Annotated in this window: 51 protein-coding genes and 2 pseudogenes (1 of these 53 cut by a window edge); 21 read left to right on the plus strand and 32 right to left on the minus strand. The window is 67.5% G+C overall.

Annotated features, from left to right (window positions below; all coding sequences use genetic code 11):
* The 9 genes from POF73_RS39145 to POF73_RS39185 all read left to right on the plus strand — a co-directional run.
* A partial coding sequence (locus POF73_RS39145) for an ABC transporter permease (RefSeq protein WP_272124116.1) occupies positions 1–1,029 on the plus strand: 1,029 nt, incomplete at its 5' end.
* Positions 1,026–1,958 carry an ABC transporter permease gene (locus tag POF73_RS39150; protein WP_272124117.1) on the plus strand — a complete coding sequence of 311 codons (933 nt, stop codon included), beginning with the start codon at positions 1,026–1,028 and terminating at the stop codon, positions 1,956–1,958. The genes POF73_RS39145 and POF73_RS39150, both read left to right, overlap by 4 nt.
* 211 nt (positions 1,959–2,169) lie before the next feature.
* Positions 2,170–3,156, plus strand: coding sequence for an ABC transporter ATP-binding protein (locus POF73_RS39155; protein WP_272124118.1), 987 nt, complete (start codon positions 2,170–2,172; stop codon positions 3,154–3,156).
* Positions 3,153–4,151, plus strand: coding sequence for an oligopeptide/dipeptide ABC transporter ATP-binding protein (locus POF73_RS39160; RefSeq protein ID WP_272124119.1), 999 nt, complete (start codon positions 3,153–3,155; stop codon positions 4,149–4,151). Before POF73_RS39155 ends, POF73_RS39160 begins: the two co-directional genes overlap by 4 nt.
* Positions 4,152–4,244: 93 nt before the next feature.
* Positions 4,245–4,415 (plus strand): hypothetical protein, encoded by a 171-nt coding sequence (locus POF73_RS39165; RefSeq protein WP_272124120.1) that lies wholly within the window; start codon positions 4,245–4,247, stop codon positions 4,413–4,415.
* A gap of 129 nt (positions 4,416–4,544) precedes the next feature.
* A complete protein-coding gene (locus POF73_RS39170; RefSeq protein WP_272124122.1) occupies positions 4,545–5,654 on the plus strand; it encodes a hypothetical protein in 1,110 nt (369 codons plus the stop codon).
* On the plus strand, positions 5,651–6,931 hold the full coding sequence (locus POF73_RS39175; RefSeq protein WP_272124124.1) for an MFS transporter: 1,281 nt from the start codon (positions 5,651–5,653) through the stop codon (positions 6,929–6,931). The genes POF73_RS39170 and POF73_RS39175 overlap by 4 nt, the downstream gene beginning before the upstream one ends.
* A 28-nt stretch (positions 6,932–6,959) precedes the next feature.
* Positions 6,960–7,943, plus strand: coding sequence for a JmjC domain-containing protein (locus tag POF73_RS39180; RefSeq protein WP_272124125.1), 984 nt, complete (start codon positions 6,960–6,962; stop codon positions 7,941–7,943).
* Positions 7,944–7,952: 9 nt separating this feature from the next.
* Positions 7,953–8,921 carry an aKG-HExxH-type peptide beta-hydroxylase gene (locus POF73_RS39185; RefSeq protein WP_272124127.1) on the plus strand — a complete coding sequence of 323 codons (969 nt, stop codon included), beginning with the start codon at positions 7,953–7,955 and terminating at the stop codon, positions 8,919–8,921.
* Between the two features lie 6 nt (positions 8,922–8,927).
* Here the strand turns inward: POF73_RS39185 and POF73_RS39190 are convergent, their stop codons facing one another.
* Genes POF73_RS39190 through POF73_RS39200 form a run of 3 tightly spaced genes read right to left on the minus strand, consistent with a single transcriptional unit; the run spans position 8,928 to position 10,411 of the window.
* Positions 8,928–9,314: a VOC family protein gene (locus tag POF73_RS39190; RefSeq protein WP_272124187.1), complete on the minus strand. Its 387-nt coding sequence runs from the start codon at positions 9,312–9,314 to the stop codon at positions 8,928–8,930.
* A 1-nt stretch (position 9,315) separates the two neighbouring features.
* Positions 9,316–9,516: a DUF397 domain-containing protein gene (locus tag POF73_RS39195; RefSeq protein ID WP_272124129.1), complete on the minus strand. Its 201-nt coding sequence runs from the start codon at positions 9,514–9,516 to the stop codon at positions 9,316–9,318.
* A 10-nt stretch (positions 9,517–9,526) separates the two neighbouring features.
* Positions 9,527–10,411, minus strand: coding sequence for a helix-turn-helix domain-containing protein (locus tag POF73_RS39200; RefSeq protein WP_272124131.1), 885 nt, complete (start codon positions 10,409–10,411; stop codon positions 9,527–9,529).
* Positions 10,412–10,546: 135 nt separating this feature from the next.
* On the opposite strand from POF73_RS39200, the gene POF73_RS39205 reads away from it, so the two are divergent.
* From POF73_RS39205 to POF73_RS39215, 3 genes are all read left to right on the plus strand, one after another.
* A complete protein-coding gene (locus POF73_RS39205; protein WP_272124133.1) occupies positions 10,547–10,963 on the plus strand; it encodes an ATP-binding protein in 417 nt (138 codons plus the stop codon).
* 89 nt (positions 10,964–11,052) lie between these two features.
* Positions 11,053–11,427, plus strand: coding sequence for a DUF6247 family protein (locus POF73_RS39210; RefSeq protein WP_272124135.1), 375 nt, complete (start codon positions 11,053–11,055; stop codon positions 11,425–11,427).
* 4 nt (positions 11,428–11,431) lie between these two features.
* A complete protein-coding gene (locus tag POF73_RS39215; RefSeq protein ID WP_272124137.1) occupies positions 11,432–11,722 on the plus strand; it encodes a hypothetical protein in 291 nt (96 codons plus the stop codon).
* A 425-nt stretch (positions 11,723–12,147) separates the two neighbouring features.
* Here the strand turns inward: POF73_RS39215 and POF73_RS39220 are convergent, their stop codons facing one another.
* From POF73_RS39220 to POF73_RS39290, 13 genes and pseudogenes are all read right to left on the minus strand, one after another.
* Positions 12,148–14,079, minus strand: coding sequence for an ABC transporter ATP-binding protein (locus tag POF73_RS39220; protein WP_272124138.1), 1,932 nt, complete (start codon positions 14,077–14,079; stop codon positions 12,148–12,150).
* Positions 14,080–14,168: 89 nt separating this feature from the next.
* Positions 14,169–15,215, minus strand: a complete 1,047-nt coding sequence (locus POF73_RS39225) for a thiopeptide-type bacteriocin biosynthesis protein (RefSeq protein WP_272124140.1) — start codon at positions 15,213–15,215, stop codon at positions 14,169–14,171.
* Complete coding sequence (locus POF73_RS39230) at positions 15,188–16,477, minus strand: lanthionine synthetase C family protein (protein WP_272124142.1); 1,290 nt, start codon at positions 16,475–16,477, stop codon at positions 15,188–15,190. The genes POF73_RS39225 and POF73_RS39230 overlap by 28 nt, the downstream gene beginning before the upstream one ends.
* On the minus strand, positions 16,474–19,638 hold the full coding sequence (locus tag POF73_RS39235) for a lantibiotic dehydratase (protein ID WP_272124143.1): 3,165 nt from the start codon (positions 19,636–19,638) through the stop codon (positions 16,474–16,476). The genes POF73_RS39230 and POF73_RS39235 overlap by 4 nt, the downstream gene beginning before the upstream one ends.
* A gap of 664 nt (positions 19,639–20,302) precedes the next feature.
* Complete coding sequence (locus POF73_RS39240) at positions 20,303–21,451, minus strand: ABC transporter ATP-binding protein (protein ID WP_272124145.1); 1,149 nt, start codon at positions 21,449–21,451, stop codon at positions 20,303–20,305.
* Positions 21,444–22,487 (minus strand): ABC transporter ATP-binding protein, encoded by a 1,044-nt coding sequence (locus tag POF73_RS39245; RefSeq protein ID WP_272124188.1) that lies wholly within the window; start codon positions 22,485–22,487, stop codon positions 21,444–21,446. Before POF73_RS39245 ends, POF73_RS39240 begins: the two co-directional genes overlap by 8 nt.
* A gap of 26 nt (positions 22,488–22,513) precedes the next feature.
* Positions 22,514–23,482 (minus strand): ABC transporter permease, encoded by a 969-nt coding sequence (locus POF73_RS39250; protein ID WP_272124146.1) that lies wholly within the window; start codon positions 23,480–23,482, stop codon positions 22,514–22,516.
* Positions 23,475–24,401, minus strand: a complete 927-nt coding sequence (locus POF73_RS39255) for an ABC transporter permease (protein WP_272124148.1) — start codon at positions 24,399–24,401, stop codon at positions 23,475–23,477. The genes POF73_RS39250 and POF73_RS39255 overlap by 8 nt, the downstream gene beginning before the upstream one ends.
* Before the next feature lie 146 nt (positions 24,402–24,547).
* Positions 24,548–26,188, minus strand: coding sequence for a peptide ABC transporter substrate-binding protein (locus POF73_RS39260; protein WP_272124150.1), 1,641 nt, complete (start codon positions 26,186–26,188; stop codon positions 24,548–24,550).
* 657 nt (positions 26,189–26,845) lie between these two features.
* A pseudogene (locus POF73_RS46395) lies at positions 26,846–27,229 on the minus strand (transposase); the annotation flags it as partial.
* A 122-nt stretch (positions 27,230–27,351) separates the two neighbouring features.
* Positions 27,352–28,032 carry a 2-phosphosulfolactate phosphatase gene (locus tag POF73_RS39280; protein ID WP_272124155.1) on the minus strand — a complete coding sequence of 227 codons (681 nt, stop codon included), beginning with the start codon at positions 28,030–28,032 and terminating at the stop codon, positions 27,352–27,354.
* Positions 28,033–28,362: 330 nt separating this feature from the next.
* Entirely contained in the window at positions 28,363–29,118 is a 756-nt protein-coding gene (locus tag POF73_RS39285) for a hypothetical protein (protein WP_272124157.1), read from the minus strand.
* 68 nt (positions 29,119–29,186) lie between these two features.
* On the minus strand, positions 29,187–29,780 hold the full coding sequence (locus POF73_RS39290; RefSeq protein ID WP_272124159.1) for a hypothetical protein: 594 nt from the start codon (positions 29,778–29,780) through the stop codon (positions 29,187–29,189).
* A 295-nt stretch (positions 29,781–30,075) separates the two neighbouring features.
* Here POF73_RS39290 and typA point away from each other — a divergent pair, with 295 nt between their 5' ends.
* On the plus strand, positions 30,076–31,983 hold the full coding sequence (typA, locus tag POF73_RS39295) for a translational GTPase TypA (RefSeq protein WP_272124161.1): 1,908 nt from the start codon (positions 30,076–30,078) through the stop codon (positions 31,981–31,983).
* 125 nt (positions 31,984–32,108) lie between these two features.
* On the opposite strand, the gene POF73_RS39300 is transcribed toward typA, so the two are convergent.
* Both POF73_RS39300 and POF73_RS39305 read right to left on the minus strand, forming a co-directional pair.
* Positions 32,109–32,723, minus strand: coding sequence for a hypothetical protein (locus tag POF73_RS39300; protein WP_272124162.1), 615 nt, complete (start codon positions 32,721–32,723; stop codon positions 32,109–32,111).
* 144 nt (positions 32,724–32,867) lie between these two features.
* A complete protein-coding gene (locus tag POF73_RS39305; protein ID WP_272124189.1) occupies positions 32,868–35,045 on the minus strand; it encodes an ABC transporter family substrate-binding protein in 2,178 nt (725 codons plus the stop codon).
* Between the two features lie 394 nt (positions 35,046–35,439).
* Between POF73_RS39305 and POF73_RS39310 the strand changes: the two genes are divergently transcribed.
* From POF73_RS39310 to POF73_RS39325, 4 genes are read left to right on the plus strand one after another with little or no spacing between them, the layout of a single operon-like run.
* Complete coding sequence (locus tag POF73_RS39310) at positions 35,440–35,730, plus strand: hypothetical protein (RefSeq protein ID WP_272124163.1); 291 nt, start codon at positions 35,440–35,442, stop codon at positions 35,728–35,730.
* Positions 35,731–35,765: 35 nt separating this feature from the next.
* A complete protein-coding gene (locus POF73_RS39315; protein WP_272124164.1) occupies positions 35,766–36,587 on the plus strand; it encodes a hypothetical protein in 822 nt (273 codons plus the stop codon).
* Between the two features lie 22 nt (positions 36,588–36,609).
* Positions 36,610–38,556 carry a fumarate reductase/succinate dehydrogenase flavoprotein subunit gene (locus POF73_RS39320; RefSeq protein ID WP_272124165.1) on the plus strand — a complete coding sequence of 649 codons (1,947 nt, stop codon included), beginning with the start codon at positions 36,610–36,612 and terminating at the stop codon, positions 38,554–38,556.
* Positions 38,553–39,332 (plus strand): succinate dehydrogenase/fumarate reductase iron-sulfur subunit, encoded by a 780-nt coding sequence (locus tag POF73_RS39325; RefSeq protein ID WP_272124166.1) that lies wholly within the window; start codon positions 38,553–38,555, stop codon positions 39,330–39,332. Before POF73_RS39320 ends, POF73_RS39325 begins: the two co-directional genes overlap by 4 nt.
* Here POF73_RS39325 and POF73_RS39330 read toward each other — a convergent pair.
* Positions 39,307–39,669 carry a hypothetical protein gene (locus tag POF73_RS39330; RefSeq protein WP_334313654.1) on the minus strand — a complete coding sequence of 121 codons (363 nt, stop codon included), beginning with the start codon at positions 39,667–39,669 and terminating at the stop codon, positions 39,307–39,309. The genes POF73_RS39325 and POF73_RS39330 overlap by 26 nt on opposite strands.
* The gene (locus POF73_RS46090) at positions 39,594–40,298 is read right to left on the minus strand and encodes a phosphotransferase (RefSeq protein WP_334313655.1); all 705 of its coding nucleotides are present in this window, start codon (positions 40,296–40,298) and stop codon (positions 39,594–39,596) included. The genes POF73_RS39330 and POF73_RS46090 overlap by 76 nt, the downstream gene beginning before the upstream one ends.
* Positions 40,299–40,701: 403 nt before the next feature.
* On the opposite strand from POF73_RS46090, the gene POF73_RS39340 reads away from it, so the two are divergent.
* Entirely contained in the window at positions 40,702–42,396 is a 1,695-nt protein-coding gene (locus tag POF73_RS39340) for a hypothetical protein (RefSeq protein ID WP_272124167.1), read from the plus strand.
* Positions 42,397–42,787: 391 nt separating this feature from the next.
* On the opposite strand, the gene POF73_RS39345 is transcribed toward POF73_RS39340, so the two are convergent.
* From POF73_RS39345 to POF73_RS39370, 6 genes are all read right to left on the minus strand, one after another.
* Positions 42,788–45,547 (minus strand): SpoIIE family protein phosphatase, encoded by a 2,760-nt coding sequence (locus POF73_RS39345; protein ID WP_272124168.1) that lies wholly within the window; start codon positions 45,545–45,547, stop codon positions 42,788–42,790.
* A gap of 295 nt (positions 45,548–45,842) precedes the next feature.
* Positions 45,843–46,307 (minus strand): ATP-binding protein, encoded by a 465-nt coding sequence (locus tag POF73_RS39350; RefSeq protein ID WP_443049718.1) that lies wholly within the window; start codon positions 46,305–46,307, stop codon positions 45,843–45,845.
* A 73-nt stretch (positions 46,308–46,380) separates the two neighbouring features.
* Positions 46,381–46,773, minus strand: coding sequence for a (deoxy)nucleoside triphosphate pyrophosphohydrolase (locus POF73_RS39355; RefSeq protein ID WP_272124170.1), 393 nt, complete (start codon positions 46,771–46,773; stop codon positions 46,381–46,383).
* An 85-nt stretch (positions 46,774–46,858) separates the two neighbouring features.
* Positions 46,859–47,050 carry an SPOR domain-containing protein gene (locus tag POF73_RS39360; protein WP_272124171.1) on the minus strand — a complete coding sequence of 64 codons (192 nt, stop codon included), beginning with the start codon at positions 47,048–47,050 and terminating at the stop codon, positions 46,859–46,861.
* Between the two features lie 390 nt (positions 47,051–47,440).
* Positions 47,441–48,193: a GntR family transcriptional regulator gene (locus POF73_RS39365; protein WP_272124172.1), complete on the minus strand. Its 753-nt coding sequence runs from the start codon at positions 48,191–48,193 to the stop codon at positions 47,441–47,443.
* Between the two features lie 167 nt (positions 48,194–48,360).
* A complete protein-coding gene (locus POF73_RS39370) occupies positions 48,361–49,527 on the minus strand; it encodes a DUF4190 domain-containing protein (protein WP_272124173.1) in 1,167 nt (388 codons plus the stop codon).
* 90 nt (positions 49,528–49,617) lie between these two features.
* On the opposite strand from POF73_RS39370, the gene POF73_RS39375 reads away from it, so the two are divergent.
* On the plus strand, positions 49,618–50,820 hold the full coding sequence (locus tag POF73_RS39375; RefSeq protein WP_272124174.1) for a serpin family protein: 1,203 nt from the start codon (positions 49,618–49,620) through the stop codon (positions 50,818–50,820).
* 21 nt (positions 50,821–50,841) lie between these two features.
* Here the strand turns inward: POF73_RS39375 and POF73_RS39380 are convergent, their stop codons facing one another.
* The 3 genes and pseudogenes from POF73_RS39380 to POF73_RS39390 all read right to left on the minus strand — a co-directional run bounded on the left by POF73_RS39380 (position 50,842) and on the right by POF73_RS39390 (position 53,619).
* Entirely contained in the window at positions 50,842–52,419 is a 1,578-nt protein-coding gene (locus POF73_RS39380) for a S8 family peptidase (RefSeq protein WP_272124175.1), read from the minus strand.
* A gap of 158 nt (positions 52,420–52,577) precedes the next feature.
* A pseudogene (locus POF73_RS39385) lies at positions 52,578–52,918 on the minus strand (helix-turn-helix domain-containing protein); the annotation flags it as partial.
* A gap of 392 nt (positions 52,919–53,310) precedes the next feature.
* Positions 53,311–53,619: a hypothetical protein gene (locus POF73_RS39390; RefSeq protein WP_272124176.1), complete on the minus strand. Its 309-nt coding sequence runs from the start codon at positions 53,617–53,619 to the stop codon at positions 53,311–53,313.
* 219 nt (positions 53,620–53,838) lie between these two features.
* On the opposite strand from POF73_RS39390, the gene POF73_RS39395 reads away from it, so the two are divergent.
* Positions 53,839–54,642 carry an ABC transporter permease gene (locus POF73_RS39395; RefSeq protein ID WP_272124177.1) on the plus strand — a complete coding sequence of 268 codons (804 nt, stop codon included), beginning with the start codon at positions 53,839–53,841 and terminating at the stop codon, positions 54,640–54,642.
* Positions 54,643–54,644: 2 nt separating this feature from the next.
* Complete coding sequence (locus tag POF73_RS39400; protein ID WP_272124178.1) at positions 54,645–55,379, plus strand: ABC transporter ATP-binding protein; 735 nt, start codon at positions 54,645–54,647, stop codon at positions 55,377–55,379.
* A gap of 82 nt (positions 55,380–55,461) precedes the next feature.
* Here the strand turns inward: POF73_RS39400 and POF73_RS39405 are convergent, their stop codons facing one another.
* From POF73_RS39405 to POF73_RS39415, 3 genes are all read right to left on the minus strand, one after another.
* The gene (locus tag POF73_RS39405) at positions 55,462–56,151 is read right to left on the minus strand and encodes a helix-turn-helix transcriptional regulator (RefSeq protein WP_272124179.1); all 690 of its coding nucleotides are present in this window, start codon (positions 56,149–56,151) and stop codon (positions 55,462–55,464) included.
* A 197-nt stretch (positions 56,152–56,348) separates the two neighbouring features.
* Entirely contained in the window at positions 56,349–56,747 is a 399-nt protein-coding gene (locus POF73_RS39410) for a DUF2511 domain-containing protein (protein WP_272124180.1), read from the minus strand.
* Positions 56,744–57,241, minus strand: the 3' portion of a protein-coding gene (locus tag POF73_RS39415; RefSeq protein WP_272124181.1) for an ATP-binding cassette domain-containing protein. Its footprint extends 420 nt past the window's final position; 498 of the gene's 918 nt are visible here — the last part of the coding sequence; its start codon lies beyond the right edge, outside the window; the stop codon is at positions 56,744–56,746. The genes POF73_RS39410 and POF73_RS39415 overlap by 4 nt, the downstream gene beginning before the upstream one ends.

Genomic DNA, 57,241 nt, shown 5'->3' on the forward strand with positions numbered 1-57,241 from the left:
GGGGGGGGGGGGCCCCCCGCGCCCGCGGTCCGTGAACCGCGGGCGCTCACCACCACGCGCTATCTGCGCTACGGCGCCGGGAAGGTGGGCGGCGCCGCCGTCTCCCTGCTCGCCGTCCTGGTCACCGGGTTCTTCCTGTTCCGGCTGATTCCCGGCGACCCCGTCAAGACCATGACGGGCGGCCGCCCGATCTCCGCCGCGCAACTCGCCGCCTACCGCAAGGAGTTCGGGCTCGATCTGCCGCTGTGGCAGCAGTTCACCGACTACTGCGGCAAGGCGCTCACCGGGGACCTCGGGACGTCGTACCAGTTCCGGGCGCCCGTCGTCGACAAGATCTCCGAGGCGCTGCCCAACACGCTGCTGCTCACCGGCACCGCGTTCGTGCTGTACACCCTGCTCGGCATCGTCCTCGGCACCCGCTCGGCCTGGCGGCACGGCGGGCTGGGCGACCGCCTGAACACCGGTCTGGCGCTCACCCTCTACTCCATCCCGTCGTTCTGGCTGGGCCTGCTGCTGATCATCGTGTTCTCGGTGGGGATGGGCCCGATTCCCGGGCTGTTCCCCACCGGTGGCATGGAGTCGGGCGGTGAGGAGGGCTTCGCGTACGTCCTCGACGTCGCCCACCATCTGATCCTGCCCGTCGTCACCCTGGTCGCGGTCGAGTACGGCCAGACCCTGCTGGTGGCCCGCTCGGCGCTGCTGGACGAGATGGGCAGCGACTATCTGACGACCGCCCGTGCCAAGGGGCTCAGGGACGACCTGGTCCGCCGCCGGCATGCCGTGCCGAACGCGCTGCTGCCGACGGTGACGCTGGTCTTCGTCAATCTGGGCCGGACGGTGGCCGGCGTGATCCTGGTCGAGACGGTGTTCTCCTGGCCGGGCCTGGGCGGGCTGTTCTACCAGGCGCTGAGCGTGCCCGATCTGCCGCTGGTGCAGGGCCTGTTCCTCTTCTTCGCAGCGGCGGTGATCGTCATGAACACCCTGGCCGACCTGGTCTATCCGCTGCTCGACCCCCGGGTGGGCCGATGACGACCGAGACCAAGAGCACCGCGGGCGAGGCGAGGGCGGCCGGTCCGCGCGCGCTCGCCCGACAGCGGCGGCGCCAGTCCGTCGTACGTTTCTGGAAGCAGTACCGCACCCACCGCGCGGGGCTGGTGGGCCTGATCGCACTCGCCCTCTTCGCGCTGCTGGCGCTCACCGCCCCCCTCACGGTCGGCTCCGACGTGTCCAGCGTGACCGGGGCACCGGGGCAGCCGATGGAGAGCCCGAGCGCCGAATTCCCGCTGGGGACCGACCGGTTCGGGCGGGATCTGCTGGGCCTGCTGGTGTGGGGTGCGCGGGTGTCGCTGCTGGTCGGGCTGCTCGCGGCCGCGCTGTCGGTGGCGATCGGCACACTGGTCGGGATCACCGCGGGGCACTTCAAGGGGGCGTACGCCACCGTGCTGATGCGGGTCACCGACTGGTTCCTGGTGATGCCGACCCTGGTTCTCGCCATCGCGCTGGCCACCGTGATGTCCCGCTCGCTGGGCACGGTCGTGCTGGCGATCGGCGTGACCTCCTGGCCGACCACGGCCCGGCTGGTGCGGGCGCAGACGCTGGCGGTGGAGTCGCGGCCGTACATCGAACGGGCGACGGCGCTCGGCGGCGGCCACTGGCACATCATGAGCCGTCACGTCCTGCCCAACGTCATGCCCCTGGTCCTCGCCCAGACGACACTGATGATCTCGTCCTCCATCCTCGCCGAGGCGACCCTCGCCTTCCTGGGGCTTGGCGATCCGACCGTGGTGTCGTGGGGCGGGCTGCTCCAGGACGCGCGGGAGGCGGGGGCGGTCAGCTCCGGGATGTGGTGGTACCTGGTGCCGCCGGGCATCGCGATCGCGGTGGTGGCGCTGGCCTTCACGCTGTGCGGGCGCGCGGTGGAGTCGGTCCTCAACCCTCGGCTGGGGGTGGCCCGTTGACGCTGCCGGCGGTACGGAAGCTGGAGGTGACGTACCCGGGCGGGACGGCCGCCGTGCGGGATATCGGCCCTTCGGCCATGCCGGGCGTCGGCCCTCCAGCCGTGCGGCGCGTCAGTCCTTCACCGGCCGCACCGAGCTTGACCGGCGCAATCGCGGCGCCCAGCCGCCCTGCCATGAAAACCGCCCTCCACCCCACCCCGGAGGTGACACCTTGAGCCTGCTCGACGTCAGAGACCTGGAGGTGACCTACCCGGGCGGGGCGGCCGCCGTGCGGGGCGTCGACCTGACGCTGCTGGCCGGGCAGAAGCTGGGCATCGCGGGCGAGTCGGGCTGCGGCAAGTCGACGCTCGCCCTCGCCCTGCTACGGCTGCTGCCGGCCGGGACCCGGATCGGCGGGGAGGTGCTGCTGGACGGCGAAAACGTCCTCACCATGAAGTGGGGCCGGGTGCGGGCGGTGCGCTGGGCCGGGGCGTCCATCGTCTTCCAGGGCGCGATGCACTCGCTCAACGCCGTCCACCGGGTCGGGGACCAGATCGCCGAGCCGATCCTGCTGCACGGGAAGGCGACGCAGGCGGGCGCGAAGCGGAAGGTGGGCGAGCTCCTGGAGCAGGTGGGCCTCCCGGCGGCGCGGGCGTCGGCGTATCCGCACGAGCTCTCCGGCGGCCAGCGCCAGCGCGTCATGATCGCCATGGCGCTCGCCTGCGACCCCCGCCTGGTCATCGCCGACGAGCCGACCACCGCGCTGGACGTGATGATCCAGGCGCAGATCCTGCGGCTGATCGAGGGCCTGGTCACCGAACAGGACCTGGCCCTGATCATGATCAGTCATGACCTGGCCGTCCTGGCCGACACCTGCGACCGACTGGCGGTCATGTACGCGGGGCGGGTGGTCGAGGAGGGGCCCGCCCGGCAGGTGTACGACGCCGCGTGCCACCCCTATGGCAAGGCCCTGTCGGAGGCGTTCCCGCGGATCGGCGACCCGGCGTCCCGCTTCGCGCCGAGGGGCCTGCCGGGCGACCCGCCGGATCCGGCCGCCCTGCCCTCCGGGTGCGCCTTCCACCCGCGCTGCCCGGTGGCCCTGGACAGCTGCGCCGAGGACGACCAGGAACTGCGGGAAGCCGGTGCGGGCCGGCGGGCGGCATGTGTGCACGTGCCGACTCCCGTTGCCGCCGTCGAGGACGCTGGGAGCGCCCCATGACGACCCGACCGCCCACGCCCCTGCTCAGGGCCGAGGGGCTGCACGTGACCTACCCGGGACGGCACGGCGGCCCGCCCGCCCGGGCCGTGGACGGCGTGGACCTGGACATCCGCCCGGGCGAGATCGTCGCCCTGGTGGGCGAGTCGGGCTGCGGCAAGACGACGCTCGCGCGCGCCCTGCTCGGCCTGGTCCGGCCCACCTCGGGCCGTGTCGTCTTCGACGGACGCCCGCTGGAACACACCTCCCGCGCCCTCAAGTCGTACCGCAAGCGCGCCCAGTTGGTCCTCCAGGACCCGTCCGGCTCCCTCAACCCCCGGCACACGGTGTACGACGCGGTCGCCGAGGGCCTGCGCATCCACGGGTACGGCGGTGACGAGCGCGCGGCGGTGGCCGAGGCGCTGACCCGGTCCGGCCTCAGACCTCCGGAGCGCTTCTTCCTGCGCTACCCCCATGAGCTCTCCGGCGGTCAGCGCCAGCGGATCGTCATCGCGGGCGCGTTGGCCCTGGAGCCCGAACTCCTGGTCGCCGACGAGCCGGTGGCCTCCCTGGACGCCTCCGTGCGTGGCGAGATCCTTGCCCTGCTGCTGCGCCTGCGGACCGAACTCGGTCTGTCGGCACTCGTGGTGACGCACGACCTGGGACTGGCGTGGAACATCGCGGACCGGGTGGCGGTGATGTATCTGGGCCGGATCGTGGAGACGGGGGACGTGGAGCTGGTCCTCACGGCGCCTCGGCACCCGTACACCCAGGCGTTGCTGTCGGTCCTGCCGGAGGCACCGGGCGATCCGGTGGTCCTGACCGGCGAGCCGCCCGACCCCTCCCGCGTCCCCGCGGGCTGCCGCTTCCATGTGCGCTGCCCCGTCCTGGCCGACGGCGAGGCGGCACGGGCGGGGGTCGCGGAGTCCTGCCGTACCCGGGATCCGGAGATCCTGGCGGGGAGCGGCGACGCCCAGGCGGCGTGTCACTGGGCACAGGTCACCACAAGCGCCACATAGACATGTTCAGGACAATCCCAGAAGTCTCGTTGTCCACTGCATCAATGGCTGCTTATGATCACTTGGTCTTACTCCAACTGGACGGAGCGTCATATGCCTGTGAGCGAAGCGATATCCGCCAGCACCATCAGCAAGGACGAGGAGTACGAGGCCCTCATCGAGGCGACTCTTCAGGAACTCAGCGCCGCGGAGACCGAAGACGTCCTCGCCCCGCTGGAGAGTGGCGACAAGGGCCCGGCGATGGCGTGGTTCATCGCGACCTGATGCTCCGTGAGAGGGTTCCGGCCGCGTTCTCGAAAGCGGCCGGAACCCTCTTCTCTTGCCGAAATCCGTGGGTTCTTCCGTGACGAGAGGCCGAGACGGGTGACCACTTCGCTAGCGAGCCAGAGGATCATGACCGGCGTGGAGGCCCTCCTCCGCCAGTACGCGGACATCAGGGACGGGGACCGCTGCGTCATCGCGTACACCCCGGACAGCAGGGAGTCGGCGGCCCTGATCGCGGTCGGCCTACGACAGCGGGGCCTGCGACCCGACCTGGTCGCCATGCGACCGCTGGTCGACTACCAGTTCGCGAAACGACTGGACGCGGTGCTCCCGGATCCCGCGGAACTGACCGGCCGGCTGGTGCTGTTCACGCTGGAGAAGGACACGATGTCGCACTTCGGGCCCCTCGTCGACGTACTGCGGCGCTACGGCGACGACCGATGCATGGTGGTGCGTGTCATCAGCGCCTCGCCGCAGTTCTTCGAGAAGGCCCTGAACCTGTCCCCCGCGGAACTGAGCGCACGGAACGCCACCCTGCTCCACCGCCTCCTCGGGGTGCACGACATCCGGGTACGCAGCCGGGGCGGTACCGACCTGCGCATGCGGCTCGACTCGACGCGGTTCGACTGGATCAGCAACCGCGGGGTATGGCGGCCGGGCGGTTTCACGATTCTTCCGGCGGGCGAGATAGCCACGTTCCCGGCCGAGATAGACGGCGTGCTCGTGGCGGACGGCGCACTGAACTGCAATGTGATCACGAGCATCGACACCAGGCTTTCCGACAACCCCTTGCGAGTCGAGATATCGAACGGCCGGGCCGTCGGATTCGAGTGCGCGGACAGTGACATCCGGGAACTGGTCGGCCTGTGCTTCCGGCAGCCGTACGGAGAACGCGTGGGTGAACTCGGATTCGGCACGAACTCGGGAATCGACGAGTTCATCGCCGCGAATTCCCATATCAACGAGCGCCGGGTCGGCGCGCACATAGGGTTCGGTCAGCACAATCAGGACCAGCACAAAATCGGCTACCAGGAGAAGGTCCACCTCGACCTGATCACGGACGGTGCGGAGATCTTCGTGGACGACGACGAGGAGCCGATCGACCTCGCGGCCTTCGTACCGTCCACGCTGCCCCACCCCGAGATCGCCCGGGACGAGGACATCACCGGGGACTGCTGCGGATTCGGATACGGCGAGCTGACCGACGTACCCGGCGTGACCGGCGAAGGAGCCGCGTGAACCATCGGGCACTGAGTGGTCTCGGCGCCCGGCTCTCCGGCAGCGTCCTCGGCCTGCGCGCATTCCGCCGGCTGTGGGCCGGGCAGGCGATCAGCTCCCTCGGGGACCAGTTCTTCGTCGTCGCCGTCTCGCTGCGGGTCGTCGAGTCCGGGGGCGACGCCGGTGACGTGGGGCTGGTGCTGAGCGGCCGGATGCTCGCGGCCGTCGTGTTCGCCCTGGTCGGCGGCGTGTGGGCGGACCGGCTGCCCCGGCGCCGGGTGATGGTCGCCGCCGACGCCGTACGCCTGGTCTCCGTCCTTGCCGTCGTGGCCGTTCCCTCCGGGGTCGGCACGGCGGGGCTGGCGCTGCTGACGTTCGTCCTCGGCAGCGGCGAGGCGTTCTTCCGGCCCGCCTACGGCGGCCTCGTCCCCAGCGTCGTCCCCGCCGAGCGTCTGGTCGCCGCGAACGCGTTGCGCGGCGCGACCGAGAGCACGGCCGCCGTCCTCGGTCCCGCACTCGGCGGTGTCCTGGTGGCGCTGGCCGGTACCAGGACCGCCTTCGCGGTCAACGCGGCGAGCTTCGCGGTCAGCCTGCTGTGCGTCCTCGCGGTACGGGAGCCCGCTCGCACCGCCGCGCCCCGCACCTCCATGGCCGCCGAGGTGCGGGCCGGGGTGGCCGCGGTCCGCCGGACCCGCTGGACCACGGCGGTCCTCGCGCTGACGGCCGTACAGACCATGCTGGTCGTGGCACCGCACATGGTGCTGCTGCCGATCGTCTCCAGCGAGGAGTTCACGGGCGGCACGGCGTACGGCACGGTCCTCGCCGTCTTCAGCCTCAGCGGGCTGGTCGGCACGATCGTCATCGGACGGCTGCGGCCACGCCACCCGGGGCTGGTGGCCATCGGCTGCAACGCCCTGTTCGCCGCGGTGCCCCTGGTACTGCTCAGCCCCTTCTCCCTGGTGTGGGTCGCGGCCGGCTACGCCGTCGCCGGAGTGGCCATGATGCCGTTCAACGTGCTCTGGGAGACCGCACTGCAACGCCAGTTCCCCGCGGACCTCATGGGACGCGTCACCTCCGTGGACTGGCTGGTCAGCCTGGGGCTGCTGCCACTCGGCCTGATGATCGTGGGCCCCCTCACCGACCTGGTGGGCCGCACTCCGGTGCTGGTGACGGCGATCGTCGTCCAACTCGCCTCGGCCGCCCTGGTGCTGCTGGTGCCGGGGGTACGCGACTTCCACGAGGACAAGGACACCGGCGGGGAACGACGGGAACAGGACGACGTACGGCTGACCGGCTGACCCTCCTAGTCTGCGAACGGGAATCACCATGGCTCTGGAACGACTTCTCGACGACCCCGCGAGCCTCGGGGAGATCCAGGACCGGACACCCCGGCTGAGCCGTGGGCTCGGGCCGCTGGACGACGTCTTCTCCGCCGACCTCGCACAGGACCTCCTCTTCGGCCGGGGCCTGCGGGCCCCGTACGTACGCCTGCTGCGCGACGGCCGGGAACTGGACGTACGGCCGGTACGAGCGGGACAGGGCGCCACCGGCGGTCGGGGCGGGGCGGTGGCCGAGCACCGCCAGCTGTCGGGCCTGGCCGACCCGCACCACGTCCTCGCCCAGGTGGCGGAGGGCGCCACCATGGTCCTCCAGTCCCTGTCCCTCTACTGCCCCGAGGTCGCCGCCTTCTGCGAGGAGCTCGCGGCCGAGACCGGCTACCCGGTCTCCCCCACCGCGTTCCTCACCCCGCCGGGCTCCCAGGGCGCCGCCCCGCACTACGACCTGTCCGGCGTCTTCGTCCGGCAACTGGCCGGGGCCAAGACCTGGCGTGTCCGGGCCCCGCGCCAGACCCTGCCGGTCATGCGGGGACGCGCGGGGGACGTACCCGACACCCCGGTCGTCATGGAGGTGCGCATCGAGGCCGGCGACTGCCTCTACATACCGCGCGGCTTCTACCACGAGGGCCGGACCGGCGAGGAGGGCTCGGTCCACCTGTCGTTCTCGGAGGGCACCGAGGACGCCTGGGTCGGTCTCCTGCACGACCTCGTCGACCTGGCGACCCACGAGCGGGAGGCCCTGCGCACCCGGCTCCCCGCCCTGCCCGACGTGATGGCCGGCCGGTCCCGCCAGGAATGGCACACCGTCCGCGACACCCTGATCGACCATCTGCGAGCTCTCGGCGACGAGAAGGTGGCCGCCCTGATCGTCCGTCGCACCCGCGCCCGGCAGGCCCCGTCGGCGCCCGCACCGGGGGTCCTCGCGGACCGGCTGGCGCTGGCGCCGCGAGCGGCGACTCCGACCGACAGTTGAGGGGGCACCATGGCACAACTGACCGCCGAGACCTACGCCGAGCTGACGAGCGTCGGCCCCACCCCGACGGGCACCGCCCGCCTCGCCCGCTCCTACCACCGTGACGTCGTACGCCGACTGGCCCCGTACATACCGGCGTGCACACCGACGGCCGGCCTGCACCCGAGGGCGGTCTGGACCGCCACCGAACTCGCGGCGGGCCGCACCCCCGACGCCACCTGCGTCGAACAGATCCGCGCCGGCCTCTCCCAGGAGCGCATCCGGCCACTGGAACACGTCACCGGCGTACCCGACTATCCCCTGTGGTGCCGGACGCCCCTCGCCGAACTACGGGCCGACATGCTGCGTACGGCGGGTGTGGGGAGGCCGGACATGTCCGCGACGGCGGCGCCCGAAGCGGTCGAACGGGTCGGCGCGGCGGTGACCGTGCTGCGGCGGGTATGGCCGGAGGCGGCCGTGGAACTCAGCCTCCTGGTCCGGGCCGTGGTCTACGTGGACGGCGGTGCCTTCCGCTCCGCCACGCTGCTGCGGAACTACGGAGCCGTCTTCGCGGGCGTCGGCTACCTGACCAGCGTGCCCGCCGCCTTCGAGACCCTGCTGCACGAGACCGGCCACCACTCCCTGTATCTGCGCCAGGCCTTCGAGCGGTTCATCACCAACGGCGACGACCTGGTCACCCACGCCCTGCGCCCGGACCCCCGCCCCCTCTCCGGCACCCTCCACGCCGCCCACGTCCTCACACGGATGGCGACGGGGCTGGACCGGTGGTACTCCGTGCTGGACGAGGCAGAGGTCGAGGTCCGCGAAGAGGTCCGTGAACGACGCGACGACGCCCTCACCCGCCTCCACGCCACCCTTGAGGTCCTGAAAACCTCCGCCCGCTGGACCGACCCCGGCACCGCCTACTTCGCGAACCTGCTGCAACGGGAACGGGAGCTGACAGAGCGGCTCAATCGTCCTATCCCGCCCGGCACTTGACTCGGCTCAAGGTTCCACCGCCACCAACTCGACCTCGAATCCATCGGCGTTGGCGAGGTAGGCCGCGTAGTGCCGCGGGCCGCCCGCGTACGGGTGACGGTCGGCGAAAAGCGGCGTCCAGCCGTGCGCGGGGGCCTCGGCGGCCAGTGCGTCCAGCTCCTCGCGGGCTCCGGCGTGGAAGGCGAGGTGGTTGAGGCCCGGGCGGGTGCGGTCGTGCGTCGTGCCGGACAGGGCCGGCGAGCGCTCCACGACGAGATACGTCGCGCCCGACCGCCAGCTGCGGCCGTGCTCCCAGTCCTGGTACGGGTCGTAGCCGAGCCTGGTGAGCAACCAGCCCCATTCGCGGGTCGCTCGGGGGAGGTTGGGAACCCACAGCTCGATGTGGTGGAGCAATTCAGCGTCGAACGGCTTCGATTTCGCTGTCTGCGACAGCACGGAGCAGATCACCGAGAGCGGCGGGAGTCGTCACGATGACGCTGCTGGGGGTATCGCTCTCGCGGAGGTGGGGGCGTCCGGTGGGATCTGTGGCGAGTTCGAGGCAGTTCGCAGCTCCGCCTTCGCTGAAACTGGACTTCTGCCACCTGAGTTCGGACATGCGAGCCTTCCTACAGCAGGGTGTACAAGATGCGTTGAAGCAGACCCAACGAATCCTTGACCGCTCGGGCCTCCGCCGGCGCCTCCGGGTCGACCGGGAGAAGTGCCGCCCCGCTCAAAGTAGCGAACCAGTCCCGGTACTTGGCCAGCGCCTCCGCATCGTCCAGGTAGAGCGACTTCTCGATGTGGGAAACCACGACCGTGCCCAGCTCCCGTACCCGCGGCTCGATCAGCACGAATCCGGTGCCGAAGGCGATGGGGCCGTCAAACGGCAGAACCTGGATGGTCACGTACGGCAGCCGTGACAACTCGATTAGATGCAGCAACTGATCACGCATCACCTTGGGTTCGCCCAATGACGCGCTGAGCGCCGCCTCATGGATGACCGCGTGGATGCGCGGCGGTTGTTCGCCGGTCAGCCGAGCCCCGCGCCGCACCCGGAAACGGACGGCAGCGGCCCGCTCCTCCGGGGCCATCCGCCGATAGCCGCGGTGGTGGATGACGTCGGCGTAGTCCGGTGTCTGAAAGATGCCGGGGACGAACATCGGCTCATACGTGACCACACGGCGGGAATCATCCTCCAGCTCCGCCAGATCCAGGTGCGCGGCACTCAGCACTCCCCGGTACTCGCTCCACCACCCCCTGCCGGAACGCTGTCCCAGATCAATAAGAGCCTCCACGAAGGTTTGAGTACTCACACCTTCTTCTTGCGCAAGGCGCCAGACCCGCTCCGCGGACACATTAGTCTTTCCCGCCTCGATGCTACTGAGCTGAGGTTGCCTCATCCCGAGCAGCGCGGCCGCATCAGTCGACGACAGTCGAGCACGCTCGCGCATCCTGCGCAGCTCCGCACCAAAACGCCGCTGCCGATACGTCGGATCCGACCTCAGGCCCACGCAGCCCCTCCTCGCCTGGCGAACGCACTCATCGAACAATCACCGTCTCACACAAGCAGGTTGAATACTTCGAACCATCACCTCTACCGTAAGTGATGCATCAGTCACAGCAGGCACACGAATGGAGGCTGCCACATGCGCATGCCCGAAACCCCCCAGCCCCTCTGGACCTACGGCCTGACCATTCCCCACGACCCCCGCGCCGTCCGCGTGGTCCGGGCCACGATCCGCAGCATCCTCGCCGCCGCCAAGCTCAACTGCATCGTGGACACTGTGGAGTTGCTGGCATCCGAGGTCGTCACCAACGCCTACCGCCACTCCGCGATGGACGCCTACGTCAGCCTGGAACGTACCCCGGACGACTTCCGCGTGACCGTGTGGGACCACGGCTCGGGCGCCCCAGCGCCCCTGACCCCCGTCGCCCGCGACGAACACGGACGCGGACTCGGCATCGTCAATGCATGCGCCGACGAGTGGGGGGTGCGGGACTACCCGCGCGGCAAGGCCGTCTGGTTCAGCGTCGTACCGAAGGTGAACGGGGACGAAGCGTGAGCTGTCCACAGGTCCAGCCCACGCCGCTGCCTCGCGGGTACGCTGACGGGCAGTGGTCAGACCGCCGTACCGCCCCGAGGAGACCGCGCATGAGCACCGCCGCACACTCCGGTTCCGGCGACTCTGTCACATCGCAGCCGGCCAACACCCCGGAGGGCCTGCGGGCTGCTCTGGCACAACTGGCGCCGGACGCCCTGCCCACATTCGACGCCGAACGCTCTGCAGCCCTCCAACAGGCACGCGAGCAGGTCAGCGCCGCTCCGATGCGCCGCTTCGTAGGTCAGTGGGCGGTGTACGTCGCACTGGAACGGCACCCTGAGCGGGCCGCCAGACTGCGCACCCTGGAGGCACGCGCCGCCGCAACCGAGAGCCTTGAAGAGGCGCGGACCATCGCGGCCGAGATCGGCCGGATCCTCGACGCGGCTTGTGCCGAGGCCGGTATCGAGCGCGCCGAGGGCGTGTGACGGCATGGGAGACGAAGAGGCTTGGCGTTGGGAGTACGACCCCGACGCCGAACATGTTGCAGACGGATTCCCGCGACACATCGTCGACGAGGTCGAGCGCCTGGCGGCGGAACTGGTCGCCCTCGCCGAAGTCGGCGTCGATGTGACCGACATCGGCGAGGGGCCACGCCGTGGCGTTCCGGGCGGCGTGCGCCGCATCCCTCTGCTGTCCGACGGATGGTTCTACGCCTTACCGGTACCCCGGCTTCGCCTTATCGCGATTACGCGGATCATCCCGCCGTTCGACTTACTCTGACAAGGCAGCTGCAGTTCCTGACTGTGCTGGATTCGTCACTACGTCGCTACGGCTTTCACAATCCCGCTACAGTATCCCTCCGTCGCGAGTGCGGGATCGCTTACCACTCCTGGCCGTTTCATGACTTGGCCACGCCGCGAGACGGTAAGCGAATCTGTCGGAGAGCCTGAACTGGACAAGGACCTGGAACAACCCGCCCCAGGTGCTGAAGAGGCCGGCTTGTAACGTCGCTGGAGGACTTGTTGTCACCCCGTTTCGTCCATCACAGCGTGGCCTGGTCATCGGTAGATCAGTCGTCAGTCACATCGTGATCGACACCACAAATCAAAGAAATCCTACGGGTAGAGCACTTCCTAGCAGACCACGGCAGCGAATTACGGCTGAAATATCCATAGCACCACTCACCCTACAGCGCCTCGCAGGCTTCAGCTTTCCAGAGAATAGGCGTTTGCCTGAATGCTGAACAGTTCCGCGAACAATCCTTCACTAGCTAGGAGCTGATCCGGCGAACCTGATTCGATAACACGCCCATCCTTGAGAACATAGACGAGGTCTGCTGTTCTTACTGAAGCCAGCCGGTGAGTGACGAGTACCACGGTCTGATCTTCTCGCTTCTGCTTCAAGATCCTCTCAAAGACTTCCGCTTCAGCGCGCGCGTCCAGGGCGCTGGTGGGTTCATCCACAATAAGAATAGGAGCATCACGATATCGGGCGCGAGCGATACCCAGCCGCTGCCACTGCCCCCCCGAAATTCCATGTCCTCCGTAGTACTCGCGAGCCAACAGGGTATCCCAACCTTGCGGCAATTCTTTGATAGTTGCCTCAGCACCGGAATGAGCTGCCGCCTCCTGGAGTCGCACGTGGTCCACCGCCGCACCAGCCCGCGAGATCACCACATTGGCGCGCGCCGTGAAAGGCCAGCGCTTGAAATCTTGAGCGACCATTGCAATCCGCGATTGAAGATCCCGGCGATCCGCATTAGATACATCGATGCCACCCCAGCGAACACTGCCCGAGTCCGCCTTATACAAACCAGCCAATAGTTTGACCAACGTACTCTTCCCGGATCCGTTTTCCCCGACAAGTGCGACGACACTACCCTTCGGGATTGTTAGATCCACATCCAGGAGTGCCGATCGATCGGCGCCCGGGTACTTGAAGTTTACTTTCTCAAAAATGATCCGATCGATAACCTCGTCAAGCTTCTCACCGCCCTCCTGTACAGCACGGTACTCCGCTTCCTCGCACAGCCGCCTAAGGTCACCCACATAAAGTGCGCTTTCATACAAGGAGTTGGCCTGTGTCATCAGTATGCTCAAGTTTGTCGTACCCATTCTCACAGCGATAATGACCGTCCCCACCGTTGCCAATTTCATCACGTCATACAGGACGAAGCCTCCCAGGACTCCGTAGGTGAGGATCGACGTGACTCCGACCATCACAGCAGCGAAGACCTGAGTCCGTGCGGCATCATTGGCCAATCTGGCCTGTTCTTCCTCAGACGAACGCGCCAATTTTCCATATTGGTCCAGCAAGAATTGGCCGGCGTCGTGCACTCGAATCTCTGAAGCGGAGTGCTGATCAATCAACAGAGCACTCAGCAACTTGGCCGCCCGAGCATGCTCGATCCACGCATGAGCAGAAAGATAACGCGCTCGCGCATTCCACAACGCACTCCAGGAACGAGGCACGGCGAGCAGAGCGAGGAGGAGAAGAAGAATCGGGTTAAGAGTGGCCAATACCGCTGCAACAGCGAGGAAGGTTATCAGGGCGTTGGCGATGGCTCCGCAATACATGAGTACGCGTCGTGCACTCGACGCCCCATGCTGAGCCGAGTCCAATAGCCGATGGAAGTCAGGGTCCTCGATAGAGGACAACTCCACTCTTATTACCCGCTCCAGATAGCGCACGGTCGCCACCCGTTCGATTTTTGGTTCGAGGCGCCCCAAATAGGCCCTAGAGATGGCTGATGCAAGCGTACGAAATCCCACTGCCAGGGCTACAACAATAACGAAAGGGAGTGCACTTCGAAGTGCAGGAGAGTCTATATCGGCAACGAGGAGGGCCGAAATAGACTCATTGGTACCCAGTAGAATGGTAGCTGTGCTGATGCCTTGGAAGAGTTCCGAAGCAGCGACTCTCCGTAGAGCACGGGCGTCGGCTTCATATGCCAAACGCAGCACTTCGGCAACGAGATCCGGAAGCATTTTAGCCGCCTGCCAGAGAGACAGACTCAATACAGCACCTTCGTGGCGGTTGAAGCCCAAGTCGTATCTCAGCTTGCCGCCGAACAGGGCGCGCTCCGCCGACGAGTCCCCGATCTCTTCCTCTGACGTGTCCCGAAGTCCCTGTCTCACGCACTCTCCTGCAATTTTTTAAAGGAAGATTCTCAGAGGCTCCCGAATCTCCTGCCGCTGCGAGGCAGTATCTTCAGAGATGGCATCGGTTAGGTCTGTCGGACTTCTCGCTCGTACACGACGTTCGCCAAAGCCGTAGCAATCCCGGCCTGCCAGGAGAACGGAAGCCGTGCACGGTTCCAGTGAAAGACTATGAGGAACGCGGCGGCCTCTCTAGGGCCGACAACGGCTGGATCGGTTCTGAAATATTCCGAGTTCCACTTCGCCCACTCGGAACTCACGCGCTCTTCAAACGAGGCGCAGTTGGTATTCATCGACGAAGTCACCGATGATAGGTGCTCGGGGTTACCCCACATCAAGCGAATCCTGTGCGCTATCTCCGGCCAGCCCGAGGGCTCAGGCTCATCGTCGCTAAATTTTCTTCCTGCCTGACAGCCCAAACGGTCCCACACATCCTGATCCTCGGCATCTGTGATCTCCATGGCCGAGAAGAGGGAACGAATCAACCGGAGTGAAAGGGCCCATGCTGGCGTCTGGCGCTGCCCTCCCCAATAGTCCATCCACACCAAGGAATCGGCCGTGAACATGCCATGCACGCCAGCCATGGCTGCCGCACCACCAAACAGCTTGTACTCCGGCTCATACACCGCCGAGTGGTGTCCGAGCACCAGCCCATCCCGTGTCGCTTGCGAGCACATGCCAAGAAGTGCATCACGCACCGCAATCCGGGATTGTGGATCGCATTCAAATCTGATACGCATACCAGGAGGTTTATGGACAAAGAAGAAGTTGCGAGCTCTCCCTGCTTTGAGCAGCTCTTCTGCCACAGCACTCAGCTGGACATATACCTCTCGTGGAACAGATCCGTCAAGATATACGCGTCGCTCCACCCAACGGGACTCGAGTTCCTCCTCTACCAAAGCCGAGGCTCCGGCACGAACAAATCTATCGACGGTCGCGCCCCATTGAGGTAAACCGGACGGAATATTTCCGCTTTCAAGATATTCCGTAGCAAGGCGCATGAAATTCACGGCGCTGACCGTTTTTCCGTCGATGGAAATATCAGAGAACGCAGTTGTAGGGACGCCCGCCGACCCCTTTCTGAGACTCACTGCATCAGGAACGCCGTGTCCCATGGGATTGAATCCTCCTGTTCGGCGTAAGACTGAAGGGCGAGTCCAAGGCCTGCCACACCCTCCAACAGGCCAGCCGGATCTTTTCCGGGAGAGAGATCCATCATGCCCACCTCAAACCCTGTTGGCAGACCTTCGGAGAAGACTTCAATGATCCGCTCAGCAATGGAATCAACCAGCTTGGAGACCTGATCAGCCTCCTGCCCCTCAATGAAGTACCTCAATATATGCATGATCCCTGAAAGCCCATGACAAAACGACCAATGGTCAGCCAACCATTCATCACTTGGAACCGCACACAGCGCACTGACCGAAGATTGAGCTGTTTGTAGCCAGTCGTCTCGGTCGAGTGCTTTGCCCGCGAGTTGCAGGGCTCGCGAAACCCCAGGAGCGCCATAGCACCAGGAGACTCTGCTCCGTGAACGTGGCATCGATGGCGTGGTGAACTCCTCCAACGATACATAATTCGGCCAGAAGATTCCGTATTCATCGATTCCCTGAAATCGATGAAGGATCTCGACCAGCCCCGCAATGGCCACATCCTGACCGGGCACGGCTATTTTCTGCAGGAACGCTGTGGACAGGACTGCCAGCGGTCCAGCAATACCATGTGCCAATCCCAGGTTTAAATGACCATTCTCACGCACATCAGAATTCATCTGAGGCAGCCAGTTCGGCGGTGTCGTTGACCAAAAACCCGGGACCTTACACCCGAAATAGTCAGCGGGCGTGAGCATTCTCGACAAGCATGTGAGAACACGCTCCAGGACATGCCCATGTGGGTCCCTCAGAAGAAGGTACCGAGCTATGCCGGCCAGCCCATCCAGTACGTCGAACCTGGCCATCGGCCCTAGTGATATCGACTCGACTTGCTGGCATAGTGCTTCCGCACCCATTGTTACTTCCGCGTCGAGCTGCGTCAGGGCACCAACATAGCCTCCGCCTACAGCTTGCGCCATGGAGAGCGCGTAACCCAGGCCACATGCATCGTAATGCAGTCCGACCAGCAGTCGACTGCGCAACTTCAGACTCTCCGCCGCCTGTTTAAGATACCAGTGTGCTGTCGCCCCATCCTTCTTATCACCTTTATGCAGCCGAGCCGTATAAATCAAGGAGATACCTGGGAAGCCACTAGCAAGCGAAGCTCGGGCCAATGGATCAGAGTTCTTCGAGTAGGCGAGATTGTCCGGGTTACTCAAATGCCAGGCGATTTCGTCGGAGATACGCTCCGCGGCCTTGTGGCGCCAAGTGATGCCACTATTCATGCGCCGCTCCTCGAAGAGAAGCGAGCAACGCCGTGCCGAGCGCGGCCCTGATGCATGCGCGCAATGTGACGCAAACTCACCAGGCTGCGATTCTCACGGTCGGGACTGATGCCAATGAGGCGATTGTGGTGCAAATGCAAGAATGAACCAACAATCTCCTCACGCCATGTCCACGTGTCTGTCCGGTCCAGCTCAGGCAGAAGAGTCTTCCCTACCTCACGAGCAGCATCTGCCAACCTCCGCGCTGACTCCAGTGCCGAATCAGGCAAAACTGGGGCCAGATTCTTGAGGGTCATACCGGGTGCAACAATCCTCCCTGCCTCCTGGATCTCCTTACGAGAGGGTTGATCACGATCATCTCTCTGTGGAAAATGCTGCGCTACCCACTCGCACCAGTCCCAGTCGCCAATCCCATCCAAAATTATTCCATAGCTGGCCAGTTCGAGCAGGTCCTTGGAGTATTCCGCCTCACCGGTCCTCCCGATCCGCATGAGGTTGATTACCCACTCGCTGTCGGCATGAAATACCCGCTCCGCCAGATCCATCCCTTCGACTCCTCCGAAGCGAGAGAGCTCCGGCTCGTAGGTACAGAGTCGAAAGTCCGAAATGTAACCACCTTCTCGGAGCAACGAGCAATCCCGCAGAATTCTGTTCCACACACTCTCAGGCATGGCCGGATCATTGCTTCGAATTCGGAGACGTACATGATGACGAGGCCTATTGTAGCGAATGAAGAACCATCGATCGATCTCACCCCAGACAGCCTCCAGGATGTCCGGTACACGCCTTCTGATGAGCTCATCATGGATTTCTGGCATGCAATCGAGCTCAAGATAAGCCCAGTTACTTCCCGGGTGATACGCCTTGCGTTCGGAATTCTTAATGCGCACGTGGTCCAGCTTGTGCTGTTTGACGCGTCCCACATGCTCTCTTGGAACTAGCGGAACCGTGAACTCACTGCAGTGTTTTCCGAGCCAACCGTACTGCTCACCTCCCGCGCTCGGAACTTCAGTTACCAGCGGATTGCCTTCTGTTAGCTCCCTGCGCAGGATTTCGCGGTGCAGAACGTTGTCCAAATCGATTTCGCAGTACTGATCGTAATTGATTACTCGAACTCGAGAATCAACGTTCAGGCGCTTACGCCACTCGTCGACTGCTGTCTCCCAGTCTTCTCTTTGCCGTGCCGCTGTGCGCAGTTCCAGAGTAGTCTTCCACGCCAGCGGTGCAATAATGCTTCTGCCAAAGCGAACACGAGGCAGGAGAGGCAGCGATGCCATCTGCCCCCACTCCCACGGCTGCCAAACCCTGATTTCATTGGCGTAGCACAGTTCGGCAAGAAATCTGACAAGGTTGGGAGCTGCAGTAGTCAGAGAGAGTGTATGGGGGACGATGGGAACGACCTGCTGACCTGTTGCCTCCCAGTAAAGGCGCAATGCATTGCCGTCTGCTGCCACTAAGAGATCACGCCAGTCGATAAAGCCATGTTCCTTATCTCCGTGGAAGACTCCCACAGGTATCCTGTGCTCAGTGAATCGCCGCCCCTGAACTACGTTCATGGCGCGCGGTAGTACCGGAGCAAAGTCAACCTGTGCCACTATGGCATTAGGAGCCATCGTGGAAAATAGTTTACTCAAGTCAGCAGACCTGTCTGTGACATCAGAAAACCGCCCTGCCATGGCTCCTGCGGTAAGAGCACCTCCTACAGGCGTAACCCATAGGGAGAAATCCCCATTATCGAGCGAGTCCAGGGTCTCACCCAATAGCTGGAAGCATACCTCGACTGCCTGTGAGGGGACCGGCGTCGAGCTGCCACCGCTCAAGCGACGCACGTCCGCCTCGGTAAGCACCACTTCACGATTCTCCGCAGAAAGTCCTCGGTATGCCAAGGACGCGAGAATTTCCGCTCGCGTATCGTGCGCGGCGCTTTTGTGCTTTTCATTGATACCGAAGGAAGCGGTGCTCGCTGGGTTCAGATACCCTTCCGGGTATCCGAGCCCAACGTGAGGATCTATGAGATTCTTCAACCGTACCACGCCATGCTTTCCGTACTTTTCAAGGAAAGCCATACGGTATCTACGCATGTGCGTGTACGCTGAGCCATCCGGTGCAATTCGCCAGAGAGCCGAAGCCAATTCTTCGACCTCTTGAATCACTGGACGTGGCAGGGTCACGGACATATCAGCACGTACATCCACCTGGGGACTCACGTCTAGGATCCCGTCGTGTACCCGTGACACAGCTGCACGCAAGCCGTACCAGGCATCTTTTCCTTTGCCCATGCTCGTGGCCGCGTAAGCTTCCATGGCTTCGCGCAGCCCCCTCAGGCCGGCCACCTTCTTAAGGCTCGAGGGAAGTATGTTCTCCGCGTCTGCGAGCGAGGTTGAATACAACTCCGTGGTAGGCAACTTGCTCAGGAGTACATCGCGTGCAAGGAGATTTGCGAGGAAAGAGTCGAGTTTCTGCTCGGGAATACGAGGGAACCGATCTTTTGCCTCGATCAGCAAGTCTGAATAGCGCACAGGTTTGTGAGCGCGGTCGCAGATCCATTCCAAGAGTGGTGTAAACCGCATCGAAATCTCTCGACCACGCAACTGAACCTCTGCGCCGTTGGAGGCTTCGCGCCTAATTCGCACGTGGGGAACAATAAGGCGGTCTGCGCGCTCGACGCAAAGATTATTCAGAACAACCTCCAGCGTGAGCCTCAAATCAGCGCTGGAATTCAACTCTCTCGACAAGCTGTCGAGCCAACCGGAATCAATACGGACAATCTTCTTCGTATTCGGGCCGATCTCAGCCTTTGCAACCTCCCCAATCTCTGCTGCTGCCACCCCGGCGTACAACCCGAAGGGAGTAGAACGGCTGCTCATCCGAATCGCATAGCGGGTAACCGATATAGCGGCACCAAGGAGCCTCTTCCGTCGCGTTTCCTCGCCGACGACAACCTTGTCTAGAGCTTTCAACAAAACTGGACTGGAAACAGCGATAGCTTCTATGAGATCAGGAAATTCTGCAATGCTACGGATGTAGCCCGCCAACTCCCTATCGGTTGGCTGGGAGGCATCGTGAAAGTTGGCAAATACATCACTGAAGGCGTCATGCTGCAGCGTTGCTACTCTCAGCGTGATGGGATTGGAAGCGGCATAGAGGTTCCGTTGCACCATAACCCTGCTCTCTCTACGCGAAGAAGACCGGGCGGGATTCATCCTTGAATCCCGCCCGGCACTGGATTAGCAGCAGGGCGGATTAGCCCCGGTTGTCATTCCACACGAGGTCATCGAGCCGCTGGGTTCACAGGTAAGGTGAGTGGCCATCATCGGCCGCAGCTGTGTCATTGCGTCACCGGTCAGCGTAGTCTGGATGTCGAGATCCAGATCAGCAAGATCTGCATCCAACTCTTCTTCGATGAAAACGGGAGTGCCCATACAAATTCCTCCAATCAGAGCAGAAGCCACCATGAGAAACATCAAGTGACTTCAACAGTGGAAAGATCTGATACACCGAAAGTGCTTACATTTGTTCGACTCAACCGATATCCAGGAGTGGAACGCATACCGGAAGCCCTCTGGGTATACCGTGCAGCACTATCAAGCAAGTTGATCTTTACATATTCCCTTAGGGAGCCACAAGGACACTTTACCATTTCGTTATCCATACTCGCATGATGTCTTTCTTTCCTCTAGTTAATGACCGAAAATATTCTTGTTGAAATTTCGGAGTCATCGATAAAGAAAGAAGGCTGGCGGTCACCACCGATGTCGGTGGTGACCGCCAGCCTCGTTCGAGAAGGTCCCGTCAGTCCCTGAAGGGAAGGAATTTACACACGACTCAGACCGCGTGGACCACGTCCTTCTCCTCGGCGAAGTGGCAGGCGGACTCGTGGGCCGCCGGGGTGTCCTCGCCCTTGAAGCGCTCGGGGATCGCCAGCAGCGGGATGTCCTTGGCGCACTTGTCCTGGGCCTTCCAGCAGCGGGTGCGGAAGCGGCAGCCCGACGGCGGGTTGGCCGGGGACGGGACGTCGCCGGCGAGGATGATCCGCTCGCGGTTGGCGCGGGCCTCCGGGTCGGGGACCGGGACCGCCGACAGCAGCGCCTGGGTGTAAGGGTGCGTCGGGTGGTCGTAGATCTGCTCGTCGGAGCCGATCTCGGCCATCTTGCCGAGGTACATCACACCGACCCGGTCCGAGATGTGCCGGACGATCGACAGGTCGTGGGCGATGAAGAGGTAGGACAGGTTGAACTCGTTCTGCAGGCGCTCCATCAGGTTGATGACCTGTGCCTGCACGGAGACGTCGAGCGCGGAGACCGGCTCGTCGCAGATGATGATCTCCGGGTTGAGGGCCAGGCCGCGGGCGATGCCGATGCGCTGGCGCTGACCGCCGGAGAACTGGTGCGGGTAGCGGTTGATGTACTCCGGGTTGAGACCGACCACGTCCAGGAGATCCTGCACCTTGCGGCGCCGGTCTCCCTTCGGGGCCACCTCGGGGTGGATGTCGAACGGCTCCCCGATGATGTCGCCCACCGTCATACGCGGGTTGAGCGAGGTGTACGGGTCCTGGAACACCATCTGGATGTTCCGGCGGACCGCCTTCAGCGCACGCCCGGACAGCTTGGTGATGTCCTGGCCCTTGTAGAAGATCTCGCCGGCCGTCGCCCGCTCCAGGTTCATCAGGAGCTTGGCGACGGTGGACTTGCCGCAACCCGACTCGCCCACGATGCCCAGCGTCTCGCCCTGGTACAGGTCGAAGGACACACCGTCGACGGCCTTGACCGCGCCGATCTGACGTTTGAACAGGATGCCCATGGTCAACGGGAAATGTTTGACCAGGTTGCGGACCTGCAGGATCGGCTCGCCGCGCTCGACCGGTGCCTCGATGGCGGCCACGGCCTCCTCGTCGGTGGCGGCCTCCACCGTCTCGACCTCGGTGACGTTGGGGGTGACGTCCATGGTCTCGTCCGTCTTGCCAAGGTCAGCCATGGATCGTCTCCTTCCAGAAGTGGCACGCGCTGCCGCGGCCAACAAGCTCGCTGCCGTTCCGCTCGGTGACCGGGAGCAGCGCCGGCACGTCCGTACGGCAGATGTCCTGCGCCTGCGGACAGCGCGGGTTGAAAGCGCAGCCGGACGGAATGCGGGTGAGGTTGGGCGGCAACCCCTTGATCGCGTACAGCTCCTGGCCCTTCTGGTCCAGGCGCGGGATCGAGTCCAGCAGACCCTTGGTGTACGGGTGCGAGGGCCGCTTGTACAACTCGTGTACCGGGGCCGTCTCCACAATCCGGCCCGCGTACATCACCGCGATCTTGTCCGCCACATCGGCGACGACACCGAGGTCGTGGGTGATCAGGATCAGGCCCATCTGGTACTCGCGCTGAAGCTCCGCGAGCAGATCCATGACCTGGGCCTGGACCGTCACGTCGAGGGCTGTGGTGGGCTCGTCGGCGATGATCAGGTCCGGCTCCAGGGCGAGCGCCATCGCGATCATGATGCGCTGGCGCATACCACCGGAGAACTGGTGCGGGTAATCACCGACGCGCTCCCGCGCGGCCGGGATCTTCACGCGGTCCATCAGCTCGATGGCCTTGGCCTTGGCTTCCTTCTTGCTCAGGCCCTGGTGGACGCGGAACATCTCGCCGAGCTGGTAGCCGACGGACAACACCGGGTTCAGCGAGGAGAGCGCGTCCTGAAAGATCATCGCGATCTTGCGGCCCCGGATCTTGCGCCGAGCATCGCCGGACATGGTGAGCATGTCCTCGCCCCGGTACAGGATCTGTCCCTGGGGGATCCTGCCGGGCGGCATGTCGAGGATGCCCATGATGGCCTGGGCGGTCACGGACTTACCGGAGCCGGACTCACCGAGCACGGCGAGGGTCTCACCGGAGCTCACGGTGTAGTTGACGCCGTTGACGGCCTTGGCCACGCCGTCACGGGTGTGGAACTCGACGTGCAGATCGCGCACTTCGAGCAGCGGCACGTCGCCTTCGGCCGCGCCCCGCGGCTCGGGGACGTTCCTGGGCATGTCGATGGTAGTCACGTACGCCCTCCTCAGCGCAGCTTCGGGTCAAGGGCGTCGCGTACCGCGTCGCCGAGCATGATGAACGCGAAGACCGTGAGGCTGAGCATGCCCGCCGGGAACAGCAGCGCGTGCGGGTTGTCCCGGATCACCTTGCTGCCCTCGGAGATGTCGATGCCCCACGAGATCGTCGGGTCGCTGAGGCCGAGACCGAGGAACGACAGCGTCGCCTCCGCGGAGATGTAACCGCCGAGGGCGATCGTGGCCACGACGATGGTCGGCGCGACGGCGTTCGGCATCACATGGCGGAACAGGATCCGCGAAGTGCTGGCGCCGAGCGCCCGAGCCGCGGTCACGTAGTCCGCCTGCTTGGCCGTGATCACCGAGCTTCGCATGACACGGGCGATCGACGTCCAGCCCAGGCAGGCCAGGGCCAGAACGACCACGTACACCTTGCGCTCGCTGAAGGCGTTCAGGACGACCATCGTGCCGAGCAGGAACGGCAGACCGAAGAAGATGTCTACGATCCGGGAGATCACCGAGTCGATCCAGCCGCCGAAGTAACCCGCCAGCATGCCGAGCAGACCGCCGAACAGCGTGACAGCCGCCGTCACAGCGACGCCGACGACAATCGATGCGCGCGTTCCGTGGATGACACGGGCGTAGATGGAGCGGCCCTGCTGGTCGTAACCGAACCAGTCGGGCTGGAGGAAGTGCCCCAGCTCCGGCTGGCCCAGGTAGTGGTGAACGAGGTCGCCGTCGCGCGGGTCGGCACTGGTGAACCAACCGGGGAAGGCGGCGATCACCAGCAGCAGAACCAGCAGCACCGAAGACACCCAGAACATGGGGCGGTGCCGCAGGTCGTACCAGGCGTCGCCCCACAGGGAGCGCGGCTTGTCGCTCTTCTTGCCGCTTTCCTTGGCGGGTACGTCGACGGCCGGCGGGGCCAATGCGTCCACGCGCGCGGAGTCGGTGGTCTCGGCCTTGGTCACGTCAGGCATACCGGATCCTCGGGTCCAGGACCGCGTACAGCAGGTCGATGAGCAGGTTGATCAGGAGGATGACGAGGACGAGCACCGTCACCACACCCGTGACCGTCGAGCCCTCGCTCGTCTGGATCGCCCTATAGAGGAGGTTGCCGACACCTTGGATGTTGAAGATGCCCTCGGTGATGACCGCCCCACCGATGAAGCCGCCTACATCGGTGCCGATGAAGGTGACCACAGGGATCAGCGAGTTGCGCAGCAGGTGGACACCGATGATGCGACGCCGAGGCAGACCCTTGGCGAGCGCGGTGCGCATGTAATCGGCCCGCAGGTTCTCGGCGAAGGTCGTCCGCGTCAGCCGGGCGACGTACGCCATGGACAGCATCGCGAGGACGAAAGCCGGTAGGAACAGCTGCGCGTAGTCCGTGGAGTCCTGGACGTTGGGCGGTAGCCAGCCGAGTTCGTCCGCGAAGATGAACCGGGCGATGAAGCCCAAAACGAACACCGGGATCGAGATCACGGTCAGCGTGAAGACCAGTACGCCGGTGTCGGCGGCCTTGCCGGCCCTCAGGCCGGCCCACGCGCCGAGGCCGACACCGATGATGATCTCGATGGTGATGGCCAGCAGCGTCAGCCGCAGCGTCACCGGGAAGGCCTCGGCCATCAGTTCGGCGACCGGGCGGCCCGCCAGGTTCTTGCCGAAGTCTCCCTTGAGGAGATTCAGCATGTAGTGGAAGTACTGTTCGAGGACAGGCTTGTCGAAGCCGTACTCGCGCTTGATCTGCGCGATCTGTGCGGGATCGGGAGCCTTGTCACCGTAGATGGCCCGGACCGGGTCGCCCGGCAGGATGTGGACCATCAGAAAGATCAACAGAGTTGTCCCGATGAAGATCGGGATCATCTGGAGCAGTCGCCTGGCGGCGTAGCGCCCCATCTTGCGCCTCCATGCCGTGAGGGGTCGGCGAGGCCTGCGCACTCATCTACCGCAGGTTTGGGGGGTGAGTTGGAGGCCTGTGCCTACGGACCGGTGCCGCCGCTCCCCTGGTTCGGGAGGGGCGGCACCGGTCTGCGGTCATCTTCTTACTTCTGCTTGACCTGGATCTCGTCGAAGATCGGGTCACCGTCCTGGCCGTACGGAATCTTGCCCAGGATGTTGGTCGACTGACCGCTGTTGACCTTGTAGAACCAAAGCGGGATCGCCGGCATGTTCTTGGCGAGGAGCTGCTCCGCGTCCTGGTACAGCTTCACGGTGTCGTCGACCGAGCCGGCCTTGTCGGCCTTGGAGCTCAGCTCGTCGAACTCCTTGTTGGAGTAACCGCTGGTGTTGCCGGCGGCCGTCGTGCTGTAAAGGTCGCGCATGAAGTTCGAGTTGACCGGGTAGTCGAGCACCCAGCCACCGCGGTACATGGACTTGACCTCGTGTGCGTCGCGAGCGTCCAGGTCGGCCTGGAAGGTCGGCTTCGGGTCTCCGACACACTCCACGCCGGTCGCCTTGCGGATCGAGTTGCAGACCGCGTCGACCCACGGCTTGTGGTCCTGGTCGGCGTTGTACTGGATCGAGATCTTGTTGCCCGGGACGCCGCCGCCCTCCTGGACCAGCTTCTTGGCCTGGGCCGGGTCGTACTTGACGATGTCGCCGAGCGCGCCCTTCTTGTAGCCCAGCACACCCGGGGCCACGTACGAGTCCGCGGGCGCACGAGTGCCCTGCAGAACCGTCTTGGTGATCGTCGTACGGTCGATCGCCATGGACAGACCCTGGATGACCTTGGGGTCGATGTCCTTGAACTGCTTGGTGTAGAACGCCGGAACGATCGACTGGACAGCGGAGTACGGCTCGTCGATGGCACGGGCGCCGAGGTCCGTCTTGTAGTTCGCCAGCGCGGTGGTCGGGACCTGCTCGATCCAGTCCACGTTGTTGGAGCGCAGGTCGGAGTACGCGGCGTCGGCGGTCGTGTAGTTCTTGAAGTCGATGCCGCCGTTCTTGGCCTTGTTCGGGCCCTGGTAGTCCGCGAACTTGCGGACCTTGATGAGCTTGTTGTGCTCCCAGGAAACGAACTCGTACGGACCGTTGCCGACGGGGTGCTCACCGAACTTCTTCGGGTCCTTGAAGAAGGCCTCCGGCAGCGGGGCCCACACGTCGTAGCCCAGCTTGTACGCGAAGTAGGACACCGACTGCGTCAGCTTGATCGTGAAGGTGTTGTCGTCAACGACCTTCAGACCCGACATCTTGTCGGACTTGGGGTCACCCTTCTCCGGGTGCACATCCTCGAAGCCCACGATGTCGGCGAACCAGCTGGAGTTGGTCTGGTTGTTCTTGATGTTGGCCGACCAGTTCCAGGAGTCCACGTAGGACTTGGCGGTGACCGGGGTGCCGTCGTGGAACTTCCAGCCCGGCTTGAGCTTCACGGTCCACTCGGAGGAGTCGGCGTTCGGGGTGACCGACTGCGCATTGATGTACTCAAGCTTGCCGGTGCCGGGCTCGTAGTCGACCAGGCCCGCGAAGACGGTGCGCAGGACACGGCTGCCCTGGCTCTCCTTGGCGTTGGCCGGCTGCAGCGGGTTCTGGGGCTCGCTCAGCTGCGCCGTGACGATGCCGTTCGGGTCGGCCTTCCCCTTGTTCATGTCGTCGCTGCCGCTGTCACTGCCGCCGCCGCAGGCGGTGGCAGCCAGGGCGACGACTATCGCTCCCGCGACCCACTTGGCGCTCTTGGCACCGCGCATGGGTTCCTCCTCATAAGTCCATTGGTTCACCGCAAGGGGCCCACAAGACACACAGTCGCCACCGTCACCGGTGGCGAGGAAAGTCTGGTGCCCCCACGCTCGCGAGTCTGCGCCCCGTCAGCGCGACTCGTTCTGCCGAGCTCTACGCGCCTAACTATCTGTCATTGCCACATGGCCGAACCACACCCGTAAGGTCTCGGTTCGATCACACCTGGCGGCTACTTCTTCCAAAATCCGGACAAAGGGTTTGACGAAAGATCCCTGCGAAACGGACTTGTTACACATCTATCGGGAGCGGGCGTCCGGATTCCGGACACTTTGGAGTGGAAAATCGATTGCGGCAACCGAGGCCGTCATGCAAGGACGAGCAAGCGCCCTCTCTCGGCAAGGCCCTTCGATCACCCTGCGTATACGCAGACCGCGACACAGGGGGTGCACAGCAGCGTAGTGGCCATCACGTGAAGACCAGGTCCAACTCCTGCAAATAGAGGGTTTTCCCTGCCTGTGTGATGTGTCTCCACTCCCGCACGATGCCCTTTCCTATGACGACACCGGACGAGTTGGTTCGGTTCTGGAGGGGAAGGCCGGTGGTCATCCTCGGCCGGGCATGGGGTCGAGGAGTTCGGCCATGGAGCCTTCGGAGAGGTAGCGATGATCGAAGACCTGGACGACGTCGGCCCACCGTTTGTTCTCCCGGTTCAGCCGCTCAAGCGGGTTGGTGGACCAGATCTTCTTCCAGCAGGCCTGCACGAAGCCCCGCGAAGGCGGTGATGTCGGTCGCGGCTTCCAGCAGCATGGCCTTGGCCGGGGGGAACTGCCGTCCGAGCAGGTCGGCGACCACGTTCAGCTGAGTGTGGACGGCCTTGGTGGTGGTCTGCGCGAAGATGGTGCGGCCGGTTGCCGCGGCTATCTCCCCGGAGCCCTTGTCGATCACTCTGAAGCGTCTCGCACGAGGTGAAATCGGCAGCGCTGCCAGGCCGCGCCGAGGAAGTCGGTACGAATCGCGGCCACCAGCCCGCTGTGGCTGTCGGAGATCATGGGGTAGACGTTCTCCAGGTGAACGCATCGAGTTCGGCGTCGAGCTCACCGCAGATCCGGGATGCCTAGGACTTGGAGATCCCGCTGTCGATCGCACAGGAACCTGACCGCCGGCATGCAGGCGGTCAACGTCGATTCTGGAACGGCCGCAGCACGGCCATCCCTTCCTCAAGTCCGACCTTCATGGCGAAGTCGAACCGGTCCACCTCCAAACACAACCCCACATCGGCGGGGTGAGCACCGTGGCGTCGCCCGCCGCGCAGGTCGTCCGCGGCTGAGGAGGTGCGGGCGCGGTGCAGATAGGGGCCGGGGTCGAGACGATCCCCGGCCAGGAGCCGGTCCAGGTACTCGGCACAGGCCAGGTCCTCGGCGGCGCGGCCGTCCTCGCCGGTGGCCACGAACGTCACCGAGTCAGCGCCGGCATCCGTCAGGGCCCGGGCCGTCGCGCCGGCCACGACGAAGCTGGCGCACAGCGCCAATTTCGCCTCGACAACCGCCAGGGCCCCAACCGTTCCCGCAGTGGTCTTTTGAATTACGGTGCGGCCGGTCAAATCGGCCTCCCGGATCAGGCCAGGGGAGTTGACCAGGTCGAAACCGCTTACTTGTGCCCCGTCCTTGAGCGCGAGCCAGCCCGGGTGACACGCCTTGATCGCCAGTGCCTCGTCCTTGTCGGCAGCGAGAACGCTCTTGTCTGCCCCGCGATGGAAAGCCCATGCGGCGGTGGTGAACGCCCGCATCACATCGATCACAACTGCTACCTGTTCGGTGCCGTCCACCTCAGGTATTCCGACTACTCGCGAGTCCATGCCGGGATGGTCGCAGCACACTGAAGCAGCCCACAAGACAGGTTGACGATCTTTCAGAGACTCGGCACCTATGGGCGCTGCCCCCGCGGGGATGCGCTCGGGTATCGGGCGGGCCAGTGGGGCGCCCAGTGACTCGACGCCTGTGATCTGCACTACACCTTCGGCAAGTTGGAGAGGACTCACTGGCCTAACCTCTGCGCATGCAGCGAGGAGGCCAGAGCGGCTGATGCTCGTCCTGGGCACCGATCGGAGAGGCCGTTGCAGGAGCCAGGTCGTCACCTGGCAAGCTGTTATGCAGCGGCGGCAGTGACAAGGGCGCCTGCGCTCCTGTTACAGCAGCTTTCTGGCCTGTGTACGCCACCACTCGCCAAGCATGTCGACTGCCTTCGCAGGAAGGAGTCCGGACTTGGTGTCCGGAAGGCGATCGGATGGCGAATCACCGGTTCTGGTCTCAATAAGCAGCACACGAGATCCGTCCTGATATGCGACCAGGAACGGCTCGCCGCCCTTGCGGAGAACAAAGCGATCCAGGCCGAGGAGTGTCTCCTTGGACGGCTGGCACTTCTTGACGATTTCGAAGACCGGCGACTTCGCAGCGGCGTCGGAACCATCGTATCCGACCGCGGTCAATCTGTATCGGAATGCATTTCCCTTGCTCGTCCTGCCGGTCATGTCCTCGGTGAGCAAGGACTCCGCGCCACGGGCGAACAGTTCGCGAGCCATGTCTTCACCGTCGCGCCAGAGCACGGTTTCGACCGACGCCTCGGGAGAACCGGATATGGCTTCGCACTCCCGCCATACCGGAGAGGCGGAAGAGGGGTCGCATTTGCCTGTCCCCCTGGACAGCCGCAGTTCCGCCTGCGTATACGCGGCATCCACGTCCTTCACGGGCAGTCTGGCGTTCACATCGTAGAGAGGAAGCTCCGGATACGCCTCAGTGACGATGCAGGAAGTCTCCGCGTCGCCCACATCACGCCCCCACGAGGGCGCAGGATCGGCACGGTCGACGTCGGCGGACGCGCACCCGCCCAGAACCGCCAGGGACAAGCCGCCCATCAGGCAGCGGAGCAGGAACCGGCCCCCCACGCGATGCCTCTTTCCCATCCGTGCAGCCGCGCCCGATGTAAGAACCCCGGGCGCGGCAGACTCACAAGTCACCCGCACTTGGTCTTGGCGTCCTTCTCAACCCGGTCGGACACCGGCTTCGCGCAGTTGGTCAGACCTGTCACCCGTGCCCTCTGGAAGGTGTTACCCGTTCCGCTTCCGGTCTCGTTGATCTTCGTGCCATTCGAGTTGCATTGCGTCCTGACAACACCGCCGCTGCCGGTGTAGACGCCAGCCCAGATCACCCACTTGCCGCGACTGGTGAAAGTGACCTCGCGCTTGTAGGCCTTCGTGTTTGCTATCTCGCCAGCCAACCCGAATTCCACCCCGGCGCCCACGGTCGCCTCGGCCAGCTTCTTGAGTCCCACCTTCCCCTCGAAGTTGCCAGTAGCCGTGAAATGCGCCTTGAGGGTTACGGTCTGTTCAGTGCTGAACGTGAACTTATCCGTTTGGTTGTCATTCTTGACCTCTTTAGCCCAGGCAGTCACCCTGCCACTCTTCGTGGAGCTGTACGTCTTGTAATGGACGAAGCCTGGCTCACAGATGGTCGGTGCCGCACTGGCCGCGGTCACCGGCCCAAGCACCACGATCGAAGCTGCGGCAACACCGGTGGCCATAGCCATGGCAGCCAGTTTCTTGCTCATGGTCTTCCCCGCTTTCATCCGAGCGCGGCCGCTCCTCAGGAGCGGCCGCGTAGTACTCGGCCCCATCCGGTCTTGACGGGGCTAGGTCAAGCTACGTCGACTGATCGCTGCCGTAACAGAGATCTGAGGGAAACCTGAGGTCACCATGGGCGCAGGTGCGAGTGCAGGGCTCGCAGGCGGTTCCCACGGTCGCCCCGTACCATGGGGTGAGGCCGTGGCATGTTCCGCCCGGCAGGGCCCGCGTACCACAGATGTACGCGAGAGCCGTCCTCACCACTCCGGGAGTACGCCACACATGGCCACGCGCCACGACATCCGCAACGTTGCCATCGTCGCCCACGTCGACCACGGCAAGACCACCATCGTGGACGGCATGCTGAAGCAGGCCGGTGCCTTCGCCGCGCACCAGCTCGAAGGCGTCGACGACCGCATGATGGACTCGAACGACCTGGAGCGTGAGAAGGGCATCACGATCCTCGCCAAGAACACGGCGGTGAAGTACCACCCCAAGGACGGGGGGGACGTCATCACCATCAACATCATCGACACCCCCGGCCACGCCGACTTCGGTGGTGAGGTCGAGCGCGGGCTGTCCATGGTCGACGGTGTCGTCCTCCTCGTCGACGCCTCCGAGGGCCCGCTCCCGCAGACCCGCTTCGTGCTGCGCAAGGCCCTCCAGCAGCGGCTGCCCGTCATCCTGTGCATCAACAAGACGGACCGGCCCGACTCCCGTATCGACGAGGTCGTCAACGAGACCTACGACCTCTTCCTCGACCTGGACGCGGACGAGGAGCAGATCGAGTTCCCGATCGTCTACGCCTGCGGCCGTGACGGCATCGCCTCGCTGACCAAGCCGGAGAACGGCACGGTCCCGGCGGACTCCACCAGCCTGGAGCCGTTCTTCTCGACGATCCTGGAGCACATCCCGGCCCCGACGTACGACGAGCAGGCCCCGCTCCAGGCGCACGTCACCAACCTGGACGCCGACAACTTCCTCGGCCGTATCGCGCTGCTCCGCGTCGAGCAGGGCGAGCTGCGCAAGGGCCAGACCGTCGCCTGGATCAAGCGCGACGGCTCCATCAGCAACGTCCGCATCACCGAGCTGATGATGACCGAGGCGCTGACCCGCAAGCCCGCCGAGAAGGCCGGCCCGGGTGACATCTGCGCGGTCGCCGGTATCCCGGACATCATGATCGGCGAGACCCTCGCCGACACCGAGAACCCGATCCCGCTGCCGCTCATCACGGTCGACGAGCCCGCGATCTCCATGACCATCGGCACCAACACCTCGCCGCTGGTCGGCCGTGGCGGCACCGGCAAGGGCGCCGACAACAAGGCGGCCGTCAAGGACCGCAAGGTCACCGCCCGTCAGGTCAAGGACCGCCTCGACCGCGAGCTCATCGGTAACGTCTCGCTGCGCGTCATCGAGACCGAGCGCCCCGACGCCTGGGAGGTCCAGGGCCGTGGTGAGCTCGCGCTCGCCATCCTGGTCGAGCAGATGCGCCGCGAGGGCTTCGAGCTGACCATCGGCAAGCCCCAGGTCGTCACCAAGGACGTCGACGGCAAGACGTACGAGCCCGTCGAGCGCATGACGATCGACGTCCCCGAGGAGCACATGGGCGCGGTCACGCAGCTCATGGGTGTCCGCAAGGGCCGTATGGACAACATGTCGAACCACGGCTCGGGTTGGGTCCGCATGGAGTTCGTGGTGCCGTCCCGCGGTCTCATCGGGTTCCGGACCGAGTTCCTGACCCAGACCCGCGGCACCGGCATCGGCCACTCCATCCACGAGGGCTTCGAGCCCTGGTTCGGCAACCTGCAGACCCGCAACAACGGTTCGCTGGTCGCCGACCGCTCCGGTGCCGTCACCGCGTTCGCGATGACGAACCTCCAGGAGCGCGGTGTGCTGTTCACGGACCCCGGCACCGAGGTGTACGAGGGCATGATCGTCGGTGAGAACTCCCGCTCCGACGACATGGACGTGAACATCACCAAGGAAAAGAAGCTCACGAACATGCGGTCTTCCTCGGCCGACTCGTTCGAGGCGATCGTGCCGCCGCGCAAGCTCTCCCTGGAGCAGTCCCTGGAGTTCTGCCGCGACGACGAGTGCGTCGAGGTCACCCCGGAGGCGGTGCGCATCCGCAAGGTGAACCTGGACGCCCGCGAGCGCGCCCGCGCCGCGAGCCGCGCCAAGCACGGCTGACCTCCACGTCGTCACCTTCGTCCGGCCAGGGCGCTGCCCAGAAGAGAGCGGATCTCATTCTGGGTGGCGCCTCGACGACACGTTCAAGGGCACTGGGCGTGCGGCGCGGTTCCCGGAGGGCTGGATCAGGCGTTCTTCGTAGCCGTGGAGCCTTCCGGGCAGGTGCGGACGGCGGCCTCTCGGCCGGTCGTGGTGTGCCAGGGTTCCGAAGAACACGGGAGGAAGGCGCTGCCGCTCCCCTCCCAGGTGCGCACATGGCCCTTGAGCGGGGTGCCGCTCCCGCAGGTGTACGTGAAGTCGGCGTCGACCAGCTTGAGGTAGCCCCACGCGTAGTAGGCGCCCTTGAGGTCACCGGTCGCATTCTCGAAGTACTGCTCGACCTCCTCTCCGTATGTCTCGGACGGGCCCGCCAGCGGCTCCTCGACCTTCAGGTGCCTGCCCAGCGCCTTGATCACGGCGGCCGCGCCGACGCCCTTGGGCGTGACGCTCACCCCGGGCCGGTAGACGGTGTTGTCGACGCGCTTGAGCTTGGACGAGTACGACGCCGTCTTCTTCTCGAAGAAGATCGGGTCGGCGAGCTCGGTCAGCTTCTCCCACCGCTTGACGCCAGACCAGGCGTACGTCCCGTCCGTGCAGGCCTCGACCCGGTCGTCCGTACCGCCGGTGCAGGCAGTGAGCCCCGCCACCATTGCCACCGCGGCCAGGCCTGCCGCACCGGTCCTCCGTGTGATGCCGCGCATGTGCGGTTCCTGCTTCCCCCGAGGCGCGGACGCGGTCGACGCCCGCACCATGATCGCTGTGGGGATCATGGTGCGGGCGCCGGGCGGGGGCGGCAAGGTTTTTGAGCGATCCCTGAGGTAGGGATCTCTGAGGTACGGCGGATCTCAGCCGTCCGACGCCGCGCTCCCCGACGCCCCCACCCCCTTCTCCAAGAACCCCATGTCCTCGTACACCGGCGTCCGGAACCCGAAGGCCCCCGCATTGGCGACGTTCTTCTTCGCCGCCGTCAGCTGAGGCCGCTGGTAGAGGGGGATCGAGCCGGCCGCCGCCCAGATGCGGGAGTCGGCCTTGCGGATCAGCCCCCGGTTCTCGCCCTCGTCCAGCGTGGCGATCGCCTGGTCGAAGAGCTGGTCGACCTGGTCGGTGCCGACGCGCGTGTAGTTCTGCTCGACGTTCAGGGAGCCGTCGGCGGCCGGGACCGGCTTGGCGTAGATCGGGCGGGCGTCGGTGGCGGGGTAGGCGGAGGTGGGCCAGGAGTACAGGGCGAGGTCGTACTGGCCGTTCGCGATGTGGTCCTTGAAGTAGCTCTCGTCCGAGACCTTGGTGATCGCGGTACGGATACCGACCCGCTCCAACATCAGCCCGATCCGGTCCGCCACCGTGCGCAGCGTCTGCGAGCCCTCCCCCGACGGCACCACGAAGCGCAGCATCAGCGGCTTGCCGCCCTTCGCCAGCGGCCGGGCCTCCTTGCCGGCCGGTGCGGCGGTGCCCCGCGGGGCGTAGGCGCCGGGCGCCCCGGCCTGCTGCAGCTGCTGGTTGCCGTACTGCTTGCCGTCCTGCGCGAGGTGCTTCCCCTCGCGGCCCTCGCCGCCCTCGCCGCCGTCCGCCTTGTGGTCCTCCCCGACGATGTACGTCCCGTCGTCACCGCCCGCCGAGTCCGAGCCCGAATCCGACCTCTTCTCGGACTTGCCCTTCTCCGTCTTCTCGGCCTTCTCCCCCTTCGAGCCCGCCGCCTTCTCCGCCTTCTTCCCCTCCTTGATCGGCCCGCCCTGCACCCACCCGGCGTCCGAGAGAAGTGCCTGGGCCTCCTCCGTGTCCTGGCCGCCGATCGCGCCGCTGTTGTCGGCGTAGGCGGCCTGGCCGGACAGGGCGAGGTGGCTGCCGACCGGCTCGGCGGGCAGGCCGAGCGGGGTGAGGACGAGCTTGGCCAGCTCCTCGCGGTCGAGTGCGCGGGCCACGGCGCGCCGCACCCGCTCGTCGGCGAGCGGACCGTCGGCGCCGTTGAGGGCGAGCTGGGTGTACGTCGGCTCCAGGGACCGGCGTACCTCGAAGCCCCGGAACGCGGCCGCCTCCCGGCGCTGCTTGGGGGTCAGCTTGCGGCGGTCCGGGCCCATCAACGGTGAGGAGGAGATGAGCGGCGTACCGGAGGCGCTGGCGGTCGCGCTGCGGGGAGGTGAGGCGAGCGCGATGCGGCGGGCCGCGGCGGGGTCGATCTCGGCCAGGTCGAGCTGCCCGGCGGCGAGCTCGGCGGCCCGCTCGTCGCGCGGGACGGCCCGCAGCACGATCTCGTTCAGCTTGGCCCGCTGTCCCCACCAGCGGGGGTTGCGGGCGAGCCGTACCTCGTCGGACTTGCGGTTGATCTTCTTCAGGGCGAACGGCCCGGCGCTGACCTTCAGCTTGCGCCGCGCCCCGTCGTTGAACGAGTCCGGCGTGCCCATGACGTCCTTCGGGTACAGCGGCGAGAACAGCGAACGCCAGTCGGCGTACGGCTGCGCGAAGGTCACCCGGACCTCCAGGTCGCCCTTGCCGCGCTCGATCTTCTCGATGCGGTCGTAGCCGGCGTTGCGGGCGGTCCAGTAGGCGCTGTCCTTGCCGGACAGGGCCCGCCACTGGGCGGCGAAGTCGGCGGCGCCGATCTCACGGCCGTCGCTCCAGACGGCCTGCTGGTTGAGCTTGTACAGGACGACCTGCTTGGGCTCGGTCTCGACGATCTTCGCGGACTCCAGATAGTCGGGGTTGCGCTCGGGGCGCCCGCGCTCGTCGATGCGGAACATCGAGGGCAGGGTGGCCTGCGCGATCCGGGTGGTGGTCGCGTCGGCGTCCGACTGGAAGGTGTTCAGCGTCTCCGGTACGGCGTCCACGGCCCAGCGCAGGGTGCCGCCGTCGGCGACGGAGGCCCGGGCGGCCGGGGCGATGTCCTGCCCGGCCAGCGGCTTTCCGGCCGGGTCCGGGGAGCTGCACCCGGCGAGCGCGGGCACCGCGAGCGCACCCGCCGCGAGGAAAACGGCCGCGCGCCCGGCCGCGCCGCGGCCTGGCCTGGGTCCGACGCCGTCGTAGGACATCTCGCCGTCGTAGGACATCGGGTACCTCCGGGGAGCTGCTCCCGCCGGTGACAATTAGTGCGTTCTGATCACATTTGGCGGTATTTTGGAGTTGATCAGATCTAAGGGCCCCCACTGAAAAGGAAAGGGTTCGCCGGGCGGAGACGACACGGCGGCGGGGACGCACAAGGCCACCCGTGTGGAGCAACGCATCCACACGGGGACGGCGGCTGCGCGCCCTCGCGCTTCTTCGGCTCCCCCGGCGTACACAGAGCGCGTGCGGGCGCGCGTCGGAGGCGTGCAATCCGCCAATCGCTGCACATGCCTTCACAGCGACAGGTGTGACGCGCAACACTCGCAGGCGCATGAACGTTGCCACCAAGGGCCGAAGGGCCCACGGAAGTGAGGTCACGTCATGTCCGTGCAAGACGACCTGACAGCTGTCCAGCGCTGCCTCGACGACCTGTCCCGGTCCGTGGGCCGGCTGGAGCAGCACCTCGGTACCGGCGGGCTGGAGATGCGCCGCCTGCGTACCGACGCCAACCACCTGCGCGAGAGCCTCGCGCTGCTGCGGGAGGCGGCCGCGAGCCCCGCCACGCAGCGCAAGCCGGAGCTCGTCAGCATTCCCGACACGCCGTACGACGACTCGCTGTGGATCGACACGGATGACGAGGGTCTCGGCGCCCGGGACCGCCGCGCTCCCTAGAATCCGTCGCCCCCCGACCCGACCGGAGTCATGCATTGGCCACTGGTACGGAACCCCATCTGAACAGCGGCGGCGTACGAACCGGTACGCGCGCCGCGATCACCGCCCCGCACCTGCGGACCGACCGCTGGTGGCTGGCCCCGGCCGCCACCGCGGCCGGTCTGCTGGCGTTCATCGTGTACTCGACCTGGCGGGCCTTCGCCAACGCGGACTACTACGCGGCGCCGTACGTCTCCCCGTTCTACTCGCCCTGTCTGGCGGAGAACTGCCAGACCATGCGCGGCGGGCCGAACTGGGACCTCTTCGGGAGCTGGTGGGGCATCTCCCCCGCGATCATCATCCTGATCTTCCCGCTCGGCTTCCGCCTGACCTGCTACTACTACCGCAAGGCCTACTACCGCGGCTTCTGGATGTCGCCCCCGGCCTGCGCGGTGGCGGAGCCGCACGGCAAGTACACCGGTGAGACCCGCTTCCCGCTGATCCTGCAGAACATCCACCGGTACTTCTTCTACGCCGCGATCCCGGTCGCCGGGATCCTGACGTACGACACGGTGCTCGCCTTCCGCGACGAGAACTACGAGTGGGGCCACATGGGCCTCGGCACCCTCGTCTTCCTCGTCAACATCACGCTGATCTGGGCGTACACCCTCTCCTGTCACTCCTGCCGGCACATCGTCGGCGGCAAGCTCAAGCACTTCTCCAAACACCCCGTGCGCTACCGCATGTGGCAGTGGATCGGGAAGCTCAACGCCCGCCACATGCTGCTGGCGTGGGCGTCGCTGGTGAGCGTGGCGCTCGCCGACTTCTACGTCTATCTCGTCGCGTCCGGGGTCTTCGACGATCCGCGCTTCTTCTAAATTGAGTGGGGACTGAACACAGATGTCCGTGGTCGACCGGCAGGAGTGGGACGTCGTCGTGATCGGCGCGGGGGGCGCGGGCCTCCGGGCGGCGATCGAGGCACGGGAGCGAGGCGCCCGTACGGCCGTGATCTGCAAGTCGCTGTTCGGCAAGGCGCACACCGTGATGGCCGAGGGCGGCATCGCCGCGGCCATGGCCAACGCCAACGAGCACGACAACTGGCAGGTCCACTTCCGCGACACGATGCGCGGCGGCAAGTTCCTCAACCAGTGGCGGATGGCCGAGCTGCACGCGCGGGAGGCGCCGGACCGGGTCTGGGAACTGGAGACCTGGGGCGCGCTCTTCGACCGTACGAAGGACGGCCGTATCTCGCAGCGCAACTTCGGCGGCCACGAGTACCCGCGCCTCGCCCACGTCGGCGACCGCACCGGCCTGGAACTGATCCGCACACTGCAGCAGAAGATCGTGTCCTTGCAGCAGGAGGACATGAAGGAGACCGGGGACTACGAGTCCCGGCTGAAGGTCTATCAGGAGTGCACGGTCACCCGGATCCTGAAGGACGCGTCGGGCCGGGTCTCCGGGGTTTTCGCGTACGAGCGCGAGACGGGCCGCTTCTTCGTGCTGGAGGCCCCCTCCGTCGTGATCGCGACGGGCGGGATCGGCAAGTCCTTCAAGGTGACGTCGAACTCGTGGGAGTACACGGGCGACGGCCACGCGCTGGCGCTGCTGGCGGGCGCGCCCCTGCTCAACATGGAGTTCGTGCAGTTCCATCCGACGGGCATGGTCTGGCCGCCGTCGGTGAAGGGGATCCTGGTCACCGAGTCGGTGCGTGGCGACGGAGGGGTGCTGCGCAACTCCGAGGGCAAGCGGTTCATGTTCGACTACATCCCCGACGTCTTCAAGGAGAAGTACGCCCAGTCGGAGGAGGAGGGCGACCGCTGGTACGAGGATCCGGACAACAACCGGCGGCCTCCCGAGCTGCTCCCCCGTGACGAGGTGGCACGCGCGATCAACTCCGAGGTGAAGGCGGGCCGCGGCTCCCCGCACGGCGGGGTCTTCCTGGACGTGTCCACCCGTATGCCGGCGGAGGTCATCCGGCGCCGGCTGCCCTCCATGTACCACCAGTTCAAGGAGCTGGCGGATGTGGACATCACGGCGGAGGCGATGGAGGTCGGGCCGACCTGCCACTACGTCATGGGCGGCATCGCGGTCGAGTCGGACACGGCGGCGGCGCGCGGCGTACCCGGCCTGTACGCGGCCGGTGAGGTGGCCGGCGGCATGCACGGCTCGAACCGCCTCGGCGGGAACTCCCTCTCCGACCTGCTGGTGTTCGGGCGCCGGGCGGGCTGGCACGCCGCCGAACACGCGGCGGCGCGGGCCTTCGAACGCCCCGAGGTCAGCGACCTGGAGGTCGACGCGGCGGCCGCGGAGGCGCTGCGGCCCTTCTCGGCGGAGGGCCCGGTCGGGGGCGTGGACGACGGGCGTCCGCCGGAGAACCCGTACACCCTCCACCAGGAGCTCCAGCAGACCATGAACGACCTCGTCGGCATCATCCGCCGCGAGGGCGAGATGGAGCAGGCGCTGGAGAAGCTGGCCGAGTTGCGGGTACGGGCACGCAGGGCCGGCGTCGAGGGCCACCGCCAGTTCAACCCCGGCTGGCATCTCGCGCTCGACCTGCGCAACATGCTGCTGGTCAGCGAGTGCGTGGCCCGGGCGGCGCTGGAGCGCACGGAGTCGCGCGGCGGCCACACCCGCGAGGACCATCCGACGATGGACCGCAAGTGGCGCAACATCAACCTGCTGTGCCACCTCGCCGACCCGACGGGCGGCCTCGCCGCGACCGACCCCGAACGCGGCCAGATCAATCTCGTCCGGGAGACCACCGACCCCGTCCGCCAGGACCTGCTGGCTCTCTTCGACAAGGAGGAGCTGGTCAAGTACCTCGCCGAAGAGGAGCTCTACCAGTGAGCAGCAGCTACGAGGCCCGCTTCAAGGTGTGGCGGGGCGATGTGCAGGGCGGTGGCCTGGAGGACTTCAAGGTCGAGGTGAACGACGGCGAGGTGGTCCTGGACATCATCCACCGCCTCCAGTCCACCCAGGCGCCCGACCTGGCCGTCCGCTGGAACTGCAAGGCGGGCAAGTGCGGTTCGTGTTCCGCGGAGATCAACGGCCGCCCGCGGCTGATGTGCATGACGCGCATGTCGGTGTTCAGCCGGGAGGAGACGATCACGGTCACGCCGCTGCGGGCGTTCCCGGTGGTGCGCGACCTGGTGACGAACGTCGGCTTCAACTACGAGAAGGCCCGCCAGATCCCGTCCTTCGTACCGCCCGAGGACCTGGGTCCCGGCGAGTACCGCATGATGCAGGAGGACGTGGACCGCTCGCAGGAGTTCCGCAAGTGCATCGAATGCTTCCTGTGCCAGGACACCTGCCATGTGGTCCGCGACCACGAGGAGAACAAACCGGCGTTCGCCGGCCCGCGCTTCCTGATGCGGGTCGCGGAACTGGACATGCACCCGCTGGACGCGGCCGCGGAGTCGGGCCTGGACCGCAAGAGCACGGCCCAGGACGAGCACGGTCTCGGCTACTGCAACATCACCAAGTGCTGCACGGAGGTCTGCCCCGAGGGCATCAAGATCACCGACAACGCGCTGATCCCCTTGAAGGAGAGGGCCGTTGACCGCAAGTACGACCCGCTGGTGTGGCTGGGGTCGAAGATCATGAGGCGGTCCTCAGCAGACTGAGAACCTCCTGGAGGTTGTGCTCCGCGATGGCACGCATCGGCTCCGGGTCCGGGTAGTCGCCGTCGAGAAGGCCAAGCGGACCGGCGACGAGGCCGAGGTGCATGGCCAGGCGGTAGAGACGCAGGCGGTGGTCGTCGAGGCCGGGGACGCGGAGGGCGTCGTAGTGGCGCCCGAAGCGGAGCCGGAGGAATACGTGCTCGTGCTCCGGGTCGGCGTACAGCAGGCCCTCGATGTCGATCAGCGCCGGGTGCCCGTCGGGGGTCAGCAGGACGTGGTCCGGGCCGAGTTCGCCGTGTACGAGGGTGTGGCGCGCCCGGGGGCGGACCGCGGCGGCCAACTCCCGCACCCGGCCTGCCAGTTCCTCCCGTACGGCACCGATCCGCGGGTCGCGTACGGCCACCGCCTCGATCGAGCGCAGGGCGCGGTGACGCGCCGGGCACACGCCTGGTCGTGGGAGGAACCACCGCTGTCGACGAGAGCGACCTTGCCGAAGCGGGGCCCGGTGACGGCGTGCAGCGTCGCGAGCAGCTCCGCGAACCGCTCCATCGCCCGGGGCGCCGCCCGCGCATCGCGGCTCAGCAGCGCTTCCAGGCTGCCGCCGTTCAGATCCTCCACGATCGCCGCGTCGGCCGGCAGGTGGGTGTGGGTGGCGTCGGCATACAGGAGGCGGGGCGTGCGAACGCCCGCGGCGGCCAGCCGGTCGTGCGCCGCCGTGAACAGGTCGAGGCCGGTGGCGTGGGAGAAGGGGTCGCGGGGGTCGGAAGGCCCGGCGTCCCAGTAGTCCTCCGCCGCCGACCAGACGTAGGCGACGGCCGTCGCCCCGTCCTCGAAGGCCAGCCGGTAGACGCCCTTCTTGGTGCCCCCGCGCAGACGGGACACGGCGGTGAGGATACGGGCGGGGCCGAGGGCGGCGCGGGTGAGGGGGGCGAGGTCGGTGCGGCCGAGGGGCTGACGGGTGACGGTCACCCGCCGGATCGTCGCAGGTGGCCCGGGACGACCGCATGTGGATTTGGGGGCGCTTGTATGCGGTTCGCGGGGCACGCCTTGTCTGCGGTTCGCAGGGCGCCCGCAGGTGAATTGGCGGACGCCCGCAGGTGGCTTGGGGCCCGCCGGCATCTGCCTTTGGGGCCCGCCGCACACGGCTTGCCTCCCGTCCACACGTGCCTCTGCCGCTCATCCGCATCCGGCCTGCGGCCCACCGCAGGTGACTGTGCGGCCCACCCACACACGGCCCGCAGCCCACCCACACACGGCCCCCGGGCCGTCCGCAGGTGGCTTGCGGCGGTCTCGGCTCCCTCCCTCGTCACTCTGCCCCACCCTGGACGCACCCCGCTCGCGCACGGCCATTCCTGCTCATACGCTCCGAAATGTGACGTCATCCTTGATCCGGGGCCGGCCGCGGCGTGGGCGCTCGCACATATCGGTGCGGGTGGTTCATGCCCTGGTGGGTGGGCTGGTCGGGGTGGTGTGGCTGGTGTTGCCCTGTCTGACGATCAGCGGTGCGATCGCGGGCGGGGCGGATCGGCCCGTCGCCGGAGCGGTGGGGCGGGGGGAGGTCGGGGAGACGTCCGCCGCCGATCTGGTGTTGCCGATGGTGGCCGTCGTCGCGGTACTGGTGCTCGCGGGGTACGGGTTCCTGCGGCGGAGGCGCCGGGCGCGGGGGCGTACGACGCCGGGCGGGACGCCGGTGCAGGCCGCCGAGCCGGCGGTCGGGGAACTCGACGAGCAGGCGCGGGCCCTGCTGGCCGAGGCCGATGACTGGGTGCGGGTCGGACGGGAGGAGCTCGGGTTCGTCGAGGGGCGGGTCGCACTCGTCGCCGACTGGCCGGACGCCTCGGTCGGGGCCGGGGACATCGAGCCGTTCGGGCGGGCTCTGCGGGATGCCGAGGGCGAGCTGGCGGTCGCGTTTCGGATGCGGTGGCAGTACGAGGGCGGGGTTCCCGCAGAGGCGGCGGCTCGGCGGCATGTGCTCGCCGGGATCGTCGGTCGGGGTGCGGAGGCGGGGCGGTTGCTGGATGCGCAGGCTGCCGCGTTCGACCAGGTGCGAGGGCTGGAGGAGGGGCTGGGCGGAGGGCTGGGCGAGGCGTTGGCCGTCGCGGAGGGCCGGTTCCGGGAGCTGACGGGGCGTACCGGCATCGCGGGCACGACTCTGCGCGAGCTCGGCGGACGGTACGCCCCCTCGGCGACCGCCGCCGTGGTGGGGCATGTCGAGCAGGCCAAGGACCGGCTGGTGTTCGCCACGACCCGGCTCAACCAGGCCCGCCAGAGCGCCGACTCGGGTGAGACGGAGCGCGCCGCGGGCCAGTTGCGTGCCGCCGAGGGCGCCATCGCCCAGGCCGCCGTCTTCATCGCCGGCGTCGACCGCATCGCCGCCGAGCTCGCGAGGGCCGCGGAGATGGTTCCGGCCGCGCTGACCGGCGGGGAGGTGGAGATCGCCGGGGCACGGGAGTCACTGGCGGGAACGGGAACGGGAACGGGGACGGGGGGCGAGGAGGCGTTCGAGGACATCCCTCCCGGCGAGCTGCGCGCCCGTGTCACCCATGCCGACTTCGTGCTGGCCGTCGTACGGGAGGAGCTGATTTCGGGGCCGTACGACCCCCTCGACGTGCTGCGGCGGATCGTGCGGGGTGTTGTGCCCGTCGTCGCGGGGCGGACCGGCGTGTTCCCGGCTGCCGCGCTGGTGTGCGCGCGCAGTGCGGTCGCCGACGCGGACGACGTCGTCGCGACGCACCGGGCCGCGGTGGGCGCCGAGGCCCGCACCCGGCTGGCAGAGGCCCAACGCCTGCTCGCCTCCCCGGCGCCGGCGCCGTCCGGGCGGGGCCCGCGCGAGGAGTCGGCCGAACTCGTGGCAGCCGACATCCTGGCCAAGCAGGCCCGTGAGCTGGCCGAACAGGACATCCGCCTACACGGCCACCCGATCGACGGCCCCGACACGGACACGGACGGCCTCTCCGGAGCGGTCCTGGGCGGAATCCTGCTGGGCGGCACCCCGGACGGAGGCCCACCGCCCAGCTTCGGAGGCCCACACACCCGCCGCCGACGCAGCATCACGACCGTGGCCTGAACGAACTCCCCGCCCCCACCCGACACCCCACACACCAGCCCCCACCGAACAAACCTGCCACCGCCACCGGCCGACCCGACGGGACCACCCACACCCGACGACCAAAGCCGCACAGGCAGAGCCGGTAAAGCACCGAACCGACAACGACCCCCCACCCACCGACGGCGAGCCCGCCCCACAGGAGCCACCCACACCCGCCGACGAAAACAACACAGGCAGCACGGGCGGACCCAACCAACCACGCACCCGCACCCGCACCCGCACCCGCACCCGCACCCGCACCCGCCAACGGCGAACCCGCCCCACAGGGGCCACCCGCACCCGACGACGAAACCGGCACGGGTGGTGCGGGTGGGCAGCGGTCAGCCGACGACGGCGCCGTCCAGCCCTGTCAGAACAGGCTCAGCAACGCCTCCGCCGGATCCGTCAACCCGTTCTCGCCGTCCGGCAACGGCAGTTCGAACCACACCGTCTTGCCGCGCGGCGTCCGGCGGGAGCCCCACGCGGCGCTCAGCAGGCCGACCAGTTGCAGTCCACGCCCGCCCTCGTCCGTGTCCCGGGCGCGCCGCCGCCGCGGCTGGACCAGTCCGGAGTCCCAGACCTCGCACACGAGCGTGCGGTCCAGCAGCAGCCGGAGTCTGATGTCGCCCTCGCCGTAGCGCAGGGCGTTGGTGACCAGTTCGCTGACCAGGAGTTCCGTCGTGTCGACGAGCGGCTCCAGGTCCCAGGACAGCAGCTGCCCGCGCGCGTACTCACGGGCCCGGCCCACACTGCGCGGCTCGCGCGGCAGCGTCCAGTCACCGACCGACTCCGCGGGCAGGCCCTGGACGCGGGCCATCAGCAGGGCGATGTCGTCCTCACCGTGGTGGCTGTCGAGCGTGTTGAGGACGTGGTCGCAGACGTCCTCCAGGGGGCGCGTGGGGTCGGTGAGCGCGCCCACGAAGGCCTGGAGGCCCTCGTCCAGCGGGTGGTCGCGGGACTCGACCAGTCCATCCGTGTAGAGCGCCAGCAGCGCACCCTCCGGCAGCTCGACCTCCACCTCCTCGAACGGCTCCCCGCCGACACCCAGCGGCATGCCGGGCGGCACGTCCAGCATCAGTGCATCCTCGCCGGGTTCGACCAGGACCGGTGGGAGGTGCCCGGCATTCGCGAAGGTGCAACGGCGCGTCACCGAGTCGTAGACCGCGTACACACAGGTCGCCAGGTACACCTCGGACAGGTCCGCCTCCCGGGGGCGGCGGGCCGCGCGGGTGGCCTGCTGGACGCCGCCGGGGGCGCCGAGGCCGCGCGCGATCTCGTCCAGCGCCGAGAGGACCTCGGCCGGTTCGAGATCCAGCAGCGCCAGCGTTCGTACGGCCGAACGGAGTTCGCCCATCGCCACGGCCGCGCGCAAGCCCCGGCCCATGACGTCCCCCACGACCAACGCCGTGCGGTGGCCGGGGAGTTCGATGACGTCGAACCAGTCGCCGCCGACCTCGCTCGGACGGTCCGACGAGGAGTTGCCGGGCAGATAGCGGCACGCGATGTCCAGGCCGGACGCCACCGGGTCGCCCGGCGGCAGCAGGGACCGTTGCAGTATCAGCGCCCGCTCGTGCTCACGGCGGTACAGCCGGGCGTTGTCGATACAGACCGCGGCCCGTGCGGCGAGTTCGACCGCCAGATCCCGGTCCCGGTCCCCGAACGGCTCACTGCCCTTCGTCCGCGCGAACTGCGCGAGTCCTACGACCGTGTCGTGGGCGACCATCGGCACGGCGAGCGTGGACTGCACGAGGCCGCCGTCCTCGCCGGGCACATGCTGCGGCTTGGCGGTACGCAGGGCGTCCGCGCCGGGCGAGTTGAACGGGTAGTGGTGGACCGCGCCGACCGCGACGGGGGCGCCGCCACCGACGAACGGCACGTCGGAGACCGCGCTGGAGAAGGCGACGCGGCGCAGCTCGGCGCTGCCGTCGGCGAGGCCGGGCGGGGTCTCGTCGCCGGCCAGCAGCCCCTGGTAGAGGTCGACCGTGGCCAGGTCGCAGAAGCCGGGGACGACGACGTCGAGGAGTTCGCGGGCCGTCGTCTCCAGGTCGAGGGAGTTGCCTATGCGCGCACCGGCCTCGTTCAGCAGGGCGAGATTGCGCCGGGCGGCGGCCGCCTCGCGGGCGGCGGCGCGACGTGCGGTGATGTCGGTTCCGAGCCAGGCGATGCCGATGGGACGGCCACTGCCGCTGTGCACCCGGTAGAGGTTGACGGACCAGTGCCGACGCTCGTCGGAACCCGGCAGAAAGCCTGTGACGTGCATGTCCGTGATGGAGTCGCCGCTCTCCAGGACCCGGCGCAGGGTGGCCGCGACCCGGTCGGCCTCGGGCCGGGGCAGATAGTCGTGGACTCCGCGGCCACGGTGGTCGTCCGGAGCCCCGCCGAACAGGGAGGCGAACCGGTTGTTGACCCGACGGACCTTCAGTTCGGGGTCGATCAGCACGAATCCGAAGGGAGATTGACCGAAAATCGCCTGAGAGGCGGCGAGGTCGGTCTCCATACGGCGCAGTGTGCGGACGTCCACGACGATGCAGACGGCGGCGCTCTGGCCGTCCTCCGTCCGCGTCGGCATGACGTACACCTCGGCGAGCCCGTCCCTGCCGCGGCCTCCGTCGTCGTCCGGCATCCGGAACGGCACTACACCCGTCCACTCCCGCCCGTCCAGGATCTCGGCCATCTTGCGCTGGCCCTGCTCGCGCAGGTCGGGATCGATGAACGCCGCTATCGGGTCCATGCCGACGGCCCGCTCGGCCGGGATGCCGAAGACCTGCTCGGCGCGCAGGCTCCACTGGTCGACCAGGCCGTCGGGGCCGATGGAGAAGGAGGCGACCTTGATGTAGTCGTAGATCGAGCCGGGCGGGCTGCTCTGCCAGATGGGGTCACCAGGGCGGATGTCGTCGTCGGGACCGAAGCCGGGGTTGGCGGCGGACGGGGCGGGTGTGCCCTGGGAGGGGACGCCGATGTCACCGGAGGCCCGTGCGGAGCGGGATGCCCGTGTGTCGTGAGGGGCCTGCGCGGCCCGTGAGTCGTGGGAGGCCTGTGCGTCGTGGGCCGCCCGCTCTCCCGCGGCCCTGGTCCTCGCGCCGCCCGACGGGTCCTCGGACTCCGTGGCCTTCGCTGGTATCTCGCTCACGCGAACCGTCCCCTCCAGCTCACCGCGTCCGGCACCGGTCACCGGCGGCGGCTGCCCGCAGTATCCAGCACTACGGCCCCGCACAACACGGTGTTCACGATCACAGCACGTTCCCGATGGTTTTCGGTCCGGGACGCAGAAACACTTCCAGTCTTCTAACCAGCGGACACGCAGTCGAATCACGCGATTGGCCACCTGCCACTGGCCTGAACCATTCGCTCGACAGGGTGGAGTGGGACGTACAGCGCCATGGACGCCTACTGACGGGTTGTACAGGGTCCGGGAGCCGCCGAGGTCACTCCGGCACCGCGAGCTCGAACCACACGGTCTTGCCCTTGCTCCGGCCCGGCCGGGTTCCCCACCGGCGTGAGGAATGCGCCACGAGCTGAAGCCCGCGGCCGCTCTCGTCCTCGGGGTGGGCGGTGCGTTCACGAGGCGGGTCGGGGAGCGGGTCGGAGACCTCGACCAGGAGGACGTCTTCGAGGTCGCCGGGACGGACCAGGCGTACGCCGATGGGGCCGGTGGCGTGCCGGAGGGAGTTGGTCACCAGTTCGCTGACCAGCAGCGCCGCGATGTCGGCAAGGCTGTCGAGGCCCCAGGCGCGCAGGCGTTCACGGACGGCGGTACGCGCGGCGCGCACCGCGCCGGGCTCTGCGGGAAAGCTCCATTCGGCGCAGTCGCCCTCGGTGTCGATCACGCCGATCACTTCCCAGGCCAGCGGTTCCACCCATGTCCGGTTTCGTGGGGTTAATAGCCACATACCCGATATTCAGAGGGCGGTACCGCACAGGAGGGGCGGGCCACCGGGATGTTTCAACGCCGACCGACTCGCCTCACAGCCGCCGCGCGACCTCCCGCACCGCCGGCACGTCCTGGTCCAGCCAGTCCACGTCCCACAGTTCCCCGGGGTTCAGCCAGCGCAGCGCGTCATGGTCCTGGAGCGGCTTGGGCTCTCCGGCACCGGGGAGGAGACGGGCGGTCCACACGTGGAGGACGTAAGGGCGCTTCAGCGGCCACTCCCCCGGCACCCGCTCGACGACCTCGGCGTCCACGCCGAGTTCCTCCCGCAGTTCGCGCACGAGCGCCGCCTCGGGCGTCTCTCCGGGCTCGACCTTTCCCCCGGGCAACTCCCAGCGCCCGGCCAGCTCCTCGGGGGCACTGCGGCGCGCCGCGAGCAGGCGGCCCTCGTCCAGCAGCGCGGCACCGACCACGATCCGTTCCGTCATGCGCCGGAGCCTACGGGAGCGCGACCATGCGTGGAGATTCGTCAGCTGTCGGCGCCACCCTGGTCAGTTGTGGGCGCCGTCCCCGTCAGTTGTCGGGGCTGTTCCCGTTCTGCGCGATCCGCTCGACCCAGTACAGCTGCTTGTGGCCCCGGCTATCCAGGCTGTCCGCGATCTTCTGGGCCTCCGCCCGTGTCGCGTACCGGCCCACGCGGTAGCGATTGCCGTTGTCGTCCTGCCGGACGACGAGCCAAGGAAGAGTGATCGTGCTGTCGTTCATCACGCCCCACCGCTCCTTCCCGCCCACGATCGCCCGAGCCCCTCCCCCAGCCTTCGGCCGGGGGGACCCCCATCTCGCTTCGCTCGCGGCCTGTGCCGAGCCCCGCCCGCTAAGGAAACCGCAATCCGCATATGCCCGAGCCTACGCCTAACCTTTACGCAGCGAATACGGCTTTTCACAAAGAGGTACGCAACCAGCCAAGTCGCAGGGGGCGCACGGCATCGAATGCGCCGTGCGGGGACGTCGATGCATCCGGTCACAGGCATACCGGGGACGCGCGCTACGACCTGCGAGAACGGCCAGATTCCAACGGCAGGCGAACGGGCGGGAGTCGGGGGCCAGACAGGGCAACTGCCCTGAGGGTGTGCGCTACTTCACCAAAGGTGTGCGTTACTTCACGGGAAGGTGGTACGCAATCCGGTAGCGGTCCGCCGGGACCACCACGTCCGCCGTCTCCACGGGGCGGCCGGACGCGAAGTAGGTGCGCTGGACGACGAGGACGACATGACCGGGGACGCCGCCGAGTGCCAGCAGCTCCTCCGCCAGGCCGGGGCGCGCGCCGACCTCCTCCGTCATGTTGTCCACGACGACGTCGATGGCCGCCATGCGCTCGACGACGCCCATGCCGCCGAGCGGGCCCTCCTCGGGCAGCATCACGGGCGTACGGCCGGTGACGGCGAGGGGCTCCCAGGAGGTGGACAGCATCATCGTCTCGCCGGCGTCCCGGAAGACGTAGCGCGTGCACATGACGCGATCGCCGGGCCGGATGGCGAGCCGCTCGGCGACCGCGACACTGGCCTCGGCCTGCTCGCTGCTGGACTCCCAGGTGCCGCGGGTCTCGCCCTCGGCCTGCTCCTGCCGGAAGGGTGTGGCGCCGCTCGGCGGGCGGTAGCCGGAGCGGGAGATACGGCGGGGTACAGGGCGCTCGCGGACATACGTCCCGGAACCGGAGCGGCCCTCGACCAGGCCCTCTGCCATCAGGACCTTGCGTGCCTCCAGCGCGACGGTGTCCGAGACGCCGTACTCCTCGCGGATCCTGGCCTGGGACGGGAGCCGGGTGTGCGGTGGCAGCGAACCGTCGACGATCTTCTTGCGGAGATCACCCGCGACGCGCAGGTACGCCGGCTGCTCACCGAAAGTCACTGGCCGCTCCCATCAGGTTGTACAGACAGCAACAGCGTGGCAACCCTGGGTTGTCCCATGCAAGCAAAGGCCAGAGAATCACTCGATGTGATGACATGCGGCGCCGGAGGGCTTTACGCAGGCACTTTCTCCCCGCTATGGCCGCGCCCACACATCGGTTCACGCATTCAGGCCGCCGCGCTGCCGCCGCCGTCCGCACCCTCGGAGTCGTCCTCGTACGTCGGGTAGGTGGTGTCCAGGCCCAGAGCCTTGCGTGCGGTGACGGTCGTGGGGCCGTCGACGTAGTCGTACGCCTCGTCGTAGTGCTCGTAGTAGTCGTCCGCGTAGGGGGACTTGGCCGCCGCCGTCCACTCCTTGCTCGCGGCCCGCATGTCCTTGACCAGAGCGGCGACCTGCTCGTCGGCCTTGGCGGGCCAGGTGTGCCCGGTCAGCGCCTTCGCCTGTGCGCCGGTCACGTCCGCGACCTCGCCGGCCCACGTCTGGTTGGCGAGCAGGTCGTCCTCGGCGTAGTCGTCGGGCTCCCCGGCGAGGGCGTCGTCGACCGCCTGCATCGCCTGCAGGAAGGCGACCTGGTCCGCGTCGAGCGTCGTCGCGTCGTTGCGCAGCGAACCGGTCAGTCTGCCGTTCTCCTCGATGCTGCCGAACAGGCAGGTGATCTCGCGGTCGCCGAAGCGCCAGCTCCGCCTGGACGGGATGAAGTAGTACACGTCCGCGTCGTCCGGTACGGCCCAGGTGTCCATGGCGTAGGCGTCCTGGAGGGCGTAGCACTTGTCGTCGGCGATGCGGGTGACCTCGTCGTCGCCCGGGAAGGCGCCCCCGGGCAGTTTGACGACCGCGAAGACCTCGCCGTCGTGCCTGCCGGAACAGGGCACCTCGTCGATGTCGTACGCCTCCCCCTCCAGGTTGCCGGTCGGCGAGTCGAAGCAGTCGCCCTTGGCGAGCGCGTAGGGGGTGCCCTCGCCGTTCGCCGCGTCCCTGAAACCGCCCCAGACATCGGAGGCGGCCCCCGTGGACAGCGCCAGCACCCACAGCGCGAGCCCGACGGACGACAGCACGGAACCGGCGACCGCCATCCCCTTGCCCCGCTCACCCCGCTTCTTGATCTGCACCAGCGCGATGACCCCCAGCACCAGACCCACTGCGGGCAGGAAGCAGAGGACACCGAGGACCAGCGCACCGATGGCCACGCCGTTGACGGGGGTCTGGCGGCCGTAGGAGCCATAAGGGCTGTACGGGGCATAGGGGTTGAAGGCGTACGGTGCCTGGCTGCCGGGTCCGCCGTGGGGGTACTGCCCCTGGGGCTGCTGGGGTCCGGGAGGCGGAGGTATGGACACGGGTACCGTGCTCCTGGTTCGGGCGGCGGGGCCGGGCTGGGAACGGGCGTACGAATGGCCGAATGGTACGCACGGGGCGAGGGGGATGCCATGGGGGTCACGAACGCGACGATCCGGGCGGTGAACGGGCTGACGGCTCGGTGGGCGGGAGCCTCGGGAGCCGCTGAGGGCGGGACGGTCCTCTCGGCGGCGGGAGTATGGCCGCTGCTGGCGTTTCTGGCCGACGGGGCGGGTGGCGCGGCGCGGGCGGAGCTGGCCGACGCGTTGGGGCTGCCGGCGGACGAGGCGGCGTTCGCGGCGCGGGAGTTGCTGGGCGTGCTGAGCGCGATGCCGGGGCTGGACTCGGCGCTCGGGCTGTGGACAAACCGGACGCTGGAGCTGCGGGACCGGTGGGAGGCGGGACTACCGGCGGCGGCCCACGGGATGCTCACCGGGGACGGGCCGGCCGACAAGGCCGCGCTGGACGCCTGGGCGGTCGAGCGAACGGGTGGGTTGATCGAGGAGATGCCAGTCCAACTGGACGAGGACACCGCGATGGTGCTGGCGAGTGCGCTGGCGTTGCGGACGGAGTGGCTGCGACCTTTCCGGGAGTGGCCGGTCTCGCCGGAGGCCGGGCCGTGGAGCGACCGGACGCTGCTCGGACTCCTCCGGCGGAGCGCGCTGCTGGACCGGGTCGGGGTCGCGGACACTCCGGCCGGTCATGTCACCGAGCTGAAGGTGCTGGGCGACAACGCCATTGACGTCCACCTGCTGCTGGGTGAGGAGGGGATGTCTGCGGGGCAGGTGCTGGGGGCCGGGGTGGACATCCTGGCGCGCAGGTGTCCCGTGGTGCCGGGGCCGCACCTTCCTTACGGGCACGTGGGGCCGGGCCTGTGGGTCGTGAAGGAGCGCTCTGCCCGGCCCGTACCGCCGACGCTGGACGTCCAGACCATGGCGTTCGACATGAGCTCGCACCACGATCTGCTGGAGCTCCACCATGTCTTCGGCCTCACCACGGCGAGGGACAGGTCCCACGGGCACTTCCCCCGCATCAGCGACTTCCCGCTGACCGTCGGGTCGGCCCGGCAGGCCGCGATGGCGCGGTTCGGGCCGCTCGGCTTTCGGGCGGCGGCGGTGACGGCCATCGCTGTCGCGCCGGGCGGCGTACCCCGGCTCCAGTGGGTGACCACCTCCGTCAAGGCCGCCTTCGACCGCCCCTTCGGCTTCCTCGCCCTGCATCGCCACTCGCGGCTCGTCCTCGCGGCGGGCTGGGTCACGGACCCGGAGCCTTACCGCGAGGACGAGGAGGACTGAGGTCGGGCTACTGCCCCGGGGCTAGAACTGCAGAGCCCAGGCGTCGATCCGTCCGGTGTCCAGGTTCGCGTTGTCGCTCACGCGGAGTTTCCAGGTGCCGTTGGCGGGCTCCGCGGAGGCGTTTGTCGTGTACGTGGTGTTGATGTCGTCCGAGCTGCCGCCGGTGCCGTACGACTTGAGGGTGTACGCCGTGCCGTCGGGGGCGATCAGCTGGACCTGGAGGTCGCCGATGTACGTGTGGACGATGTGGACCTCGACGGCGAGGGCCGAGGGCGCGTTGCCGGAGACGCCGGAGACCGTCACCGGGGACTCGACCGTGGAGTTGTCGCTGATCGGGTAGTCGGCGGTGTTCTCGAAGCGCGGGCCGGGCGGGGTCGTCGTGCCGCCGCCGACGTAGAGAAGGCGGTTGGGCGAGCCGGAGCCGGGGCTGGTGACGACGCCGGTCGTGGCGGCGGACGTCAGGCCCGAGGAGACCTGGGCCGGGGTGGCCGAGGGGTTGGCGCCCAGGTAGAGCGCGGCCGCGCCCGTGACATGCGGGGTCGCCATCGACGTACCGGAGATGGTGTTGGTCGCCGAGTCGCTGGAGTTCCAGGCCGAGGTGATGGACGAACCCGGGGCGAAGAGGTCCAGTACCGAGCCGTAGTTGGAGTAGCTCGCCTTGGCGTCCGACGAGGTCGTGGCGCCGACCGTGATCGCCTCCGTCACGCGCGCGGGGGACCTGGTGGAGGCGTTGGTCGACTCGTTGCCGGCCGCGACGGCGAAGGTGACGCCGGAGGCGATGGCGTTGCGTACGGCCGTGTCGAGGGCGGAGTCGGCGCCGCCGCCGAGGGACATGTTGGCGACGGCCGGCTTGACCGCGTTCTGGGCGACCCAGTCGATGCCGGCGACGACCTGCGCGGTCGTACCGGAGCCGGAGTTGTCCAGCACACGGACGCCGACGATCTTCGCCTTCTTCGCCACGCCGTACGCGTTGCCCGCGACCGTGCCCGCGACGTGGGTGCCGTGGCCGTGGCCGTCCTGGGCGGTGTTGTCGTTGTCGATGGCGTCGTAGCCGTAGGAGGCACGGCCGCCGAAGTCGCTGTGGGTGATGCGGACGCCGGTGTCGATGACGTACGCCGTCACGCCCTGACCGGCCGAGTCCGGGTAGGTGTAGGAGCTGTTGAGCGGCAGGGCCTTCTGGTCGATGCGGTCCAGGCCCCAGGAGGGCGGGTTGGTCTGGGTCGCGTCGATGCTGAACGTGCGGTTCTGGACGACGGAGGCGACCGCCGGGTCGGCGGCGAGCCGCTTCGCCTCGGTCGCCGAGGCCTCGATCGCGTATCCGTTCAGGGCCTTCCGGTACGTCCGCTCGATGTCGGCGCCGTACTTCTCGACCAGGGCCCGGCCCGCCCGGGTGCTCGAACGGGCGTGGTCCGCCTTCAGGGTCACGAGGTAGCTGTCGGCCACGGCGCCTGCCGCGCCCTCGTACTGGATACGGCCTTCGGGTGCGGCCGCGGCGGGGAGAGCGCAGACGAGGCCGGCGACGAGGGTCGCGGTGGCCGTTGCGCCGAGGGCGGCGAGTCTTCGCCGGGTGTCTCTCGGGGACTTACGCATCACTGCCATCTGAGGGGTCCTCCTCAATCGGTGGTGCGCTTGTGGGGGCGACGCGGAGTGATGGGCAGGAGCATGTCAATCTGCTGTGCCCTTCCTGTGCGTCAGCCGAAAGATTGAGGCCTCCACAGGAATTGCACAAGGGCCCTGCACGGTGAACTCGGCGGCCCTCACCGCCGCCTGTCGCCGACCCCCGCATCCCGCGCGCACAACGCCGCCTGCACCCGGTTGCCCACCTCCAACGCCGCCAGGATCCGGCTGACATGAGCCTTCACGGTGCTCTCGCGCATACCGAGACCGGTGGCAATCTCCGCATTGGACGCGCCGTCGGCGAGCAGGCCAGCACATCACGCTCGCGCGGGGTCAACCTGTCGATGCGGGCGCGTACTTGGTGGGTCGCCCGGCCACTGGTCCGGTGGTAGTGGTCGATCAGGCGGCGCGCGGCGGCCGGATGGAGCATGGCCTGGCCGTCGGCGACGACCCGCACCGCGCGGACGATCTCGTCCGGGTCGTACGGACGCTCTCCCCGCACATCGCGGGCGCCTGCGGGCTGCGCCATCGCGGCCTGGCTCCCTACAGCCTGGTCGCGGGCCTGGTGTGGGCCACCGCAGAGTCCGGCGCGGGCTGTCTCGCCGGCTCGTCCTACGGGCGGCTCGCGGCGGCGCCGGGCACGGTGGTGGCTGCCGTGACGGCGGTCTCGGCGGTCGCCGGGCTCGGCTTTCTCGTCGTACGCCGACTTCACGGAGTACGACGACTTCACGGAGTACGCCGCCTGCGCCGCCGTCGGCTCAACGGCCCTGTTCGATCCGCGCCTGCTCCCGCAGTTGCGGATACGCGTCGGAGTCGCCCCTGGGGTGAGAAGGGAAGGGGGCGCCGTGCGCGCCCCCAACCGCCTTCCGCTCGCTACCAGAGGCGCTTGACGTCGCAGTGGCGCTTGTAGTGGCCCTGCGGGACGGGAACGTTGCGCTTGGCGTCGTTGATCGCCGCTTCCTCGCTGTTGCCGCTGCCGGTGCCCCGGTCGTAGCCGACGACGTTGTTGTCGCTGATGCGGACGATCTGGCACTGGACCGTGGCGTGCCAGGTCCGCTGGATCGTGATGCCGCTCTCCGGAGCGGCGGGACGGGTGCTGTCGGCGGACGCGACCGGCGCCGCGAGGCCGCCGAGCGCGACGGCCAGCGCGCCGACGGTGAGCGCGGTACGGAGCTTCCTCATGGACTTTCCTCGCTTCGTCGTGGGTGTCGGTTCGGAGTGCGTGCCGCGGCGCCTACGACCCTCGCACCCGCCGCCCGCCCCACGCAGCTTCCGGCCGGGGAGTTGGCAGTCCGGTGTCAGTCGGCAGCCCGGAGGCTGCCATGGGGAACCGGTCCTGAACCGTCCCGGCGCCCGCCGCTACGTACAAGGCGTACCGACAGCGGTCACGGAGGAGAACACATGGCGTACGACACGGCGCGGCCACCCCTCGTGGGGCGGCGCGACAACCCCTCGCTCGCGACGGTGGTGGGCACCGAACTGGCGCGCAACAAGCGGGGGTTCGTCCCTTGGTACCACCTGCTCGCGCCCGTCGTCATCACGGTCCCGCTCTTCCTCGGCGCCCTCGGCTCCTCCGAGGCGAAGGCCGGCCAGACCTTCGAGGTGTTCCGCAATGTGACGCTGGAGTTCTGGGGCGTGCTGGTGCCGATGACGGCGGGGCTCGCGGCGGCGCTGACGGTCCGCGCCGACCAGGACGCCTGGCGGCTGCTGCTGTCGTACGGCGTTCCGCGCCGGCGTTACTTCATCGGCAAGGTGGCCGCCCTGGGCGTCCTCGGGTTCGTGTCGTCCACCGTGCTGCTGGTGATGCTCTCGCTGGGCGCGGTGATCAGCGGGAAGTTCCCCGAGGCGATGGGGACGGTGGCCGCGGCGGTCTATCTGCCCTGGCTGGTGGGGTTGTCCATGACCGCGATGGCCGTGCTGGTCGCCGTGATGTGGGGCACCGGGCCCAGCATCGGAGTGGGGGTCGCGGGGCTGCTGTGCGGGGCGCTCGTCTCGGACAAGGTCTTCTGGTTCCTCGTGCCGTTCTCCTGGCCCATGCGGGTGGTGCTGCCGCTGGCCGGGATCGGGCCCAACGGGGTGCCCCTGCCCGACGACAGCCCCGTGACCGATCCGTCGGCGATCCCGCTCGCCGTGGGCCTCGCCGTCGTCCTGACCGGGTTGCTGCTGCTCGTCGGCAGTGCGCACATGAGCCGTAAGGAGATCTGAGCATGACCGCGAACCCGACCACGGCGGTCCCCGCGCTGGCCATCCAGCAGCTGCACAAGCACTACGGCGCCCATCGCGCCCTCGACGGCGTGGATCTCACCGTGCGGCAGGGCGAGGTCTACGGACTGCTCGGGCCGAACGGCGCCGGCAAGACGACCCTGATGAAGGCGCTGCTGGGGCTGCAACGGCCCACGTCGGGCCGTATCGAGCTGTTCGGCGGCCCGGTCGGGCGGGAGTCGCTGGCCGAGGTCGGCGCCCTGATCGAGGTGCCCGGGCTGTGGCCGACGCTGACCGGGCAGGAGACGCTGAAGGTGCACGCCGCGCTGCGCTGTGTGCCCGAGGAGTGGATCGAACCGGCGCTGGAGCTGGTCAAGATGACCGAGGCACGCGACCGGCGGGTCGGCGCCTACTCCCTCGGCATGCGCTGGCGGCTGGGCATCGCCGTCGCGCTGCTGGCCCGGCCGCGGCTGATCGTCCTCGACGAACCCACCAACGGGCTCGACCCCGTCGGCATCCGGGAGATGCGCGGGATCATCCGCTCGCTGGCCGACGAGGGCGTGGCGGTGCTGATCGCCAGCCACCAGCTCGCGGAGGTCGCCCAGGTCTGCGACCGGGTGCACGTGCTGGTGGCCGGGCGGACCCGGTACGAGGGCGCGCTGGCCGGGCTCGCCGTCGACGGTGACCTGGAGGCCGGGTTCTTCCGGCTGCTGGAGACCGCCGAGGCGGGCGTGCGCTGAGGGCGACCGGGATCAGGAGGCCGGGATCAGGGGGCCGGGATCAGGGGGCCGGGATCAGGAAGTCGGGATCAGGAGGTCGGGATCAGGAGGCCCGTTTCGGCCGGGCCCGGTCGGGGTCGGTGCGAAGGCGGAAGGGGGTCGTACCGACGGGGGCCGCGCCGGCGGGGGCCGAGGCCAGCGACACCAGCTCGGCGCGGCCCCGCACCCCGAACTCGTCGTAGAGCCTGCGGATACGGCGGTACATGGACCGCTCGGAACAGTAGTGGCGGCGTGCGATCTCGGAGACCGTCATGGACGTACACAGCTCCCGGACCAGTTCGCGTTCGTCCCGTGGCAGTTCGGGGACGAACGGGAGCGCGGGCCCAGGGGTCTCGTCCGGCTCGGCTCCGTCGGCATGGGCGGCGGCATGGGCGCGCAGCTGTGCGTGCACCATGCCGATCTGGCTCTCGCCTGAGATGGCCAGGTTGAACACGAAGTTCGCCCCGGACCGGATGGCGTAGTAGGTGTGGTGGCCCGAGACGTCGTTGGTGACGGCGATGAGCAGGGCGAGCGGATGCCGCACGCGTATGGCGCGCAGTTGCTCGGCCTGGAATTCGCTGTTGACCGGGAGCAGCACCGGAAGGTCGAGAGCGGCGCCGTCGGTGGCCGCCAGGTCCTCGTCGTCGACGAAGTCGACGCGGTCGAGGCTGCGGCGGAGCGTGTCGAGGGGTGAGTCGGTCGGATGGGTCGCGTCGAAGTGGTTCTTGAGGCCCGAGTGGACCAGTACGTGCAAATGCCGAGACTCGTGCACAGCGAATCTTTCCCCCGTGTGTGGTGAATCCCTCTGTCGTCGGAAGACGCCGTCGGAAGGGTGCCGCCGTCGGACCCGTCGGCCGGCCGCGCGTGGTCAGTGCGCGCGCCGGCCGGGCACGGGTCGTGGGGGCCCTGTCGTCAGGTCATGTCGTCAGATCGTGTCGTCAGATCGTGTCGTCAGATCGTTCCGCAGAGCTTCATGGTCCGGCTGAGAAGAACTCCCAGACTGACCTTGTCGCCGCTGTCGCCGCTCGCGCGGACCGGTCCGATGTCGTGGTAACCGGCCTTGCGGGCCCGGTCGTTGAGCGCGTAGGTGGTGCCGTCGGGAACGGTGATGACGGCCTGGTCGCCCTTGCGGCACTCGGCGGTGCCGCGGTCGACGGTCAGCGGCCACATGAAGCCGAGGTTCTTCTCGGTGATCACCTGCTTCGTGGACGTCGGAGTGGGCAGCGGTGTCGGCTCGTCGCCGCCGGTATCGGCACGGCCGCCGCCTCCGCAGGCGGCGAGTGTCAGCAGGGCCAGGCCGGTGAGGGCGGATGCCGTGGCGACGGCGATCGGGCGGAGCTTCTCGGTCATGTGTCGGCCACCTCGTTCCGGAGGGTGCGGGTGTGGTGGAGTGTGCTGTCGGCGGCGAGCAGGGCGGCGTAGCCGTCCTCCAGGGACGGTTCGACCGGGCGCGCGCCGCCCGGTGGTGTGGCGGTGACGACGCGGTACTCGGCCTCTCCGGCCGTGCTGACCGCGCTCACCACCTGGGCGCCCGGCGGGGGCCCGCCGGCCGGGCCGTCCGAGCGGACCACATAGGTGTAGCCCGCGGCCTGGCCGACCAGTGCGGTGGTGGTGTCGTGGAAGACCAGCCGCCCGGAGGCGAGCACGGCCACCTCGGGGCAGGTCTGGGCGACGTCGTCGAGGATGTGGGTGGACAGCAGGACGGTGCGGCTGCCGCCGAGGCCGGCGAGCAGGGCGCGGAAGCGCATCCGCTCGTGCGGGTCGAGGCCGGTGGTGGGCTCGTCCACGATCAGTACGGTCGGGTTGCCCATCAGGGCCTGTGCGATGCCGACGCGTCGGCGCAT

The sequence above is a fragment of the Streptomyces sp. HD genome, from assembly GCF_028369295.1.
Classification (GTDB): Bacteria; Actinomycetota; Actinomycetes; order Streptomycetales; family Streptomycetaceae; genus Streptomyces.

What these genes read in the sequence shown, in the direction of transcription:
- POF73_RS39150 (WP_272124117.1), top strand. Translation starts at nt 1,026, where the DNA reads ATGACGACCGAGACCAAGAGCACCGCGGGCGAGGCGAGGGCGGCCGGT.
- POF73_RS39160 (WP_272124119.1), top strand. Translation starts at nt 3,153, where the DNA reads ATGACGACCCGACCGCCCACGCCCCTGCTCAGGGCCGAGGGGCTGCAC.
- POF73_RS39165 (WP_272124120.1), top strand. Translation starts at nt 4,245, where the DNA reads ATGCCTGTGAGCGAAGCGATATCCGCCAGCACCATCAGCAAGGACGAG.
- POF73_RS39170 (WP_272124122.1), top strand. Translation starts at nt 4,545, where the DNA reads ATGACCGGCGTGGAGGCCCTCCTCCGCCAGTACGCGGACATCAGGGAC.
- POF73_RS39180 (WP_272124125.1), top strand. Translation starts at nt 6,960, where the DNA reads ATGGCTCTGGAACGACTTCTCGACGACCCCGCGAGCCTCGGGGAGATC.
- POF73_RS39185 (WP_272124127.1), top strand. Translation starts at nt 7,953, where the DNA reads ATGGCACAACTGACCGCCGAGACCTACGCCGAGCTGACGAGCGTCGGC.
- POF73_RS39195 (WP_272124129.1), bottom strand. Translation starts at nt 9,516, where the DNA reads ATGTCCGAACTCAGGTGGCAGAAGTCCAGTTTCAGCGAAGGCGGAGCT.
- POF73_RS39205 (WP_272124133.1), top strand. Translation starts at nt 10,547, where the DNA reads ATGCGCATGCCCGAAACCCCCCAGCCCCTCTGGACCTACGGCCTGACC.
- POF73_RS39210 (WP_272124135.1), top strand. Translation starts at nt 11,053, where the DNA reads ATGAGCACCGCCGCACACTCCGGTTCCGGCGACTCTGTCACATCGCAG.
- POF73_RS39215 (WP_272124137.1), top strand. Translation starts at nt 11,432, where the DNA reads ATGGGAGACGAAGAGGCTTGGCGTTGGGAGTACGACCCCGACGCCGAA.
- POF73_RS39225 (WP_272124140.1), bottom strand. Translation starts at nt 15,215, where the DNA reads ATGGGACACGGCGTTCCTGATGCAGTGAGTCTCAGAAAGGGGTCGGCG.
- POF73_RS39230 (WP_272124142.1), bottom strand. Translation starts at nt 16,477, where the DNA reads ATGAATAGTGGCATCACTTGGCGCCACAAGGCCGCGGAGCGTATCTCC.
- POF73_RS39235 (WP_272124143.1), bottom strand. Translation starts at nt 19,638, where the DNA reads ATGGTGCAACGGAACCTCTATGCCGCTTCCAATCCCATCACGCTGAGA.
- POF73_RS39240 (WP_272124145.1), bottom strand. Translation starts at nt 21,451, where the DNA reads ATGGCTGACCTTGGCAAGACGGACGAGACCATGGACGTCACCCCCAAC.
- POF73_RS39245 (WP_272124188.1), bottom strand. Translation starts at nt 22,487, where the DNA reads ATGCCCAGGAACGTCCCCGAGCCGCGGGGCGCGGCCGAAGGCGACGTG.
- POF73_RS39250 (WP_272124146.1), bottom strand. Translation starts at nt 23,482, where the DNA reads ATGCCTGACGTGACCAAGGCCGAGACCACCGACTCCGCGCGCGTGGAC.
- POF73_RS39255 (WP_272124148.1), bottom strand. Translation starts at nt 24,401, where the DNA reads ATGGGGCGCTACGCCGCCAGGCGACTGCTCCAGATGATCCCGATCTTC.
- POF73_RS39260 (WP_272124150.1), bottom strand. Translation starts at nt 26,188, where the DNA reads ATGCGCGGTGCCAAGAGCGCCAAGTGGGTCGCGGGAGCGATAGTCGTC.
- POF73_RS39280 (WP_272124155.1), bottom strand. Translation starts at nt 28,032, where the DNA reads ATGGACTCGCGAGTAGTCGGAATACCTGAGGTGGACGGCACCGAACAG.
- POF73_RS39290 (WP_272124159.1), bottom strand. Translation starts at nt 29,780, where the DNA reads ATGAGCAAGAAACTGGCTGCCATGGCTATGGCCACCGGTGTTGCCGCA.
- typA (WP_272124161.1), top strand. Translation starts at nt 30,076, where the DNA reads ATGGCCACGCGCCACGACATCCGCAACGTTGCCATCGTCGCCCACGTC.
- POF73_RS39300 (WP_272124162.1), bottom strand. Translation starts at nt 32,723, where the DNA reads ATGCGCGGCATCACACGGAGGACCGGTGCGGCAGGCCTGGCCGCGGTG.
- POF73_RS39305 (WP_272124189.1), bottom strand. Translation starts at nt 35,045, where the DNA reads ATGTCCTACGACGGCGTCGGACCCAGGCCAGGCCGCGGCGCGGCCGGG.
- POF73_RS39310 (WP_272124163.1), top strand. Translation starts at nt 35,440, where the DNA reads ATGTCCGTGCAAGACGACCTGACAGCTGTCCAGCGCTGCCTCGACGAC.
- POF73_RS39320 (WP_272124165.1), top strand. Translation starts at nt 36,610, where the DNA reads ATGTCCGTGGTCGACCGGCAGGAGTGGGACGTCGTCGTGATCGGCGCG.
- POF73_RS39350 (WP_443049718.1), bottom strand. Translation starts at nt 46,307, where the DNA reads ATGTGGCTATTAACCCCACGAAACCGGACATGGGTGGAACCGCTGGCC.
- POF73_RS39355 (WP_272124170.1), bottom strand. Translation starts at nt 46,773, where the DNA reads ATGACGGAACGGATCGTGGTCGGTGCCGCGCTGCTGGACGAGGGCCGC.
- POF73_RS39360 (WP_272124171.1), bottom strand. Translation starts at nt 47,050, where the DNA reads ATGAACGACAGCACGATCACTCTTCCTTGGCTCGTCGTCCGGCAGGAC.
- POF73_RS39375 (WP_272124174.1), top strand. Translation starts at nt 49,618, where the DNA reads ATGGGGGTCACGAACGCGACGATCCGGGCGGTGAACGGGCTGACGGCT.
- POF73_RS39380 (WP_272124175.1), bottom strand. Translation starts at nt 52,419, where the DNA reads ATGGCAGTGATGCGTAAGTCCCCGAGAGACACCCGGCGAAGACTCGCC.
- POF73_RS39390 (WP_272124176.1), bottom strand. Translation starts at nt 53,619, where the DNA reads ATGAGGAAGCTCCGTACCGCGCTCACCGTCGGCGCGCTGGCCGTCGCG.
- POF73_RS39395 (WP_272124177.1), top strand. Translation starts at nt 53,839, where the DNA reads ATGGCGTACGACACGGCGCGGCCACCCCTCGTGGGGCGGCGCGACAAC.
- POF73_RS39400 (WP_272124178.1), top strand. Translation starts at nt 54,645, where the DNA reads ATGACCGCGAACCCGACCACGGCGGTCCCCGCGCTGGCCATCCAGCAG.
- POF73_RS39410 (WP_272124180.1), bottom strand. Translation starts at nt 56,747, where the DNA reads ATGACCGAGAAGCTCCGCCCGATCGCCGTCGCCACGGCATCCGCCCTC.